Annotated in this window: 48 protein-coding genes, 1 tRNA gene and 1 pseudogene (1 of these 50 running past the window's edge); 26 read left to right on the top strand and 24 right to left on the bottom strand. The window is 67.0% G+C overall.

All coding sequences use genetic code 11. The annotated features are described in order from the left end of the window. Positions 1-8 precede the first annotated feature (8 nt). The 5 genes from sufU to Q0627_RS20800 all read left to right on the top strand — a co-directional run bounded on the left by sufU (position 9) and on the right by Q0627_RS20800 (position 3,954). Positions 9-464 carry a Fe-S cluster assembly sulfur transfer protein SufU gene (sufU, locus tag Q0627_RS20780; RefSeq protein WP_298812664.1) on the top strand — a complete coding sequence of 152 codons (456 nt, stop codon included), beginning with the start codon at positions 9-11 and terminating at the stop codon, positions 462-464. Continuing rightward, positions 461-838 carry a metal-sulfur cluster assembly factor gene (locus Q0627_RS20785; protein ID WP_291017432.1) on the top strand — a complete coding sequence of 126 codons (378 nt, stop codon included), beginning with the start codon at positions 461-463 and terminating at the stop codon, positions 836-838. The genes sufU and Q0627_RS20785 overlap by 4 nt, the downstream gene beginning before the upstream one ends. A 76-nt stretch (positions 839-914) precedes the next feature. Continuing rightward, a complete protein-coding gene (locus tag Q0627_RS20790) occupies positions 915-1,931 on the top strand; it encodes an iron ABC transporter permease (protein WP_291017440.1) in 1,017 nt (338 codons plus the stop codon). An 83-nt stretch (positions 1,932-2,014) separates the two neighbouring features. Continuing rightward, positions 2,015-3,067, top strand: coding sequence for an iron chelate uptake ABC transporter family permease subunit (locus Q0627_RS20795; protein ID WP_291017437.1), 1,053 nt, complete (start codon positions 2,015-2,017; stop codon positions 3,065-3,067). Positions 3,068-3,108: 41 nt separating this feature from the next. Then, on the top strand, positions 3,109-3,954 hold the full coding sequence (locus tag Q0627_RS20800) for an ABC transporter ATP-binding protein (protein WP_291017429.1): 846 nt from the start codon (positions 3,109-3,111) through the stop codon (positions 3,952-3,954). On the opposite strand, the gene Q0627_RS20805 is transcribed toward Q0627_RS20800, so the two are convergent. Then, complete coding sequence (locus tag Q0627_RS20805) at positions 3,941-5,143, bottom strand: lycopene cyclase family protein (protein ID WP_291017426.1); 1,203 nt, start codon at positions 5,141-5,143, stop codon at positions 3,941-3,943. The two genes, Q0627_RS20800 and Q0627_RS20805, sit on opposite strands and share 14 nt — an antisense overlap. 98 nt (positions 5,144-5,241) lie before the next feature. On the opposite strand from Q0627_RS20805, the gene Q0627_RS20810 reads away from it, so the two are divergent. After that, positions 5,242-6,225 (top strand): glycosyltransferase, encoded by a 984-nt coding sequence (locus tag Q0627_RS20810; protein WP_291017422.1) that lies wholly within the window; start codon positions 5,242-5,244, stop codon positions 6,223-6,225. Between the two features lie 9 nt (positions 6,226-6,234). Beyond that, positions 6,235-7,125, top strand: a complete 891-nt coding sequence (locus Q0627_RS20815; protein WP_291017419.1) for a glycosyltransferase family A protein — start codon at positions 6,235-6,237, stop codon at positions 7,123-7,125. A gap of 100 nt (positions 7,126-7,225) precedes the next feature. Here the strand turns inward: Q0627_RS20815 and Q0627_RS20820 are convergent, their stop codons facing one another. The 8 genes from Q0627_RS20820 to Q0627_RS20855 form a co-directional block, all read right to left on the bottom strand. Continuing rightward, the gene (locus tag Q0627_RS20820; RefSeq protein WP_291017417.1) at positions 7,226-8,443 is read right to left on the bottom strand and encodes a polysaccharide biosynthesis protein; all 1,218 of its coding nucleotides are present in this window, start codon (positions 8,441-8,443) and stop codon (positions 7,226-7,228) included. A gap of 44 nt (positions 8,444-8,487) precedes the next feature. Beyond that, the gene (locus tag Q0627_RS20825) at positions 8,488-9,348 is read right to left on the bottom strand and encodes a beta-1,6-N-acetylglucosaminyltransferase (RefSeq protein WP_291017415.1); all 861 of its coding nucleotides are present in this window, start codon (positions 9,346-9,348) and stop codon (positions 8,488-8,490) included. Further along, positions 9,345-11,783, bottom strand: coding sequence for an AMP-binding protein (locus tag Q0627_RS20830; protein ID WP_298812516.1), 2,439 nt, complete (start codon positions 11,781-11,783; stop codon positions 9,345-9,347). The genes Q0627_RS20825 and Q0627_RS20830 overlap by 4 nt, the downstream gene beginning before the upstream one ends. Beyond that, positions 11,770-12,972: a 3-dehydroquinate synthase II family protein gene (locus Q0627_RS20835; protein WP_298812519.1), complete on the bottom strand. Its 1,203-nt coding sequence runs from the start codon at positions 12,970-12,972 to the stop codon at positions 11,770-11,772. The genes Q0627_RS20830 and Q0627_RS20835 overlap by 14 nt, the downstream gene beginning before the upstream one ends. A 96-nt stretch (positions 12,973-13,068) precedes the next feature. Beyond that, positions 13,069-13,893 carry a 2-amino-3,7-dideoxy-D-threo-hept-6-ulosonate synthase gene (locus Q0627_RS20840; RefSeq protein ID WP_298812521.1) on the bottom strand — a complete coding sequence of 275 codons (825 nt, stop codon included), beginning with the start codon at positions 13,891-13,893 and terminating at the stop codon, positions 13,069-13,071. Between the two features lie 111 nt (positions 13,894-14,004). Further along, a complete protein-coding gene (locus Q0627_RS20845; protein ID WP_298812524.1) occupies positions 14,005-15,252 on the bottom strand; it encodes a 4-hydroxybenzoate 3-monooxygenase in 1,248 nt (415 codons plus the stop codon). Between the two features lie 174 nt (positions 15,253-15,426). Further along, positions 15,427-16,683: a glycosyltransferase family 2 protein gene (locus Q0627_RS20850; RefSeq protein WP_298812533.1), complete on the bottom strand. Its 1,257-nt coding sequence runs from the start codon at positions 16,681-16,683 to the stop codon at positions 15,427-15,429. 142 nt (positions 16,684-16,825) lie between these two features. Beyond that, on the bottom strand, positions 16,826-18,079 hold the full coding sequence (locus tag Q0627_RS20855) for a hypothetical protein (RefSeq protein ID WP_298812536.1): 1,254 nt from the start codon (positions 18,077-18,079) through the stop codon (positions 16,826-16,828). A 187-nt stretch (positions 18,080-18,266) separates the two neighbouring features. Here Q0627_RS20855 and Q0627_RS20860 point away from each other — a divergent pair, with 187 nt between their 5' ends. Continuing rightward, positions 18,267-19,127, top strand: a complete 861-nt coding sequence (locus tag Q0627_RS20860; protein ID WP_291017401.1) for a glycosyltransferase family 2 protein — start codon at positions 18,267-18,269, stop codon at positions 19,125-19,127. Then, positions 19,124-20,422, top strand: a complete 1,299-nt coding sequence (locus tag Q0627_RS20865) for a polysaccharide biosynthesis protein (RefSeq protein ID WP_291017399.1) — start codon at positions 19,124-19,126, stop codon at positions 20,420-20,422. The genes Q0627_RS20860 and Q0627_RS20865 overlap by 4 nt, the downstream gene beginning before the upstream one ends. Here Q0627_RS20865 and Q0627_RS20870 read toward each other — a convergent pair. Genes Q0627_RS20870 through Q0627_RS20885 form a run of 4 tightly spaced genes read right to left on the bottom strand, consistent with a single transcriptional unit; the run spans position 20,377 to position 24,846 of the window. Then, on the bottom strand, positions 20,377-21,258 hold the full coding sequence (locus Q0627_RS20870) for a glycoside hydrolase family 16 protein (RefSeq protein ID WP_291017397.1): 882 nt from the start codon (positions 21,256-21,258) through the stop codon (positions 20,377-20,379). The two genes, Q0627_RS20865 and Q0627_RS20870, sit on opposite strands and share 46 nt — an antisense overlap. 26 nt (positions 21,259-21,284) lie before the next feature. After that, positions 21,285-21,476, bottom strand: coding sequence for a hypothetical protein (locus tag Q0627_RS20875; RefSeq protein WP_291017395.1), 192 nt, complete (start codon positions 21,474-21,476; stop codon positions 21,285-21,287). Further along, positions 21,476-23,776, bottom strand: a complete 2,301-nt coding sequence (locus Q0627_RS20880) for a hypothetical protein (protein WP_298812542.1) — start codon at positions 23,774-23,776, stop codon at positions 21,476-21,478. Before Q0627_RS20880 ends, Q0627_RS20875 begins: the two co-directional genes overlap by 1 nt. Beyond that, complete coding sequence (locus tag Q0627_RS20885; RefSeq protein ID WP_298812545.1) at positions 23,773-24,846, bottom strand: glycosyltransferase; 1,074 nt, start codon at positions 24,844-24,846, stop codon at positions 23,773-23,775. Before Q0627_RS20885 ends, Q0627_RS20880 begins: the two co-directional genes overlap by 4 nt. Before the next feature lie 212 nt (positions 24,847-25,058). On the opposite strand from Q0627_RS20885, the gene Q0627_RS20890 reads away from it, so the two are divergent. After that, positions 25,059-26,687 carry an ABC-F family ATP-binding cassette domain-containing protein gene (locus Q0627_RS20890; protein WP_291017391.1) on the top strand — a complete coding sequence of 543 codons (1,629 nt, stop codon included), beginning with the start codon at positions 25,059-25,061 and terminating at the stop codon, positions 26,685-26,687. Positions 26,688-26,745: 58 nt separating this feature from the next. On the opposite strand, the gene Q0627_RS20895 is transcribed toward Q0627_RS20890, so the two are convergent. From Q0627_RS20895 to acnA, 3 genes are all read right to left on the bottom strand, one after another. Further along, positions 26,746-28,437, bottom strand: coding sequence for a serine/threonine-protein kinase (locus Q0627_RS20895; RefSeq protein WP_298812548.1), 1,692 nt, complete (start codon positions 28,435-28,437; stop codon positions 26,746-26,748). 127 nt (positions 28,438-28,564) lie between these two features. Further along, positions 28,565-29,131: a helix-turn-helix domain-containing protein gene (locus Q0627_RS20900; protein WP_291017387.1), complete on the bottom strand. Its 567-nt coding sequence runs from the start codon at positions 29,129-29,131 to the stop codon at positions 28,565-28,567. A 7-nt stretch (positions 29,132-29,138) separates the two neighbouring features. After that, on the bottom strand, positions 29,139-31,919 hold the full coding sequence (acnA, locus tag Q0627_RS20905) for an aconitate hydratase AcnA (protein ID WP_298812550.1): 2,781 nt from the start codon (positions 31,917-31,919) through the stop codon (positions 29,139-29,141). 614 nt (positions 31,920-32,533) lie between these two features. Between acnA and Q0627_RS20910 the strand changes: the two genes are divergently transcribed. The 8 genes from Q0627_RS20910 to Q0627_RS20945 all read left to right on the top strand — a co-directional run bounded on the left by Q0627_RS20910 (position 32,534) and on the right by Q0627_RS20945 (position 40,710). After that, entirely contained in the window at positions 32,534-33,175 is a 642-nt protein-coding gene (locus tag Q0627_RS20910; RefSeq protein ID WP_298812553.1) for a DUF6676 family protein, read from the top strand. 191 nt (positions 33,176-33,366) lie between these two features. Beyond that, positions 33,367-34,857 (top strand): NlpC/P60 family protein, encoded by a 1,491-nt coding sequence (locus Q0627_RS20915; RefSeq protein ID WP_366851862.1) that lies wholly within the window; start codon positions 33,367-33,369, stop codon positions 34,855-34,857. A gap of 114 nt (positions 34,858-34,971) precedes the next feature. Then, positions 34,972-36,096 carry a MoxR family ATPase gene (locus tag Q0627_RS20920; RefSeq protein ID WP_298812556.1) on the top strand — a complete coding sequence of 375 codons (1,125 nt, stop codon included), beginning with the start codon at positions 34,972-34,974 and terminating at the stop codon, positions 36,094-36,096. Then, on the top strand, positions 36,083-37,021 hold the full coding sequence (locus tag Q0627_RS20925) for a DUF58 domain-containing protein (protein ID WP_291013838.1): 939 nt from the start codon (positions 36,083-36,085) through the stop codon (positions 37,019-37,021). Before Q0627_RS20920 ends, Q0627_RS20925 begins: the two co-directional genes overlap by 14 nt. A 3-nt stretch (positions 37,022-37,024) precedes the next feature. Beyond that, on the top strand, positions 37,025-37,999 hold the full coding sequence (locus Q0627_RS20930) for a VWA domain-containing protein (protein WP_298812559.1): 975 nt from the start codon (positions 37,025-37,027) through the stop codon (positions 37,997-37,999). Between the two features lie 65 nt (positions 38,000-38,064). Beyond that, positions 38,065-38,808 carry a 3-oxoacyl-ACP reductase FabG1 gene (gene fabG1 / locus Q0627_RS20935; protein WP_291013842.1) on the top strand — a complete coding sequence of 248 codons (744 nt, stop codon included), beginning with the start codon at positions 38,065-38,067 and terminating at the stop codon, positions 38,806-38,808. A 47-nt stretch (positions 38,809-38,855) separates the two neighbouring features. Then, positions 38,856-39,689, top strand: coding sequence for an NADH-dependent enoyl-ACP reductase InhA (inhA, locus tag Q0627_RS20940; RefSeq protein WP_291013844.1), 834 nt, complete (start codon positions 38,856-38,858; stop codon positions 39,687-39,689). 7 nt (positions 39,690-39,696) lie between these two features. Further along, a complete protein-coding gene (locus tag Q0627_RS20945; protein WP_298812563.1) occupies positions 39,697-40,710 on the top strand; it encodes a ferrochelatase in 1,014 nt (337 codons plus the stop codon). Between the two features lie 6 nt (positions 40,711-40,716). Here the strand turns inward: Q0627_RS20945 and Q0627_RS20950 are convergent, their stop codons facing one another. Together Q0627_RS20950 and Q0627_RS20955 are read right to left on the bottom strand one after the other, a co-directional pair. Then, positions 40,717-41,271, bottom strand: a complete 555-nt coding sequence (locus Q0627_RS20950; protein ID WP_298812565.1) for a Uma2 family endonuclease — start codon at positions 41,269-41,271, stop codon at positions 40,717-40,719. Positions 41,272-41,337: 66 nt separating this feature from the next. Beyond that, entirely contained in the window at positions 41,338-42,114 is a 777-nt protein-coding gene (locus Q0627_RS20955) for a hypothetical protein (RefSeq protein WP_298812567.1), read from the bottom strand. 112 nt (positions 42,115-42,226) lie between these two features. Here Q0627_RS20955 and Q0627_RS20960 point away from each other — a divergent pair, with 112 nt between their 5' ends. The 3 genes and pseudogenes from Q0627_RS20960 to Q0627_RS20970 all read left to right on the top strand — a co-directional run. Next, complete coding sequence (locus Q0627_RS20960) at positions 42,227-43,072, top strand: DUF3097 domain-containing protein (protein ID WP_298812570.1); 846 nt, start codon at positions 42,227-42,229, stop codon at positions 43,070-43,072. A gap of 73 nt (positions 43,073-43,145) precedes the next feature. Continuing rightward, positions 43,146-43,574, top strand: a complete 429-nt coding sequence (locus Q0627_RS20965) for an NfeD family protein (protein WP_291016364.1) — start codon at positions 43,146-43,148, stop codon at positions 43,572-43,574. 7 nt (positions 43,575-43,581) lie between these two features. Continuing rightward, positions 43,582-44,667 (top strand): annotated as a pseudogene (locus Q0627_RS20970) (SPFH domain-containing protein); the annotation flags it as partial. 462 nt (positions 44,668-45,129) lie between these two features. Here the strand turns inward: Q0627_RS20970 and Q0627_RS20975 are convergent. Then, on the bottom strand, positions 45,130-45,837 hold the full coding sequence (locus tag Q0627_RS20975) for a TVP38/TMEM64 family protein (RefSeq protein ID WP_298812573.1): 708 nt from the start codon (positions 45,835-45,837) through the stop codon (positions 45,130-45,132). Positions 45,838-45,946: 109 nt separating this feature from the next. Here Q0627_RS20975 and Q0627_RS20980 point away from each other — a divergent pair, with 109 nt between their 5' ends. From Q0627_RS20980 to meaB, 3 genes are read left to right on the top strand one after another with little or no spacing between them, the layout of a single operon-like run. Beyond that, the gene (locus tag Q0627_RS20980) at positions 45,947-47,863 is read left to right on the top strand and encodes a methylmalonyl-CoA mutase family protein (protein ID WP_298812576.1); all 1,917 of its coding nucleotides are present in this window, start codon (positions 45,947-45,949) and stop codon (positions 47,861-47,863) included. Then, positions 47,860-50,151 carry a methylmalonyl-CoA mutase gene (scpA, locus tag Q0627_RS20985; RefSeq protein WP_298812579.1) on the top strand — a complete coding sequence of 764 codons (2,292 nt, stop codon included), beginning with the start codon at positions 47,860-47,862 and terminating at the stop codon, positions 50,149-50,151. Before Q0627_RS20980 ends, scpA begins: the two co-directional genes overlap by 4 nt. Next, positions 50,151-51,140, top strand: coding sequence for a methylmalonyl Co-A mutase-associated GTPase MeaB (gene meaB / locus Q0627_RS20990; RefSeq protein WP_298812581.1), 990 nt, complete (start codon positions 50,151-50,153; stop codon positions 51,138-51,140). The genes scpA and meaB overlap by 1 nt, the downstream gene beginning before the upstream one ends. 17 nt (positions 51,141-51,157) lie before the next feature. Here the strand turns inward: meaB and Q0627_RS20995 are convergent, their stop codons facing one another. Together Q0627_RS20995 and Q0627_RS21000 are read right to left on the bottom strand one after the other, a co-directional pair. Then, entirely contained in the window at positions 51,158-51,871 is a 714-nt protein-coding gene (locus tag Q0627_RS20995) for an SDR family oxidoreductase (protein WP_291016041.1), read from the bottom strand. Next, positions 51,868-52,518: an isochorismatase family protein gene (locus Q0627_RS21000; RefSeq protein ID WP_291016039.1), complete on the bottom strand. Its 651-nt coding sequence runs from the start codon at positions 52,516-52,518 to the stop codon at positions 51,868-51,870. Before Q0627_RS21000 ends, Q0627_RS20995 begins: the two co-directional genes overlap by 4 nt. A 23-nt stretch (positions 52,519-52,541) precedes the next feature. Here Q0627_RS21000 and Q0627_RS21005 point away from each other — a divergent pair, with 23 nt between their 5' ends. Further along, positions 52,542-54,122: a (2,3-dihydroxybenzoyl)adenylate synthase gene (locus Q0627_RS21005; RefSeq protein WP_291016038.1), complete on the top strand. Its 1,581-nt coding sequence runs from the start codon at positions 52,542-52,544 to the stop codon at positions 54,120-54,122. Between the two features lie 9 nt (positions 54,123-54,131). On the opposite strand, the gene entS is transcribed toward Q0627_RS21005, so the two are convergent. The 3 genes from entS to Q0627_RS21020 form a co-directional block, all read right to left on the bottom strand. Beyond that, positions 54,132-55,436, bottom strand: a complete 1,305-nt coding sequence (entS, locus tag Q0627_RS21010) for an enterobactin transporter EntS (RefSeq protein WP_298812588.1) — start codon at positions 55,434-55,436, stop codon at positions 54,132-54,134. Between the two features lie 52 nt (positions 55,437-55,488). Then, positions 55,489-57,141: a protein kinase domain-containing protein gene (locus Q0627_RS21015; RefSeq protein WP_298812591.1), complete on the bottom strand. Its 1,653-nt coding sequence runs from the start codon at positions 57,139-57,141 to the stop codon at positions 55,489-55,491. A 235-nt stretch (positions 57,142-57,376) separates the two neighbouring features. Further along, positions 57,377-57,465 (bottom strand) — tRNA-Leu (locus Q0627_RS21020). Positions 57,466-57,573: 108 nt separating this feature from the next. Between Q0627_RS21020 and Q0627_RS21025 the strand changes: the two genes are divergently transcribed. Continuing rightward, positions 57,574-57,671: the start of a M20/M25/M40 family metallo-hydrolase gene (locus Q0627_RS21025; RefSeq protein WP_298812594.1), read on the top strand. Its footprint extends 1,237 nt past the window's final position; 98 of the gene's 1,335 nt are visible here — the first part of the coding sequence; its start codon is at positions 57,574-57,576; its stop codon lies beyond the right edge, outside the window.

Here is a 57,671-nt window from a genome sequence, read left to right on the forward strand (position 1 = left end):
GCGCGCTGATGCGGATGGAACAGATGTACCAGGACGTGATCCTGGACCACTACAAACACCCCCACGGACGTGGCCTGCGCGATCCGTTCACCACCGAGGTCCACCACGTCAATCCGACGTGCGGCGACGAGGTGACCTTGCGGGTCGCCCTGTCCGACGACGGGGCCCGTGTCGCCGACATCTCCTACGACGGGCAGGGCTGCTCGATCTCGCAGGCGTCGACGTCGGTACTGTTCGACCAGCTCGTCGGGCTCGGCCTGACCGAGGCGCTCGCGACGGTCGACTCATTCAGCACGATGATGACCTCACGCGGCAAGGACGCCGGTGACGAAGACGTCATCGGTGACGGCATCGCCTTCGCCGGCGTCAGCAAGTACCCGGCCCGCGTCAAATGCGCGCTGCTGGGTTGGCTGGCATTCAAGGACGCACTGGCGCAGAGTGTTGACGAAAAGGAGACAGCATGACCGACGAGACCGTCACCACACAGGATCTGGCGGCCGGTTCGGGTGAGGTTCAGACTTCACTGCCGAGTCTCGATGATGTCGAGGAGGCGATGCGTGATGTCGTTGACCCCGAACTGGGCATCAACGTGGTCGACCTCGGCCTGGTCTACGGGCTGAACGTCACCGACGACGCCGTCGCGAAGATCGACATGACCCTGACGTCGGCGGCCTGCCCGCTGACCGACGTGATCGAGGATCAGGCGCGCACGGCGCTCGTCGGGAGCGGACTGTGCACCGACCTGGAGATCAACTGGGTGTGGCTGCCGCCGTGGGGGCCGGACAAGATCACCGACGACGGCCGCGAACAACTGCGCGCACTCGGCTTCACCGTCTGAGGAGCACGTGAGTTCGACAGTGAACGCCGCGGCACCGGTCGAGGCCTCGGTCACCGATGACGCCGCCGTCGCGCAACTGGCCCACGGCATCGCGCGTACCAACCTTCGCCGTTCGCTCGGCTGGTTCGCCGGCCTGGCGATCCTGCTGCTGATCTGCCTGCTCAGTCTGTCGGTGGGCGCCAAGTCCATCCCGCTGGGCACGGTCTGGGATGCGTTGTTCGCCTTCAGCGGCTCCCAGGACCACCTTGTGGTCCGGGACATGCGGCTGCCCAGGACCGCACTCGGCCTGGTCGCGGGTGCCGCGCTCGGCGTAGCGGGCGCCCTGATCCAGGCGATGACCCGTAACCCGCTGGCGGATCCGGGAATCCTGGGCGTAAACGCGGGCGCGGCATTCCTGGTGGCACTTGCGGTCGGAACATTTGGCGTGACCGCGCTGTGGGGATACATCTGGTTCGCCTTCGCCGGCGCGATCCTGGCCACACTCCTGGTCTATGCGATCGGCTCGTGGGGGCGCGGCGGAGGAACCCCTGTGCGGCTGACGTTGTCGGGTGTTGCGATCGCGGCGGTCCTCGGCGGTGTGACACAGGGGCTGGTGCTGCTCGATCCGGTCGCGTTCGAGGCGATGCGCACCTGGAACGCGGGTTCGATCGCCGGCCGCAGCGGCGACGTAGTGTGGGCGATCGTGCCGTTCGTGCTGGCCGGGCTCGTCGTGGCGATGGCGATCGCCAGACCTCTCAACGCCGTGGCGCTCGGCGATGATCTGGCACGCAGCCTCGGAGCCGATGTGGGACGTGTCCGGGTGGCCGGCGTTATCGCGGTGACGTTGTTGTGTGGTGCGGCCACCGCGGCTGCCGGACCGATCGGCTTCGTCGGCCTGATGGTCCCGCACATCGCCCGCTGGATCGTCGGGCCGGACCAGCGGTGGATCTTCGCCTACACCGTGATCGGGGCACCGATGCTGGTGCTGTCGGCCGACGTGCTCGGCAGAGTGGTCATCCGCCCCGACGAGATGCAGGTGGGCATCGTGACGGCGCTGGTGGGGGCACCGGTGCTGATCCTGCTGGTGCGGCGCAAGAAGGCGAGCGGCCTGTGAGCGGTAACCCTACGCTGAACAGGCCGCGACTTCGTCAGGGTCGCCAGGCGATCGACTTCGGCCGGCCCCTGCTGGCCGTCCGGCTGCCCGGGATCACCCGGCGAGGACGATCCTTCACCGCGGTACCCGATGGTTTGTCGGCGCGCGTCGACCTGCGCGGTGTGGTCGTGGTGGTCGTGCTGATCCTGGCCGCTGTCGCGGCGGCTTTCGCTGAACTGGCGACCGGCGACCTGCACATCCCCATCACAGAGGTGGTCCGGGCGGTCTTCGGCGCCGACACCGAGAACGCGGAGATCGTCACGCAGTGGCGGGCTCCGCGGGTGGTGCTTGCCCTGGTGCTCGGCATATTGCTGGGGATCAGTGGCGCGATCTTCCAGACCCTGACCCGCAATCCCCTCGGCAGCCCGGACATCATCGGATTCAACACCGGTGCCTACACAGGCGCGCTGGTGGTACTTCTCGTCCTCGACGGAGTCGCCACCAGCTACTATCCGACAGCGATCGGGGCACTCATCGGTGGCATCGTCACCGCTCTGCTGGTGTATCTGCTGGCGTTCAAACGCGGGGTGCAGGGATTCCGGCTCATCATCGTCGGTATCGCCACCTCGGCGGTGCTGGCCGCGGTCAACACCTGGCTGATCCTCAAAGCCGATCTCGAGGACGCCATGTCGGCGGCGGTGTGGGGGGCGGGAACACTCAACAACAAAGAGTGGGTGCACGCGCAGCCGGTGCTGATCGTCGCGGTGATCCTGGTGATTCCCGTCTTCTGGGTCGCCTACCGGATGCCAATGCTCGACATGGGCGACGACGCGGCGGCCGCCCTCGGTATCCGGGTCGAACGGACGCGGTTGGCGATGATCGTCGTCGGAGTCAGTCTGACGGCGATCGCCACAGCGGCCGCCGGACCCATCTCGTTCGTCGCACTGGCGGCGCCGCAGTTGGCCCGACGGCTCACTCGCTCGGCGGGGGTGACGGTCATCGCGTCGGCCGCGATGGGAGCGCTGGTACTGGTGGTCAGTGACTGGATCGCGCAGTTCGCGTTCGGTGACAAGGACCTGCCGGTGGGTGTGGTGACCGTATCGATCGGCGGCCTGTACCTGGTGTGGCTGCTGGCGCTGGAGGCGCGCCGGCAATGAGATCACAAGTGACGGGAGCTGGGAAAAGTGACGAGGGCGCGATGAGCGAAGTCATGGTGGCGGAAGAAGCGCGCGCGGGTTCGCGCTTGCAGGCGAAGAACATCACTATCGGCTACGACGCACGCATCATCAGTGACGGTCTGACCCTCGACATCCCGGACGGCAAGTTCACCGTGATCGTCGGCCCCAACGCGTGCGGCAAGTCGACCCTGCTGCGGGCGCTGTCACGGCTGCTGACACCGTCGTCGGGGGAGGTGCTGCTCGACGGCAAGGCGATCGCGAGCTACCCGGCCAAACAGGTCGCCCGCACACTCGGGCTGCTGCCGCAGTCGTCGATCGCACCCGACGGCATCCGCGTCGCCGATCTCATCGCGCGCGGCCGGTTCCCGCATCAGAAACTGATCCGGCAGTGGACTCGCGACGACGAGGCCGCCGTGGTGGAGGCGATGGCCGCGACCGGCGTGAGCGAACTGTCGGGAAGGCTCGTCGACGAATTGTCCGGCGGTCAGCGTCAACGGGTCTGGATGGCGATGCTGCTGGCACAGCAGACCGAGCTGATGCTGCTCGACGAGCCAACCACCTACCTCGACATCGCCTATCAGGTGGATCTGCTCGAATTGTGCGCCGAACTCAACCGCACGTCCGGCCGAACCCTCGTCGCGGTACTGCACGACCTGAACCACGCCTTCCGCTACGCCGACCACATCATCGCGATGAGGGCGGGACGGGTGGTGGCGCAGGGAAAACCCGCCGACATCGTCACCGCCGACATGGTGCACGAGGTATTCGGGCTGCCGTGCCGCATCATCGACGACCCCGAAACCGGTACGCCCCTGGTGATTCCGCTGGCCCGCAATACCGACACCCCGCGGTTCACCACGCACTGAGCCGCGCGCGCAGACCCGTCTTCGGGTAGGGGCCGGCCACGCGGTGTGCGGGCAGTCCTGCTGCCGCGGACTTGGCGACGGTCAGCTTCAGCCGCACGGGCAGTGCCGCGAACACACCCCACATGGCCGCGCTCGTACCGGGCAGGTCGGTGCGGCCCGACAGGTAGGCCCGCTGTACGGAGTCCGGGAGGGCGAAGAACCGGTCGAAGAACAGGACGAGATCGTCGGGGCCCAGAGCCAGCAGCGCGGCAAGACCCATGACCCGCAGCCGGTACACGCAGCGTGCCTGCCACGGCCACAAGGCGGCGGTCACGTCGGCGCCCCGGCTCGCTGCCGCTACGACAGCATCGGCCAGTGCGAGGGACTGGGCGACGCTGTACCCGGTAGCGGGATGGATCAGGCCTCCGGCGGCGCCGAATCGGGAGGCACCAGAGGTGCGCCACGGTGTCGGCGTCAATCCCACGAGCGGGAACCGCACGATCTCGGCCCCCGTCGACACCCGGCTACGGCCGCCCTTCTTGCCGCCGAGATCCGGGACGGCCACCCCGGGTACCCGTCCGCGGAGCCTGCGTGCCAGTTCGCCGATGTCGACGGCGGGTGCGCCTGCCAGGCAGGTCTCCTCGACGAGTCGCCGCCCACGACCGAGATCGACGGAGTAGACGAACGTGCCGGTGCCCGGTCGCCAGTCCATCACCACCATCCGGTCGTCGGCGGGTCGATGTTCCACAGCCGTTCCGCCGTGGCTGACCACGATGCCAACGGCGGTCTGCTCCGGGGCGTCGACGGCAGGCCCGGCTGCTTCGACGCCGCGAGCGTCGACGACTGTGGACGCGTACAGAAGCGAACCGTCGGCGAAGGTGACGTAGGTGCTGTACGCGTGTGACACCCGTGCCCGGACGATGTGCACACCATCGACGCTGAGTGCCGACTGCAGTGCCGGGGTGTCGAAAATCACATATTCCCGGTCGAGGACCCTGCGACCGGGTGTATATACGACAGCGGGCCCGGTGGCCGCCACGCATTCGGTTGGCAGCCAGTCGGGTAGTTCGTCGGCCCACGCGCCGTAGGTGGCCTGCCATGGCCGGTCGGGATGGGGGTCGACGAGGGTGACGGCAAGGCCGGCCGCAAGGCCGCGATGGGCGATCGCTCGGCCGGCCGGACCGGCGCCGATCACCAGGAGATCCTTCACCCGCAGAAGTGTAGTGGCGCACGACCCTCGGCGTGCCCCGAGAATGCTTAGGGTAGCCTAATGGCTGTGTGTTGCCTGTGTGGGGGAACCGGGGCCCGATGACAACGGTCGGAGTTGTCATTCCGGTGTACCGGTGTGAGAACTACGTGCGCGGCTGTATCGAGTCGGTCCTGGCGCAGACCCGTCCCGTCGACCAGATCGTGCTGGTCGACGATTGCGGTGGCGACCGATCCATCGATATCGCGGTCGAGACCCTGCGAGAACACGGGCGTGAGCACCGGGTGATCACCCAACCGCGCAACGGTGGCCTGGGAAGGGCCCGCAACACCGGCCTGGCGGTGCTGACCACCGACCTGGTGTGGTTCCTCGACAGCGACGACACCGCGGCGCCCGAGTTCGTCGACACCCTGGTGTCGGCGATGAACGCGGCGGATGCCCAGATGTCGGTCACCCGCACTTATCGCGTCGATGAGCACGATCGGGTCCTACAGATCGACGAGGCCCGGCCGCTCGCCGATGCCATCACCGGCGCCGAGTACGCCCGCGAACTTCTTCGGGGCCGGGCAAAGGCGTACGCATGTACCAAACTGTTCGAACGGGCGAGCCTGGGCACCAGGCCCTGGGCCGAGGACCAGGCGTACGAGGACATCGCGACCAGCATCCGCGTGGCGCTGTCGGTGGATCGGGTGGCGATGATCGAAACACCCCTGTACCGGTATTTGTACCGGGAGGGCTCGCTGTCGACGGCATTCTCGGCCACCACGTTCGACCTGTTCACCGCCGATGCGGACGTCCGGGCGCTGGTGGCGGGCCGCGGCCGTGGTTCGGAGTGGGACCGGGACTACCTGGGCTATCACTATCGGGAGGTTCTCACCTCGATCGCCCACGTGGCGATGCGCGCAGACCATGCCGACGAAGCCGATCCGGAACTGTACCGCACCGCGATCAACGAGGTGCGGCAAGGCATTTCGCTGTCCGATATTCCGGTGCTCTGGGCCGGTGGACACCGCCGGGAGATTGTCTTCGCAGTGTTGATGAAGGCCTCACCCGTTCTCTACTCCACGATTCTGCGATTCCGGTAGAGGCGATCTGTGACGACAGAGCAGACACCGCCGCTGGTGACCGTCCTCATGCCCGCCTACAACGCGTCCGGATACATCGCCGATGCCGCGCAGTCGGTGTTTGCGCAAGGCGTCGACGATCTGGAACTGCTGGCGATCGACGACGGCAGCATCGACGGCTGTATCGATGAGCTGATGGCGCTCGGCGATTCCCGGATCCGGGTGGTGGCGCAGGCCAATGCCGGGCTGGTCGCCGCACTCAACCGCGGTCTCGACGAGGCCCGCGGGACGTTCATCGCCCGCATGGATGCCGACGACCTGCTTCCGGAGGGCCGTCTGCGGGCGCAGCTGAGCTGGATGGCTGAGCATCCCGCCCGGATCATATGCGGTACCGACTACGAGCTGTTCGAGGCAGCGACCGGCTACGTCCGCACTCCGCGCATCGACAAGGCGTGCCGGCAGCGGCTGCTACTGGGCAGCTGTCACTGCGGGGCGTCGGTGATGATCCGGCGGTCGGTGATCGAGGAGACCGGTATCCGGTTCGACCCGGCGTTCGTGCACGCAGAGGACTACGAGTTCTTCACCCGGCTCTGCGCCTACGGGGAGATCGGGAACGTCCCGATGCTCGGCTACCGATACCGGATTCACGCCAAGTCGGTGAGCAACCGGCATGCGGAGGTACAGCGGGCCTCACACCTGCTCGCCGCCTCCCGTTACGCCGAATCCATCGGTGTCACACCGCTTCCCGACGATGTGCTCACCCGGCTGATGTGGCCGTCCGGATCGTCGCGGACGGGTTTGGTGCTCGGTACCGCGGCGGCGGCGGCGCGGGCCTGGGTACGTTATCGAGGCGCCGACATCGCCCGGTTCGGTGGCCGCCGCGTCTTCGAGGCTGCGGCGGCCGCGAGGTCGCGGGACTGACACCCGCTCGTGTTGCGATCGCGACCCGGCGGGGTGAATCACCCCTGTACGCAGGGGTATTCGTGGGCGTTCGGCGGGGCCCGGATCTGCCCGGCGGTGGCTATTGCTGCGTCAGGGGTTCGGGTTGGTGCGTGGGATGTTCGGCGTGCTGCATCTCGCGGATTCCGGTGATGAGGGGCCCGATGACGACGGCGAAGGCGATGGCGGAGGCGGCGATGGATGCGCAACCGACGCCGATGAGTCCGATATGCGGCAGTAGGAGGACGGATCCGGCGACGGTGACCGTGACGATCATGATCTGCACGATCAGCATCAGCCGCAGTTTCCGCTGAATCTGGGCGACCATGAAGTACACGATGACGACGGTGTCGATGATTGATTGGGCGGCGAGGATCACCATGAGTGGTCCGGCCTCGCGGGCGTACTCGGCTCCGACGACCCACAGCAGCACCGGGCCGCCGACGGCGAGGCCGGCCGCCACCACCAGCGTCAGCGGGATGAGCATCCGTTTGAGCTGACGCACCAGCGACTGCCCGTCGGCACCGGGTTGCACGGCCTCCACCACGAACGCCGCGCCGAAACTGCTGCGCAGCATCCCTGCCGCGGCGTTCATCGTCCACGCCAGATTGAAGTACGCGTTCTGGGTGGTGCCGACTGTGCCGACGACGATCAGCGGCAAGGCGAACGGCACCACCGAACTGACCAGCATCATCGTGAAGAACACACCCTGAAAGGCCATCAGTTCACGGCCGGCGGGCAACTCCTCGCTGCTTTCGGTGCGCCGTCCGATCGCGATTCGCACCACGTGCACGATGAACACCGCGGTCGTCAGCGCGGCCAGCAGCAGCCACGATCCAGCCACGGCCATTGCCGTTGCGGTACCGGTCAGAAAGAACAGCGGGATGATCTTGGTGACCGACAGGAACACATTCTTCACCGCGACCGCCGGTGACCTGCGCAATCCGATCAGGATCGGATCGGTGATCGCGTAATAGGCCAGCACCAACACCAGCAACGGGAACATCACCTTGTCCGTGGTGCTGTGAAACAGCTTCGAACCGAACCCCAGCAACACGAAACCGGTACCGAGGATGGCCGACGTGGCGCCGATGAGGGCATAACCGCCGAGAATCAGCCGGGTGGTCCGGTGCCCGGCGACAGGCAGAAACCGTTCGTACGCGCCGGCCAGCGACAGACACGCCAGCGACGACATCGCGGTGGCGGTGGAGATCATCGCCGACGCCCGCCCGACCTCGGAGGTGGGCAGCATCCGTTCGGCGATCATCCAGTACACCAGGCCGAGAGCACCGGTGGCCATCGACGAGACCATCAACGCACTCGCGTTGACAGCGAGCCTGCCTTTCAGCACGTCTGTTCCGCTCGCCAGGTCCAGTCGGCCCCGACCTTGCGGGCGAACATCGCCGGACTCGCCAGCGCGGCGGTCAGCGATTGTTCGGTCAGCTCGGCGGGGCGGATGCCGCTGTACTCGGACCAGTCGATGAAGTGCAACGCATGCAGCGTGTCATCCGGTGGTGTGCGGTCGAGATAGTTCTGGGTGATCTTCGGCGCCAGCCCGGATGCGGCCAGGATCGAGTGGAAGACGAACTCGTCCGGACACAGGGAGAACCGGTGACCGCGCAGCCAGGCGGGATGGTCATCGAGATAGTCCAGGATGGTCCGGATCGCGGGGGACGTCAGCGACCACCATTGGGAACCTTCGACCAGCGGCGGTCCCGGCGGGAGTCGGCGGGGCACTCGGCCGGAGAGCCACGCGCGGTCGAGCACGGGCTGATCGGGGAACCAGAAGCGGCGCGGCTTGAGATAGCCCTGGCTTTCGGTGCGGTTGAGCCGTCTGTCGATGCGCAGATGTTCGGCATCGTCGGACCACCGTTCGAGCAGCACCGGAAGAGGACGTAGGAGCACGTCGGCCCCCGACAACAGTGTGTGCCGGTGGTGGTCGACGCCGCTACCGACTGCCAGCTCGACCAACTCCCGCGTGGCCCGGACCAGGCTCAACCCGCCCCACCGGACGTTCACCCGGCGCGGCTGCGGCACGAAAACGACTTCGGCACCGACAGCCCGGGCCGCCGATTCGAACAGGTCCTGACGCGAGGTGTCGTCGACGTGGGCGTAGACGTCGATCTGTTCATGTTGCAGCGAGGCGATCAGCGCCGCGAACAACCGCGGATGTTCGTGCACCAGAACGTGAACGGCAAACCTCATCGCGTGGTCACCTGGGAGGTGAGCGCATCGGCGACCAGCCGCGCCGTCCTGTCGACGTACGGGTGCCGCAGTATCGCGTTGTGATCGCCGGCGACGACATGAACACCGGCGCAATGCGGGGCATAGGCGTACCAGCATTCGGGGTTGTCCGGATTGTCGTCGGCGAGGATCGCGGTGACCGGCCCGTACCAGGGACGCAGTCGGTGCAGGAGCGCCGAGCGCCGGCCCAGGTCGTGAAACAGCGACCACTGCTCCTTGGCCGGCCGACGCCACCAACCAGCGCTGAGCAGGGCCAGACGCCGACGCCACAGCGCGGCCGCGGTCGTCTCGCCGGCCGGATCGCCGTCGGCCTCGGTATCGGCGCGCGGGGGGACGACCGCGGGCAGGTGCATGCGCGCTCGCGTGCCGAGTGGGCCGTCGAAGATGGTGTCCAGGCACACGATGTGCTCGACGTGATGGCCCTGTGCAGACAGGAGCCTGGCCACCTCGATGGCGATGACACCGCCGAGGGAGTGTCCGACGAACCGGAACGGGCCCGGCGGGCAGATGTCCAGGATGTGGCGCGCGAAGCGGCGTGCGGCCGCCCCGACCGTCCAGTCGGGGATTCCGCGGCCCTCCAGGGCGTGCGGCTGCAGTCCGATGACGCGGTACTCGCCCAGACACCGAGCCAGCGGACCGAATGCCAACGCCGACTCACCCGCGCCGGAGAATGCGAAGACCAGCGGCCGGTCGTCGTCAGCGGCCGGCACAGCGCTCAGCGGTACCACGTCGCCCCCCGACACCGGCGGGTTCCGGCGGTCGACGGCGTCGGCGACCGCCCGTAGTGTCGGCGCACTGACCAGGTCCGACGGGGTGAGTGCGGTGCCGAAGGTGGCGGTGGTGCGGGTGATCAGCTCCACAACGGTCAGCGAGTCACCGCCGAGGGACAGAAAGTCGTCGTCGCGGCCGACATCACCGACCCGGAGCAGATCCTCCCAGATGGAAGCCAGCAGGCCTTCGGTCGTGGTCACGGGCGCGACATACCGGGGACGTCCGGCCGGTTCTGGGAGCCGGGTGCGGTCGACCTTGCCGCGCTCAGTGCGCGGGAGCGCGGCCACCAGTAGCACGTGGGTGGGCTGCATCCAGCTCGGCAGCGACGCCGCCAGCGTGGTACGGATCTCGGCGACGGACGGGGGGCGGACACCCGGGGCGGTCGCCAGGTAAGCGATCAACTCCGCGCCGCCGGTCCCGTGCCGGGCAAGCACCGCGGCCTCGGCGACCTCCGGGATGGCCTCGATCGCGCCGACCACCTCCGACACGTCGACGCGGTAGCCGCGGATCTTGACCGTGTCGTCGCCGCGGCCGGCCAGGTGCAACTGGTCGCCGGTCACAGACCCGCGATCGCCGAGGACATGTTCACGTACGCCGCCGATGTCGGGGAAGTCGCTGCCCAGATAGCCCTGGGCAATATTGGGCGAACGCACGACGAGGGTTCCGATGGTGCCGGGCGCCGCAGGCAGACCCTGGTCGTCGACGACGGTCACGGCCTTGCCCGCGGCGATCCGCCCGGCGGGGATCATGCCATCCGGGAGGGGCCGGTCCGGCCCGAACACGTTGAAGGCGAGGTTGCCCGTTTCGGTGGAACCGGACCGATTGGTGAATGTGACGTTCGTGTTCACTTCGCGCAGTCTGGCCACGTCACCGGCGCCGATCGCCTCGCCGCACGTGCATACGATGTCGGTGGTTGCGAACGCATCGTCGGCGCCAGGTTCGGCCAGCAGCGCCCGCAGCAGCGCGGGAGTCAGATGCAGGCTGTCGGGACGCCACTCGATCAACGATGCGGTCAACTCGCCGACGCCGTCGGTCCGCGGATGGGACACGCACAGTGTGGCGCCGTTGCCGACGGCGGCCAGCGCGATGTCGAGACCGCCTCCGAAGCTGACCGGCATCGCGAGCGCGACCTTGCGGCCGGGTCCGATACCGAGTTCGCGGCCGAGTTCGGTGATCTGGTGCATCCACTGGGCGAAGCCCTGACGTACCGCCTTGGGTTCTCCGGTCGATCCGGAGGTGAACATCAGCACTGCCGTGCCAGGCACTGGGCGCGGCTCCGACGCGCTCGGCAGCCCGATCTCCCCCGGGTAGGCGACGGCCCCCGCGGCCTCGATCAGCCGGGCCGTACGTTCGGGTGGCGAAGCGATGTCGATCGGCAGCACCGGGTGCGGCGAGCATAGAACGGTCAGCAGTTCGATCACACTGTCGACCGAGTCCGACAGTCGCACCGCCACCGGTACACCGTCCGCGATACCGGCCGTCCGCAGACCTGCAGTACCTTCGTCGACCAGCCGCAACAACTTGGCGAAGCTGACGGTGCCGGTCCGGGTGCGGAGCGCGACCACATCCTCGTGATCGGCGCTCACCCGGACCAGAAGGTCGTGGAACGGGTTAGCGTTCCTCACAGAACTCGGTGATCGGAAGGCCGACGTGACGGGCTTCGGTGGGGACATAGCCGAGGAGTACGTCGCCGGGCTTGAGTTCGGTGACGTTGTTGACCGAACCACCCGGGCCGAGGAGGCGCACATGCCAGTCGTCCTGGGCGATCACATTGATGGTCTTGCCGTCTGCGGAGCTCGCGGTGATCGAGATCAGTGGGCGGCGTTCGATCTTGACCCGGCCGATACGCACCTCGCGCACCGAGCCGTCGGTGCGGACCGCGAGAATCGGCTGGCCGGCCCGCAGTTCGCTGACGTAGCGGGTGCGGTTGTCGGGGGTCATCACGTACGAGTGCACGGCGCCGGCGTTCCACCGGAACGGGCGGGTCGGCATGTACGGCAGGGGATGGGTCTCGCTGCACGAGAGGAACATTCCGCTGGCGAACGAGCCGATGAGGCAGCCCTCGTCCAGTTCGAGCAGCGAGCAGGTGTCGATGCAGGCACGCTCACCCATCCCGATGTGCGCGACGTCGGTGATGGTCAGCTCGGAGAGCTCCACCTTGTCGCCGTCCGGCGTGAGCACGTCGACCAGCGCCACCACGTCGTCGGCGTGGCGCGGTGCCAGCAGCAGGCCGTCCGAGCCGTGTTCGAGAACCAGCTTGACGATGCCGGCGTCCTCGATGTCGTTGACGACGGTGACCGTCTTGCCGCCGGAGTTCTCGGCCGCGGCGATGACGATCTCGAGCGGGATCTTGGTGGGATCGGTGAACGTCAGCACTGTCCACGGCGTCACCCGGACGAGTTCGCACGCGTGGCCGAGGGTCGGTGCATCGGAGACGACGACGTGCACACCGGCTGCGGGAGCGCTGCCATCCTGCAGGTCGGTGGCCTCGGTCAGCACCAGGTCCGGGACGAACGACTCGCCGTCCGTGACCTTCTTCTTGTCGGCGTCCTTGTTGCCCGGGTCCGTCGTGTTTGCGGCCGGCTGCGTACCGGTCAGGATCCGGCGAACGGTGGGGGGCAGGCCCGAGAGCATCGCGGCGTCGTCGGAGACGATACCGTCAAGGCCGTAGTTGATCGCGGCCTGCACGACGGCGTCGCGGGCGGCACCGTCGAGGTGCCGCACATCGACCCACGCGAAGTGTTCGCTGTTCCGGTCGTTCTCCGACGGTGAAGCGGGCACGATCTGGTCGGTGACGACGACATGGCTGGTCATATGCGGATGGACCTGACTTTCTGCTTGGGTGAGGTGTGCCGACCCAGGGCCTGGCGGATGCGCGCGGACGAGAACCGGCGTATTGAGCTGGTGGGGTCAGGCGAGGGCCGCCACGCGATCACTGTCGGCGATGCGTTTGTGGACGATCCGGGCGAGGGCCGTGGCGACTCTTACCGGGTTGGTCGCGTTGAAGACGTTGCGGCCGAAGCTCAAACCGGCGACACCGCTGGACATGACCTCCGCGCCGAGCGCGATCGCGGCGTCGTCGCTGACCGTCGCGCCGCCGGCCACGTAGACGGGGACCGGCGTGGATGCGACCACACTTTGCATCGCCGAGGGCGACCCGGCGTAGTCGAGTTTGATCATGTCGGCGCCGAGGTCGGTGGCGATCGCCGCGAGGTGGGCGAGTGTGTTCGCCGAAGACGATGCGTTCTGTTGCGGTCCGCGCGCGTACATCATCGCCAGCAGCGGGACTCCGAGTACGTCGCATTCCCTGGCGACGGCGGCGAAATCTGCCAGCTGCTGACGTTCGCTTTGCGATCCGATGTTGACGTGGATGCTGACCGCGTCGGCTCCCGATCGCACGGCGGCCTCGACACCGGAGACGAGAACCTTGGCGTCGGTGTCCAGGCTCATCGAGGTACCTGCTGACAGATGGACGATCAGACCGATGCTGGTGAAGGCGTCGACGGGTACGCGATTGATGCGGCCGCGGTGCAGCACCACGGCGTTGATGCCGGTGCCTGCGAGAACGGAGACCATACGTTCGGTGTGGTCGACGGGGCCGAGTGGGCCGACGGTCACCGAATGGTCCATCGGCACGATATGCGCCCGGCGGGTCGCGGGATCGCTGATACGCGCCAACCGCAGAGCCTTGCCGCTCGAGAGACTGGCGCGGACCAGTGCGTGCTGGGTGTCCATGGGTTCTCCTGCGACCGTTTCGGGGTTTTTGCGATACTTAGAAAATCTTAGGCTAGCCTAGCCAAACGAACAAAGTCGAATGCATGACCTGCGCCACACGGCTATCCGCATTCATGCCGACGCTCCCGCGCCGATCGGAGTACCGAAGGTCGGGGCAGTGGCGAAGGGTAAGCCCAGGTACACCTCGCCGAGCTCGTGCCGAGCGGCCTCCGAGCCGACCCATCGATCGAGCGTCGCGCGCCGGAGGGCCTCGGTGAATCCGTCGCCGGGCAGCGCGTGCAGCGTGGTGGTGAGCAGTGCCGAGAATCGCTGGGCGGCCATGACGCGGGGGAGCGCCGTTGCCGTATACCGCGTCAGATGCTCGGTGATTCCGTGATTGATCGCCGCTCCCAGGGCATGGGAGAGCACGCAGGTGTCCGAGATCGCCAGGTTCAGTCCCTTGGCTCCCGTCGGTGGCACGATGTGAGCGGCATCCCCGGCCAGGAACAGGCGCTTGTACTGCATCGTGCTGCAGACGTAGCTGCGCAGGGGCGCCAGGGACCTTTCGACGATCGGACCGGTCTCCAGGGGGACGGCGTCGGCGGCGGCGCAGCGCACCGACAACTCGTCCCAGATCTGCGGATCACTCCAGTCGCCGAGGTCGGTGTCGGCCGGCACCTGCAGATACTGCCGGGACAGCCGGGGCCCACGCATGCTGTGCACGGACAAGCCGTTGGGATGCGGGCAGTACATGCCCTCCGGTGCGGCCGGAGTCGACTCGGCGAGGATGCCCAGCCACGCCACCGGATACTCACGGATGAGCTCGCCCCTGACATCGGCGGGAATCGCCGCCCGGCCGGCGCCGTGGAAGCCGTCCGCGGCCACCACGAAGTCGGCCTCGAGCGTACGTTCGCCGGCTGTCGTCCGGTACCGGACCGCCGGGGTCGGTCCGGAGGGGGCGATCGCGGTGACCTCGGTGTCGAAGTGCAGCGGACGACGCGTGTCGATGCGTGCGGCGATCAGATCCTTGACCAGCTCGTGCTGGCCGTAGACGGTCGCGTACTGACCGGTGTATGGATGAAAGTCCAGGTAATGGGTGACGTCGTCGTAGCGCAGGTAGAACCCGCTGTGCCGCATGCCTTCGCGGAGCAGTCTGTCACCCAGACCCGCCGCCACGAGCAGATCGACACTCGGCTGCTCGATGATGCCCGCCCGCAGGCGCTGTTCGACATGGGCGCGACTGCTGCGCTCCAGGATGACCGAGTCGATGCCCTGTAGATGGAGCAGATGTCCCAGCGTGAGACCCGCGGGGCCGGCGCCGACGATGGCGACCTGCGTACGGGACGGAACCCGAGCGCCGTGGGTCGGATCGCTGCTCACTGAGGATCACCTTGCTTTGTTTAGGCTTGCCTTGATTACCCGGCCAGCTTAACGGTGGCTGAGGACGGCAGCAACGAGGGGCCCGTTTTCGGTACCGTGCTGATGAGGTCGGCCGAACGGTCGACAGCCGGGCACGACGAAATCACGGTTGGGACATCATGGGTGAGTCGGCATTCATGGGTGGTTCTGTCGGGTACGGAGCCTGCGCTGCTCCTGCCATAGGGCTTTGGGCCCGGCGAGTACCGACAGCACCTCTGTGCGCCCCACGGTGTGCGGTACGTCCTTCAGGAATGCCGGTGGCGGTGCCGCGATCGCGCAGTAGGCACGACCTGCTCTGGCCACCGCACGTCGCCGGTGGCGCAGCACGGACAGGGCCAGTCGCCGATGGTCCCTGTCCAGTGCCACCTTGGTCAGCCACGCGCCCAGGCCCGTGCCGTAGCCGCGGGCCTGTGAGAGCAACGCGTCGTTGTCGCTGCGGTGCCGGTGCCAGATGATCGACGCCGGTTCGATGGCCAGGCTGTGCCCGGAGGCCAGTACGCGGAAGAAGACGTCGAGGTCCTCTCCGCCGCGGGTAGCCGTGCCGGCTCCCAGTCGTTCATCGAACAGGCCGAGGTCGACGATGACCTCTCGCCTGACGGCGAAGTTGGCGCCGGTACCGAACCGGCCGATCTGGAACGGGAACAGCGGGACGTCGTCGGGCGGGTCCGACAGTCGGTACACCCGGGGTTCGATGTTGTCGCCCCACGAGACCCGCCAGTCGAAGTACGCCTGGGGGAGTGTTCGCAGCTCGCCGCTCGGGACCAGGCCTGCGACACACCCGACGTCGTCGGCGCAGGCAAAACCTGCCGCGAGCCCGCGCAGCCAGCCCGGGTCGGCGACGACGTCGTCGTCGGTGTAGGCGATGATGTCGTGGCGTGCGGCCCGGATACCCGCGTTACGGGCCATCGACAGGCCCGCGACGGGCTCCACGATGCGGCGCACGCGTGGATCATCGAAGGTGGCGACAACACGTTCGGTGCCGTCGGTGACCGGTGCGTTGTCAACGACGATGATCTCGAACTCGGGGTAGTCGACCCGCAGGAGCGAGTCCAGCGCCCCGCGCAGATCCTCAGGGCGTTCCCGGGTACATAGGACGACCGACATCGGGGGCAGCGCTGATGTGGTGACGGGATCGCCGGTGGGGGGAATCGGCAGCAGCGCGCGACCGCCGATGAGCGACACCTGCGCGAACTGCAGCGGTGTCAGCCCGTCTCGGATCAGAACTCGTGCGCTTGTGTAGCCCTCGGCATCCGGCACGACACCGAGGAACTGGCCGCTCCGGCCTTGACGGATCAGCTCCGCGATGTCGGCCACGCCGATCCAGACGGCGCCCGGCCAACTCGGGGCACCACCCGGCGTCATGGGTGAGCTCAGGGTGAGTTCGGGAATCATGCGCAGATGCTCGAATCCAATCAACAGGGACAACGGCGACGGTGAAATCAGTCGCCGGAGTCCAGCCACGAGGGCTGGACCAGAGGTTAGCCTAATCTAAAGGCGATGGGGTATGCGAAATACCGCACGCGACTTATGAGCGTTATGGGCGATCTCGCAGCACTCCGACGGGGTCGGTCGCGAATGCGTCGAGGGCACCACGCACCCGTGCGGACCGGTGTACCTGCGGCTGGAACGATGCGCTGATCAGCAAGCGGCCATGAACCGTCGCCGATTGCAGGGTGATGCCTTCGGGCACTGCCGGGCGGGTACCGGAGACGAAGATCGAATTCTCCGGGTCGATCCACGGAAAACTGTCCATCAACTGCTGGTGGGCCTGTATGCCGGTGAACACCAACGGTGCGCCGGGTTGGGAAGGCCCGGGAGCCGGCCTTTGCCCGTCATGGGAGAGCCACTGGGCCGCGTACCCGAGTGCGGTGACCCGGGCGAGCGACACGATCGGACGTCCCGACGCGACGGCGGTCACCAGATCATGGTGCAACCGGGCGGGATCGCTGCCGCGGCGCAGCGGCAATTGGATCCCGGAGACGAAGTTCGCGAGCGGATTGGTACCGGTCGGCAGGTACCTGCGCAGGTCGACTGGCAGTGTGCCGACGTCGTCGACAGGTATTCCGGAAGCCGTCAGTGCGCGGGTGAGGCCACTGACGACCAGCGCGAACAGGCTGACACGCGGGAGGGTCGCGTCCCGCCACCGACGGAGCTCGCCGAGCACGTCCGCAGGCATCACGGCTACCGCCACCGCATGAGATCCGCGCCGGGTCGGGACCGAGCCCGCGTCTGTCGGAAACTCATCGGCCGGCGCGAACTCCGGACGCGCGATCCTGGTCTCACGCATCGACCGGAACACGTCCAACACCCGCGTGGGACGTGATCCGAAGACCCGCAACGCCGCGGTACCCAGGCCGTCCCGCCGCCGGGAGATCTGCGAAAGCATGTCGGGGTCGCGGGGCGTGATCGCACCGGTGATGACCTGATGGGCCAGGAGCCCGAATCGGATCTCACCCACGCCGTGATCGTGTTCGGTGCGCAGGTAGCGTCCGGCGAGGGTGACTCGCATCGGCGCGATCGGCCGGCCGGTCGGGATCAGGAGCTCGAGGGGATCGGCGGGCTCCTCGATGACCTCGATCGACTCGAGGAGGCGCTGCGGGTCGTGAATCCAGTGTTCGCCCGCGGTGTCGGGGCGCAGCGCTATGCGTGTTCGCGGACCGAAGGAAGCGAAGGCCTCGAGATTGCGCCGGACCGCGTCCGGATCCGGAAGGTTGACGGGTCCGATCAGTCCGGTTCCGGGTTCGCCGAGATGTACGCGGTCGCGCAGCCGGATACGTGCTCGGTTCACCGGCATCCTTCCGATACGCTCCTGTTGCACACCTGTGAGGGTACTCACTTAGGACCACCTTGTTTTGATTAGGCTAGCCTTGTTAAATGTCTTTAGCTTAACGATCGCTTAGAGCGAGCTTCGAATCCCAACGCGACGTTCGACACCCAGCAACGACCTCGACACCCAGCAACGACAGGGCCCACACATGCACGACGCATCCGGCAACGACGGACGAACCGACAACGTGACTGAGCTGCCGGTGGGGGCGGAATCCTCCGTACGGCAGGACCGGCCCACCGTTTCGGTGATCATCCCCGCGATGAACGAGGCGAAGAACCTGCCCTACGTCGCCCACCGTATGCCCGACGGCATCGACCAGATCGTCTTCGTCGACGGAAACTCCTCGGACGACACCGTCGCCGTCGCCCAATCGCTGTGGCCGGACGCGACTTTCGTGGTCCAGAGCCGATCCGGCAAGGGCAATGCGCTCGCCTGCGGCATCGAGGCATGCAGTGGCGACATCATCGTCATGATCGACGCCGACGGGTCGACCGACCCGGCCGAGATCCCGCTGTTCGTCAAGGCACTCACCGACGGTGCCGACTTCGCCAAGGGCAGCCGTTTCGTCGACAACGGCGGTAGCACCGACATCACCACTCTGCGCCGCATCGGCAACAAGGGACTCAACACGATCGTCAACGTCGCGTTCCACACCAAGTTCTCCGACCTGTGCTACGGCTACAACGCCTTCTGGGCGCGGCACGCCGAACTCATGGAACTTCCGCCGACGCAGTACTCGCGCGCGCAGTGGGGTGACGGATTCGAGATCGAGACCGTCATCAATGTGCGCCTGGCCACGGCCGGTATCAAGATCACCGAGGTCGGCAGCTTCGAAGGTCCTCGTCTGCACGGGCGCAGCAACCTCAACGCCTACAGTGACGGCATGCGCGTGCTGCGTACGATCCGTCAGGAATGGCAGCACTGGAAGGCCCACCGGGCGGCCGAGCGGCACGGTGTCCGCGCCGGCAGCGCGGTGACGGTGTCCGCCGGCGAACTGGCCGGGTGAGCCGGTCCCAGCCGGGAATCGCCCGTAACTCACTGGCCGTCGCGATCTCAGGGATCGTCACCGGCGGTCTAGGTTTGATCTACTGGATCGCGGTCGGTCGGCTCTACCCCGCAACCGAGGTCGGAGCGGCCGCGGCGACCATCTTCGCGGCTTCCATGCTTGCTTTGTTCGGTAACCTCGGCCTCGGCGCCTACTTCGAACGATTTCTGCCGGTCGCAGGTGCACAGTCAGGACGACTGGTGATCGGCGGTTTGGCGGTCGGGGTACTCGGTGGCGGGATTCTCTCCGCGGCCTTTCTCGTTTTCGGGCCCATCAACGAGATGTTCGCCGACGGTTGGCAAATCGCGTTCTTCCCGGTAGCGGTCGCCGCGATGTCGCTGTCCGCGCTGAGTGATCACGTCTGTATCGGCCTGCGACGTGCCGAATGGTCGGCGATCAAGAACGTCCTGCACGCAGTGATAAAGCTCGGTGCCGCCGCGGGAATGGCATCGCTATGGGGTCGGCAGGGCATCGTTGCGACATGGGTACTGACCGCCCTGCTCGGGGCGGGAATTCTCTGGGTGGTCGTGATCCGGGAGATCCGCCGCCGCGTCGCTACGGAACATGCCCAGTGTGCGCTGCCACCGCGCCGCGACCAGCAGCGGTTCATCGTCGGCAACTACGGCATCTACGTGGCGACCTCCCTGATGCCGCTGTTGCTTCCGATGATCGTGATCGCTCACGTCGGGGCAGGACAGAACGCGTACTTCGCCATCGTGTGGCAGCTCATCACCGCTGTCATCTTGCTGCTGACAATGTTGACCGGGCCATACGTCGCGGAAGCGAGTTCGGGTGACACCGACCTGCGGCACCTCACCTACCGATTCATCCTGATCATGTTGGGCGTCTCCACAGCGGCGACGGTCGGACTGATGACGGTGGGGCCCCTGTTTCTTCGGCTTGCCGGGGATGACTACGCGGACAACGGGACCGGCCTGCTGCGGATGTGTGCGCTGTCGCTGCCGCTCACGGCCGTCGCGCTGATCTTCGTCGCCGTCAGCCGAGTGCGGAATCGTCTGCTGCCCGCGTTGGCTGCGCAGATCACCGGAGCCGTCGTCAGCCTGGGGCTCGCCGTGATCCTGCTGAGCCGCTACGGACTGATCGGGGTCGGCTGGGCGACGATTTCCGCGGAGGCCCTCATCGTGGCACTGGTCATCGTGCCGCTGGTCCGGGCGGTGCGCGACCTGGTCCGGGTGGGTGAACTACCCGGCTACGGCTCGGTGAGTTCGGATGCTTCCGGCGCAGTGTCGAAATAGCCCGACTTGGCCAGCGCCGAGTACGAACCCATCACGTCATACACGGCAACCCAATCGATGTCGATCGATGACTCCAGGGGCCGTGGTTCGGTGGCCGCACACGGGTGCTTGCCCCACTCCTCGCGGATTTCGCAGGCGCCCGCACCCATCTGCAGACCCATCCACATGGGCGTGATCGGGACATGTTCGGCCGACCGGGAAATCGCCCATACTTCGCCGTCGAGAAGGTAGCGGACAACACCGGGGGCCCACTCGACACCGACCGTGTGCCATTCGGTGAAGTCACCGGCGATGTGCGCGTTTGCCTTCCGATTCACCTTTCCGTCCCGCCAATGCAGGAAGCCGGTGATTCCGTCGCGACCGGACGACACGTCCTCGGCGAAGTCGATCTCCGGCGGCCACTGCTCATTCTGTGGCCACAGCAGAAAATGGTAGGAGATATCGGCACTCGGTTCGACCTTGTACCGGACTTCCCAGCGACCGTACTTCTGGGTCACCGGCCAGTTCGACACGCCACCGATCTGCCATTCGTCGCCGTCACGTCTGCTGTGCAGACGCAACACACCGTTGTCGATGGAAACCATCGACGGATGCCACTTGCCGTACTTGTCGCCATCGGGTCGGCCGGTGTAGGCCGTCCAGTTCTCGCCGAGCTCGCAGCGGTTGAAATCATCGATGAACACCGACTGCCAGATGTTGTCGACCGCGGGCGGCGGCGCCACACCGCTGACTGTCGCACGATGCTGACAGTTCAGATTTCCCCCCGCAGCGTCGTTTCCGCCGCCTCCGCTGCACGAGGTCAGGACCAGCGCGGCGGCGAGGGGGGCGATACTCATCCGGTTCAACCGTCGGCGTCGTGCTTTCACCATGCCATCTCCACAAGCCGTTGAAAGGTCAGGATGGCGGCCAAGACCGTGAACACCAGCGTGCCGGCGCCGATCGCATGAGCGACCGGACCTCGGCCGACCGATCCCCAATCACCGACCTCACGTTCTTGCAGCACGGCTCCTGCCACGATGAAGATGCCGGCAAAGACCAGCATGACGGCGGCCATCAGTTGTCCTTTCCTTCAGACCGGGCGACTTCTGCCGACAGATCCACGGCCGGCGCGTCCACGAAGTGCAGAATTCTCACCGAGTCCGTATCGACGAACATCTTGTAGTCGTCGAGTTTGAGGATTTCAGCGACGTCGGCTTCCATTTCGGCAGTGGGTTTACCCCGCTGCAAGTCCATCATCGCGATGCCCTGGTGGGTGATCAGCACATAGTCGGGCCGACGGTTCTCGGTACATTGCGCCAGATTGTCCAGACACGGGAAGCTGTCGATGTAGCCGATGGTAGGAGCGTTGGGGTCCATCGAACGCCGCGGGACCACCGCATGCGCGGCATGGCTGAACACCATCACCGACGACCTGGGCGGGATCTTGTTGATCAGCCCCTGAGTGAGGATGTCCTCGGCTTTCGTGGATGATTCGAAGGCGGCGTTGAGGCCACGGTTGGTGGTTTCCAGTACACCGACTCCCAGAGCCAGGGCGATCGCCAACAGCGTCACTGCCACGGTGGGCAGTCGCCGGAGGCTTCGCGATGCCCAGACGAGGACGAGCGCCACGAACGGTGCCAACGTCGGGGACGCGAACAGGAAGACGCGGATGATCATCTCGCCGCCATAGCTTTGCAGCGCAACCAGTACGAACGGTGCGGCACACAGCAAACCCGAGATCAGCCAGGTGCGGCGGCGCCGGAACCTGAGCCAGCCGATGAACGCCACGACGACGAAGAGCCCGGAGGCTGCGATTCGTAGATACTGCATGGTCGTGTAGGTCGGGTCGCCGTTGAGGCGCTGCCCGACACCCCGGTTGACCGAGTAACCGATCTGACCGACCTCGTTGAAGAGCGAGTTGAGGTGGCCAGTCCAGAAATCGGTTGCGCCGTAGCTGAACCAGGCGGCGAACACCAATCCCGCGGCGATCCACAGGGTGCGGTATCGGGTGGTACCGGTGACCGCGAACGCCGCGAGCGCGAGCACCGTGAGCATAGGCGTCATCTGATGCGACACGGTGTTCGCTGTGATGATCAGCAGCAGCGTCGCGCCGACGGCCAGTGTCCGGCCCGGACCGAAACCGGGCACCCGGCCAGGTGTCCGCCTGCCGACGCTCAACGCGGCGCCGAGTCGGCCCGGCAGAATCCGGTCGACGCCCGCGGCCGTCGGCAACGGTGCGCGTCGCAATTGCCACAGCAGTGTGCCGAGGATGGCGACGTACCCCAGACCGGCGACGGCCTGGGGGGCGAAATAGTCCTGCTGATACCAGTTGAATGCCTGGTAGAGCACGACTGACAGCCACGCGATCCGGGCGTTGCCGCCGATCGCCGAGCCGATGGCGTACAAGCCGAAGCACATCAACGGACCGAACACGACCGGTGCCCAGAACAGCACGTCGGTGAGATCGGCGAACCCGCCCGCCTCCTGAATGTGTGCGGCCAGCGAGAAGAATCCGGCCCAGCTGTAGCGGGCGTCCTCGAGGGTGGGCAGACGATGCATCGCGGCCATGGACGCGGCGAACCCACGGTGTACGAAGGCGGTGGGCACCGATGTCTCGCCGGTGGCCACCGCCACCAGCATCGTGTTGTATACAACCGCGAGCGCGGCGGCGGCCGCCATCACGATGTGATCGATGTGTGTGGCGCGCAGCGTGACGACGATCGTGATAACCAGCAGGGCGAGTCCGACGAAGTACCACGGCCCGACCAGGGCGATGACCCCATAGGGGCCGGCCTTCAGCACGTCGATGCCCCGCGCCGAGACGATGAACAGCGCGAGCGAGACCGCCAGTGCGGCGAGCAGAGCCAGTCGTGTACGAGTCCAGTGCGCACGGGACAGGCTGAGCGACCCGGTGCGGAAGTTGCCCGGCACTGTCCGGAATGCGGCGATCGACGCAGCCAGGCCTACCGCGGCCAGGAGCGTCTGGGTCCGTGCGGGATGCCACCATTCGAGCACCATCGACGTTTGCGTGACGAGGATGTTGACCGACAGTGAGGTCGAGACGATCAGTGCCGTGGCCAGCGCCCGGCCCGGAATACGCAATGCGACGACAAGCGGTACGCCGGGGAGCAGGAACACGCCGAGCAGTACCGCGGGAATCCGGATGACGCCGGGGACATCCAGACCGGCCCAGTCGGCGACGGCGACGGCGAGCGCGAGGGCTGCCACTGTGACCGCCACCCGGAGCGCGGCACCGGGATGCCAACCATAGGGCACCACGCGGGGCGCGGGCATCACCGAGCCGGCGCGGTTGTCGTCCGTTCGGTGTTCGGCGGTCTCGGTGGGGCCCGATCCGGGCCGGTCGATCAATGTCACGTGCGATCTCCCACTGGGTTCTTTCTGGTGGTTCGCCGACGGAGGCTCCACGCACACTTCGGGTACGGAAGGGCCCCGACCATCCCCTGAACTGTGCCTGCACCGGTGGTGATCACCCCGAGGAGCATGATCACCAGGCGTACAGGCGCGAAGACATCACCGCGGCCGAGCTGTGCGAGGTAGCGCACGACACCACCGGTGATCGTGCGGGTGAGGTACGACGCTTCCGCGGAGAACGCCGATTGCGCGCCCGCGATCGCACTCAGCTTCGCCTTCGACCGACCCTCGTGGCGACATCGGGACAGGAAGTAGCGGACGGTCTGTCGGACTTGAGGTACCTGATGGTCGACGGCGAAACGGCTGTCGCGGATCACCAGGGAATGGGGAAGGGTGTCCGGTAGCTCGACCCCCATCGGGGTTTCTCCGCAGCCGGGGGGTGGCGCCCCGCCGGGGCCCGGGTGGGAGCGAAAACCGCCGATCTTGACCAGCTCGGCCCGGCGCACAGCCATTGCTGCACCGATCGGGTTGCGCACCTGGCTGCCCGAGGCGGCGATTCCGCGGTAGTCGCAGCCGACGACCCAGCCGAATTCGTCGGGGAACCAGCGGGGGGCGCCGCCCTCCCATGCCGCGTGGACACCGCCGCCGACTGCCACCACTTCGGGACGGGACTCGATCACCGAACGCAGCTGGGCCAGCGATCCGGGACGCAGCAGAGCGTCGTCGTCGAGGTAGACGAGCACGTCCTGATCGGCGTTTGTCATGCCGGTGTTGCGGGCCCCGGACAGACCTTGGGTATGGGTGTTGGCGACGATGTGCAGGTCGGGGGCGTCGACGGCGGGGAAGGCACCGGCAGCTCCGAAATGCCGGATGAGTCGGGCCTGCAGGTCGGCATTGTGGTCGACGACCACGACGACGCGGTCGCCGGTGCGCAGCTGAGCGCCGGCGACCCCGATACCATCGATCAGGAGTTCCCAGCGCGCTGCGGTGTAACAGCAGATCACCGCGCACAGCGTCGTACCGCTCGGTGACATACCGGTTACGGGCATGCCGATCGGGAGTGGTGTTGGCACAGATCAGGTCTCCGTCTTATGAGGCGAGGCTAACCTAGCCTAGTGTTGGCATTGTTCGTTTACCAAACGGGCAGTCGCGCCGTGGCGAGTGCCGCATTCGGAGCCTTATGTGACCTGGTACGCAACTCCGGTCGAGGGTGGTCGTGTGCCCGGATCGTCGCCACCGGTGACGATGCGGGTCAAAGCGGACGTGACCGGTAGACTGGCGCGACGTGATTACCGCGACCGACCTTGAGGTCCGTGCCGGAGCTCGGACATTGCTGTCGGCCCCCGGATCGGCACTACGCATCCAGCCCGGCGACCGCATAGGGCTCGTCGGACGCAACGGCGCCGGAAAGACCACCACCCTGCGCATTCTGGCGGGCGAGACGGAGCCCTACGCCGGAACCATTCTGCGCAGCGGCGAACTGGGCTATCTGCCGCAGGATCCGAAGGAAGGCGACCTCGACGTCGTCGCCAAGGACAGGGTGCTGTCCGCGCGTGGTCTCGACGCCATCCTGCATCAGATGGAGAAGCAGCAGGCACTGATGGCCGAATCGGCCGACGACAAGATCCGCGACAAGGCGGTGGCCAGGTACGGTCGGCTCGAGGAGCGCTTCGCCGCACTCGGCGGTTACGTGGCCGAGTCGGAGGCCGCGCGGATCTGCAGCAGCCTGGGCCTGCCGGACAGGGCGCTCGCCCAGCCGTTGCGCACCCTGTCGGGTGGCCAGCGCCGACGCATCGAGTTGGCGCGGATCCTATTCGCCGCCTCGGACGGCTCCGGCAAGTCCGACACCACACTGCTGCTCGACGAACCCACCAACCACCTCGACGCCGACTCCATCACCTGGCTGCGTGGCTTCCTGCAGAACCACGACGGCGGCCTGGTCGTGATCAGCCACGACGTCGAGCTGCTGGCCGATGTGGTGAACCGGGTGTGGTTCCTGGACGCGGTGCGTGGTGAGGCCGATATCTACAACATGGGCTGGAAACGCTACCTCGATGCCCGCGCCACCGACGAGCAGCGCCGCAAACGTGAACGCGCCAACGCCGAGAAGAAGGCGTCGGCGCTGCGGGCCCAGGCTGCCAAACTCGGTGCCAAGGCCACCAAAGCGACCGCCGCACAGAACATGCTGAAACGGGCCGACCGGATGATCGATGCTCTCGATGACGAGCGGGTGGCCGACAAGACCGCCAAGATCCGCTTCCCCGAACCCGCCGCCTGCGGCCGGACCCCGCTGATGGCCAAGGATCTGACCAAGGTTTATGGGTCGCTGGAGATCTTCACCGGCGTCGACCTTGCCATCGACAAGGGCTCACGCGTGGTGGTGCTCGGCCTCAACGGTGCCGGCAAGACCACGCTGCTGAAGATCCTCGCGGGCGTCGAGAAGCCCGATCTGGGTGAGCTGGAACCCGGATTCGGGTGCAAGATCGGCTATTTCGCTCAGGAACACGACACTCTCGACGACCATGCGACAGTGTGGGAGAACATCCGGCACGCAGCTCCCGACGCCGGTGAGCAGGATCTGCGCGGTCTGCTCGGTGCGTTCATGTTCACCGGACCGCAACTGGAGCAGCCCGCCGGAACCCTGTCCGGCGGTGAGAAGACTCGTCTGGCGCTGGCCGGTCTCGTCTCGTCGGCCGCCAACGTGCTGTTGCTCGACGAGCCCACGAACAACCTCGACCCGCAGTCCCGCGAGCAGGTGCTCGACGCGCTGCGCTCCTACAAGGGGGCGGTCGTCCTGGTCACCCACGACCCGGGCGCCGCGGCGGCCCTCGATCCGCAGCGCGTGATCCTGCTGCCCGACGGCACCGAGGACCACTGGAGCGACGAGTACCAGGAACTCATCGAACTCGCCTGACGGCCATCGCCGGTCAGTGGGCTCGGGGCTGCTCGCGTGCTCGGGGCTGTGTGGGCGTTCAGGATTGTTTGGGATAGGTGATGCAGTCGTCGCTGATGGGGCCGGCCGACCATTTGGTCTTGTTCTCGCGGTCCAGGCATGTCTTGCGCAGGATGACCAGCAGCGGGCGGCCCGACTGGACCTGGCCGGACAGTACTCCTTGTGGATCCCAGAAGGCGCAGTAGCCCGACTCGTTGGGCATCAGTTCCTTGCAGCGGCTTATCACCGTCTCCTGCTTGAGATTGATGCAGCCCAGCTGGTTGACGATCTCGCTGGACATCTTGCCGTACGTACCGGTCTGCGCGGTGGCCAGCGGAATCACCCGGATCCACCGGCAGCTTCGCGGAGTACCGGTGGCCGAACCGTCATGCACATAGCCCGTCGAGTCGATGGTGCCGGCCAGGTTGGCTGACGACGCGGCCGTCGTCGACGCACCTGTGGATGCGCTCGACGAACTCGGTGTTGCGGTGGTCGTTGTGTCCGAGTCGTCACCGGACGACACCGCTACCGAGACCGCGACGATCACCGCGATCAACGCGAGCACACCGATCCCCACCAGCCACGCCAGGCCGGCCCGGGACTTTCCGGGAGGCCGGGAACTGCCCGGTGGCTGCTCGCCCGAGAACGCACCCAGCGGGTAGGTTCCGGCGGTGGCCTGTCCACCCTGGAAACCGCCCTGCGTGTTGGCGCTGTAGGGGAGCGTGCCGCCCTGAGCGTGGCCGTACCCCAGTTGCCCTGTCGGGTTGTGGACTGCCGGATTCTGGGCTGTCGGGTTGTGGACCGGTGGGTAGATGCCGTGCGGACCCGCGACCGGTGTACCGGACGTGCGCGGGGCCTGCGCCGGGAAGGTAGCCGAACTCGCGCCACCGTTCGGCGCGACCTGTATCGACCGCTCGAGGGCGTCGACGAACTCGGCGCAGGACGCGTAGCGATCCATGGGTTTCTTGGCCAGCGCGCGCTCGAACACCGGATCGGCGGAAGACAGATCGTCCCGGTACTGCGACAGCTTTGACGGTGGCAAGGTCGCGATCGCGATCATCAGCTGGGTGACCGTCTCGGCCTGGAAGGGCGTTTTCGCGCTGAGAAGCTCGAATGCGGTGCACGCGAGGGAATAGACGTCGGAGGCCCCCACCGCGTCGCCCGAGAACGTTTCCGGAGCCGAGTAGGCGACCGTGCCGATGTACATGTTGGCGTGGGTGATGCGAGGATCACCCTCCGGACGGGCGATACCGAAATCCAGGACGTAGGCCCGGTCGATGCGGCCGCTGCGGTTGCGGCTGACCATCAGGTTGGCCGGCTTGATGTCGCGATGCACGACGTGCTGATCGTGCGCGTAGTCGATCGCCTCGGACACCGACCGCAGCACAGTGATGGCCTCGGCGTCGGTCAGCGTTGCCTTGGTGAGGTCGGTGCCCTCGACGTAGACCATGGTGAACCACGGTCTGCCGCTGTCGGTGGTGCCGTAGTGATAGATGTCGGCGATCGACGGATGACCGAGCCTGGCCGCCGTACGGGCCTCACGCTCGAAGCGGGCGACCGCTTCGTCGTCACCGGTGGTGTGCAGCAGTTTGAGGGCCTCACGACGACCGAGCCGGACATTCTCGACCAGGTACACCTCACCCATCCCACCGACACCGAGCTGCGAGAGCACGCGATAGTGCTCGGCGAAGATCGCCCCTGGTTTCATGTCCCCCTCTTCCGGGCTGGGCACTGCTGGTCACGGTGTCGCGTGTACTGGCTGCTCAAAACCCTACCGAAGACACGCCGCCCAACCCACCTCGCGCGGTGCCGGCCCTTCGGTCGAACGACACGGCACCGACACCTGACTGCCGATGTGGTCACCGTCCGATTCGTACCGACTCCTCGACCAGGTCGAGCACCGCCGTCAGGTCGTCGGTGGGCTGCCCCGATGCCAGCCGCGTGATCAGTCCGTCGAGAACCAGATCCAGGTAACTCTGCAGCACGTCGGTCGGCACGTCGTTGCGCAAGCGGCCCGCTTCGCGGCCTCGCTCGAGACGGGCATGGGTGGCCGCCTCCAGTTCGGCCGAATGCGCCAGCCACGCCGCGCGGAACGAATCGTCGGTACGCAGCTTACGGGCGATTTCCAGCCGGGTGGCAAGCCAGTCGAAATCGTCGGGATCGGCCAGCACATTGCGCATGACCTGCACCAGGCCCTGTTCGGCGGCGACGTCGGCCATCCGTTCGGTGTCCTCGTGGGCGAGGGCGAGGAACAGTGCCTCCTTGTCCTTGTAGTGGTGGAAGATCGCTCCGCGCGACAGCCCGGTGGCCTTCTCGATCCGGGAGACCGTCGCGCCGTCATATCCGTACTCCGCAAAGCAGCGCCGCGCGCCGTCGAGAATTTCCCGACGACGCGCGGCGAGCCGGTCATCACTGACCTTGGGCACGATCAGCTCAGCTGTTGATCATGTTGCGAAGCACGTACTGCAGGATGCCGCCGTTGCGGTAGTAGTCGGCCTCACCGGGTGTGTCGATGCGCACCTTGGCGTCGAACTCGATGACCGAGCCGTCCTCCTTGGTGGCGGTGACCTTCATCGTCGCCGGGGTGATGCCCTCGTTGAGTTTCTCGATGCCGACGATGTCGATGACCTCGGTGCCGTCCAGACCCAGCGACTTGTGCGACTCGCCCTCGGGGAACTGCAGCGGAACCACACCCATACCGATGAGGTTGGAGCGGTGGATACGCTCGAACGACTCGGTGATGACGGCCTTGACGCCCAGCAGGACGGTGCCCTTGGCGGCCCAGTCACGCGACGAACCGGAGCCGTACTCCTTGCCGCCGAGCACGACCAGCGGGATGCCGGCCTTCTTGTAGTTCTCGCAGGCGTCGTAGATGAACGACTGCGGGCCGCCCTCTTGCGTGAAGTCGCGGGTGTAGCCGCCGGACACACCGTCGAGTAGCTGGTTCTGCAGACGGATGTTGGCGAACGTACCGCGGATCATCACCTCGTGGTTGCCGCGACGGCTGCCGAGCGAGTTGTAGTCCTTGCGGGCCACACCGTGCGAGTCGAGGTACTGCGCGGCCGGGGTGCCGGGCTTGATCGGGCCGGCCGGCGAGATGTGGTCGGTGGTGACCGAGTCGCCGAGCACCGCCATCACGCGCGCGCCCTTGATGTCCTTGACCGGCGCCGGTTCCATCGTCATGCCGTCGAAGTACGGGGCCTTGCGCACGTAGGTCGAATCCTCGTTCCACTCGAAGGTGTCGCCCTCCGGGGTGGACAGGTTGCGCCAGTGCTCGTCACCCTTGAACACATCGGCGTAGGACTTGCGGAACATGTCCTGGCTGATGGCCTGCTTGATGGTGTCGTCGATCTCCTGCGCCGACGGCCAGATGTCCTTGAGGAACACGTCGTTGCCGTCGGTGCCGGTGCCGAGCGGCTGCGACTCGAAGTCGAAGTCCATGGTGCCGGCCAGGCCGTAGGCGATGACCAGCGGCGGCGAGGCCAGGTAGTTCATCTTGACGTCGGGGGAGATGCGACCCTCGAAGTTACGGTTGCCCGACAGAACCGCCGCGACCGACAGATCGTTGTCGTTGATGGCCTTGGAGATCTGCTCGGGCAGCGGGCCGGTGTTGCCGATGCACGTGGTGCAGCCGTAACCACCGAGGTAGTAGCCCAGCTTCTCCAGGTACGGCCACAGGCCGGCCTTCTCGTAGTAGTCGGTGACGACCTGCGAACCGGGAGCCATGTTGGTCTTGACCCACGGCTTGGTCGACAGACCCTTCTCGACGGCCTTCTTGGCCAGCAGAGCGGCGCCCAGCATGACCGACGGGTTGGAGGTGTTGGTGCACGAGGTGATACCGCAGACCACGACGGCGCCGTGGTCCATGATGAACTCGCCGCGCTCCTCGTCGACCACGCGGACCGGCTTGGTCGGACGACCCTCGGCGCCGTCGGCCGCCGACTGGACGATGACCGCGTCCTCCTCGGCGAAGCTCAGCGAAGCCGCATCCGGCACGGACTCCTCGACATCGGTGGTGGCCGGGGTCAGGCCCTCCTCGACGTAGTTGTGGATGTCCTTGCGGAAGGCGATCTTCGACTCCGAGAGCAGGATGCGGTCCTGCGGGCGCTTGGGGCCGGCGATCGACGGGACGACGGTGGCCAGGTCGAGTTCGAGGTATTCGGAGAACACCGGCTCGTGGTCGGCCTCGTGCCACATGCCCTGCTCGCGGGCGTAGGCCTCGACGAGCGCGAGCGATTGGTCGTCGCGGCCGGTCAGGCGCAGGTAGTTGATGGTCTCCTCATCGATCGGGAAGATCGCGCAGGTGGAGCCGAACTCGGGGCTCATGTTGCCCAGGGTGGCGCGGTTGGCCAGCGGCACCTCGGCCACGCCCTTGCCGTAGAACTCGACGAACTTGCCGACGACGCCGTGCTTACGCAGCATGTCGGTGACGGTGAGGACCACGTCGGTGGCGGTCACGCCGGGCTGGATCTCGCCGGTCAGCTTGAAGCCGACGACGCGCGGGATGAGCATCGACACCGGCTGGCCGAGCATGGCGGCCTCGGCCTCGATACCGCCGACGCCCCAGCCGAGCACGCCCAGGCCGTTCTCCATGGTGGTGTGCGAGTCGGTGCCCACGCAGGTGTCGGGGTAGGCCTGGCCGTTGCGGACCATCACGGTGCGGGCCAGATATTCGATGTTGACCTGGTGCACGATGCCGGTGCCCGGGGGGACGACCTTGAAGTCGTCGAACGCGCCCTGGCCCCAGCGCAGGAACTGGTAGCGCTCGGAGTTGCGCTCGTACTCCAGCTCGACGTTGCGCTCGTAGGCGTCGGCGCGGCCGAACACGTCCAGGATGACCGAGTGGTCGATGACCATTTCGGCGGGCGAGAGGGGGTTGACCTTGTTTGGGTCGCCGCCCAGGGCCGTGACGGCCTCACGCATGGTGGCCAGGTCGACCACACAGGGGACACCGGTGAAGTCCTGCATGATCACGCGGGCCGGCGTGAACTGGATCTCGATGTTGGGCTGAGCGTTCGGGTCCCAGTTGGCCAGGGCGTCGATGTGCTCGGTGGTGATGTTGGCGCCGTCTTCGGTGCGCAGCAGGTTCTCGGCGAGCACCTTGAGCGAGTAGGGGAGTTTCTCGGTGCCGGGTACCGCCTTGAGACGGAAGATCTCGTAGGACTCGTCGCCGACCTCAAGGGTTCCGCGGGCGCCGAACGAATTGATACTCACGTTGTATTCCACTCTCCTCGTAACCGACGGGCTGCGTCGGTGTGTATTTGTAGATCTCCCGAAGTCGATCCGGCCGACGGGCTGCGTCGGTGTCGTGCAAAGTCCGTGCCTGGTGCGCGTGGACCGAACTCCCCGTGGGGAGCCCCGACCCCCCGGAGGGAGTCCCAACTCCCCGGAGGGAGTTACTGTGTGGAGCTTGCCACCGTTGTCCGCGTCGGGCCGGTCATTTGCCAACTGTTTGTCGACCGAAGATCGATCGGGCAGCTCGCGGCGGCCGGGGCCACGGTGGGCGGGGGCGTGGTCGTCGGCGGTGCGGCGACTCCATCAGCATAACAGTACGCTCGTACGGTTTACAACCCATTGGTCGAGGAACACGCCGATCGGGTGTGCGGAATGTGTCACGTCCGGCCGCAGCATCTAGATTCTGATGGGGACATCTCCATCTTGACGCAGGAGCAGGCCTTCGGTCGCGGCCCACGGCGGCCGGCGAGGCGAAATTAATCTCCGCGCAACGTGACGAAACCGAGGTAGCGGCAGTGAGTACTGGGACCGAGAGTACTGGGACCAACAGTGCCGGGACTGACAGTGCCGGAACGGACTCTACGGGTCCGGGCTTGACCGGGCAGAGCACGGGCGAGTTATTGGCGATCGGTCCGCTGGCCGCCCCGCATCCGAGAAACACACAAGTGGGCTCGGGAATCAAGCTCGGACCGCTGCGCAAGGACCTCGCCGACGACAACGTGTCCGCGCCCGCCGACCAGGTGCCCGCGCTGCGGGAGATCGTGGCCAAGGCGGCGAAGGACGGCCACGACGTCCACTTTGTCGTGCTCACCGAACGCCAGCCCGTCTTCACCAACTATCGCGACATCGCCACCGCTTTGCAGAAGGACACCTCGGGCACCGTCATCGTCATCGGGCCCAATGCAGTCGGCAGTGCATCGAACGAGTTCAGCCGCGTCACCCTCGAACAGGCCACCGACAACCTCAAGTTCGCCGATCAGACCCAGGCCGCACGACAGATGTACGACAAGATGACCGAGCCGTCCATCAACTGGACCGTGGCCACGCTAGTCCTGATCGTCGTCGTGGTCGTCGGCGCGGTGGCGGCCCGCCTGCTCGGGCGCCGCACCGACGTGTCCGGCCCCGAGGAGGGTGTCACCGAGGAAGGTGTCACCGAAGACGCCGCAACCGAGCAGCCCGTCACCGAGGAGGCCGTCAGCGGGTCGGGGGGTTCCGGTTGGGTGTTGCCGAATTGATACCTGCTCCCGTCGGGCTCTTTGCCCTGTTCGCGACGCGATCAAGGTAAGTCACGATTGTGTAATTTGTGGCAGATGGTTTGATCCATGCCCCATGTGACGTACGGTTTCTGTGTCAACAGAGTGTCTGATGTGATCTACGTTGCTCATGTGACATGGTGGACCGGTGGGACGAGGCAGGGAGTTCATTGGTGACGCGACGTAACGCACCTGCGCCACGGCTGATCCGCTGGGTAACCGCGGTGGCGGTCCTGCTCATCATCGCGATGTGCGCCGGCGTCGCCGAAGGCGCGCCCGGCAAGTCCAAGCGTGCGACCTCGCGCCAGGCTCAGCTCATCACGCAGATCGCCGGTGTCGACCAGAACATCGCCGACCTCGACAACGCCGTCGCCATCCGGCAGGAACAGGTCAACAAGGCGATCGTCGACTACCAGAACGCCATCGCCGCCGAGCAACTCGCCAACACCGCCGCCGCGGGCGCGCAACGCGAACTTGAGCTATCCGTCCGCGCCGTCGAGGAGGCGCAGGAAGAGTTCAATGAATTCATTCGCACGGTGCAGAGGCGAGGCAACACTCGCGGCACGATGGCCGACTACCTGTCTTCGGACGACCCCGATACCGTCCTGAACAAGATGACGGCCGTCGACCAAGTCGGCCGTCAGCAGCGGGCGATCATCACCCGGCTGCAGGTCGCGCGGAACCAGCAGGCGAACCGCGTCGCCGCCGCACAGGCCACCAAACGGCACGCATCGCTTGCCACCAGGGGCGCCGCCGACCGTAAGAACGACGCCATCAGCTCCGCCGCCCAGATTCGTAGGCAACTCGCCGACGAACAACAGCGTCGGACGACACTGGTCCGGCAGCGCAACGGCATCCAGAAACAACTGACGGAACTGCGTGGAGGCGGCCGCAAGAAGGTCGGCCTGGACACCCCCACCACCGGTTCGGCAGGCGGCACACTCCCAAGTGCCGGCGACATCGTCAACGGGTTGCTCGGCACCGACAACCCATCCATCAAAATGGCGGCCGACGCCGCCGCGAAACTTCTCCTCGACACCGGTCAGCAGCTGCTCGCCGCCCTCGTCGGACAGCAGCAACTGCCGCGTTCGGCACTGCTCGACGAGCTCGGCCTCGGTGGCGCCAACCTCGGCAGCAGCGGCCCCAACAGCATCGTCAGCCGTCTGCAGACCGGGTCTGCCGCACCCTTGTTCGGCAGCAGCGGCGGCCGTGGCGGCGGCGTCATCAGACCCGGTCTGCGCGGCCCGCAGGCCGTCGAGATCGTCGTCAACCGTGCTCTGTCCCAGCTCAACGTGCCCTACGCGTGGGGAGGCGGAGGCCCCAACGGCCCCACCCAGGGCATCCGCGACGGCGGCGTCGCCGACAGCTACGGCGACTACAACAAGGTCGGCTTCGACTGCTCGGGCCTGATGATCTACGCCTTCGCCGGCGTCGGCATCGAACTTCCGCACTACACCGGCTACCAGTACAACGCTGGACCGCATGTGCCGCTGGCCCAGCGTAAACGTGGCGACATGATCTTCTACGGACCCAATGCCAGCCAGCATGTCGCGCTCTACCTCGGCGACGGCAAGATGGTCGAAGCACCCCAGTCGGGCTCCATCGTCAAGGTGTCGCCCGTGCGCACCACCGGCGCCATGCCCTACGTCGTCAGGTTGTTGTAGCCCTCGTACTGCTGGTGTCGCGCTCCTTCTTGGCGAGATTTCAGTTCGCTTGACTAGGCTGGGGCATCGACACACGAGCAGAGCCGTGCGACACCCCAGAACAGGAGCCAACGGTTGACCTCCCCGCAGTCACACACCGACCCGGCCGCCGCAGGTGCGGCCACGCTCAGCGAAGCAGACATCAAACTGCTCGAACGCACGATCTACGAGGTCAAGCGGGTCATCGTCGGCCAGGATCAGCTGATCGAACGGATCCTCGTCGGGCTGCTCGCCCGCGGGCACATCCTGCTCGAAGGCGTGCCCGGCGTCGCTAAGACGCTCGCCGTCGAAACCTTCGCCCGCGTCATCGGCGGCAGCTTCTCGCGCGTCCAGTTCACCCCGGACCTGGTGCCCACCGACCTCATCGGCACCCGGATCTACCGGCAGGGCCAGGAGAAGTTCGACACCGAACTCGGCCCGGTCGTGGCCAACTTCCTGCTCGCCGACGAGATCAACCGCGCGCCCGCCAAGGTGCAGTCCGCATTGCTGGAGGTGATGGCCGAACGGCACGTGTCGATCGGCGGCACCACCTACCCGATGCCCGATCCGTTCCTGGTGATGGCCACCCAGAACCCCATCGAGAACGAAGGTGTCTATCCACTGCCCGAGGCGCAGCGTGACCGGTTCCTGTTCAAGGTGCTGGTCGGCTACCCGTCGGTGGAGGAGGAACGCGAGATCGTCTACCGCATGGGCAACTCCGTGCCCACGGTGTCGCCGGTTCTCGACCCGCACACGATGGTCCGGTTGCAGAAGGTCGCGGGCAATGTGTTCGTCCACCACGCGCTCGTCGACTACGTCGTCCGCGTCATCAACGCCACCCGGCGGCCTGCCGAGGTCGGACTCACCGACGTTGCCGGCTGGCTCTCGTACGGTGCGTCACCGCGCGCCACACTCGGCATCGTCGCCGCTGCACGCGCGCTCGCCCTCGTCCGTGGCCGCGACTACGTGATCCCACAGGACGTCGTCGAGATGATCCCCGATGTGCTGCGGCACCGGCTGGTGCTCTCCTACGACGCCCTCGCCGACGAGGTGGACGCCGACCAGGTGATCACCCGCGTGCTGCAGACCGTCGGGCTGCCGCAGGTGGGTACCCAGGCCGCGGCCCCCGCCGGCTATCCGCAGAATCCGGCACCCGCTCAGGCCCAGCAGAACGGTCAGGTTCACATCGATCAGGCGGCACGCCCCTATGGCGGCCAATAGCGAACTGCCGTCGTTCGACGCCGGCCTGCTCAGCGATCCGCAACTCACCGCCGCACTCACCACACTCGAACTCACCGTTCGCCGCAAGCTCGACGGCGTGCTGCAGGGTTCTCACCTCGGGCTGATACCCGGACCGGGGTCCGAGCCGGGGGAGGCGCGGCCCTACCAGCCGGGCGACGACATCCGCCGCATGGAATGGTCGGTGACCGCCCGCACCACCGAGCCGCATGTCCGGCAGATGATCGCCGACCGCGAACTGGAGACGTGGCTGGTTGTCGACGCGTCGGCGAGCATCGACTTCGGCACCACCCGCTGCACCAAACGTGACCTCACCGTGGCCGCAGCCGCGGCCATCGTGCACCTCACGGCCGGCGGCGGCAACCGGCACGGGGCGATCATCGCCACCGGTGACAGAATCGTGCGGGTCCCCGCGGCCTCGGGGAGGGCGCACGCCCGCGCCCTGCTGAAAGCGGTCGCCACCACCACCCGCAGCCATGCGGGCGTGCGCGGCGACCTCAACGGTGCGATCGACGCGCTGCGGCGCCCACAGCGGCGGCACGGGCTGGCCGTGGTGATCAGTGACTTCCTCGGACCGATCAACTGGGACCGGCCACTGCGGGCCATCGGCGCCCATCACGAACTGCTCGCCGTCGAGGTGCTCGATCCACGCGACCTCGAGCTGCCCGCGGTCGGTGAGGTCACCCTCGCCGACGCCGAGAGCGGTGAGATCCGTGACTTCGACATCACCGAGCGCGTCCGCCACGACTACGCGGTGGCTGCTGCCGCGCACCGCGCCGACGTCGGCCGCACCATCCGGCGTTGCGGGGGATCGGTGATGTCACTGCGCACCGATCGCGATTGGGTCAACGACACCGTCCGGTTCGTCGGCGCCCGGCGCCGCGGCATGGCGGCGGGGGTGGGCTAGGCGATGTCCAACCTGTCGAGTCCGTGGTGGCTGCTGCTTGCCCTCGTGGTGGCGGCGCTGGCCGGTGTCTATGTCTATATCCAGCGCCTTCGTGCCCGGCGCGCGTTGCGGTTCGCCAACCTTGAGGTGCTCAATAGGGTCGCCCCGGTCAAGAGCAACCCCCTGAAGCACGTTCCTATCGCCCTGCTGGTGGTGTCGCTGCTGCTGCTGACCGTCGCGCTGTCCGGTCCACAGGCCGACCGCAAGGTCCCGCGCAACAAGGCGACCGTGATCCTCGTGATCGACGTGTCGCGCTCGATGAACGCCACCGACGTCGCGCCGTCCCGGATCAAGGCGGCGCAGGCCGCGGCCAAGAAGTTCGCCGACGAACTGACCGAGGGCATCAACCTTGGGCTGATCTCGTTTGCGGGCACCGCGTCGACGCTGGTGTCGCCGACCCCCGACCACACGGCCACCAAGGCCGCCGTCGGCAAACTACAACTGGCCGACAAGACCGCCACCGGTGAGGGCATCTTCGCCGCCATCCAGCAGATCCAGACACTCAACACCGTCCTCGGCGGCGACAAGGCCGCCCCGCCGGCCCGCATCGTGCTCCTGTCCGACGGCAAGGAGACCGTGCCCGACAACCCCAACAACCCGCGCGGCGCGTTCACCGCGGCCCGCAAGGCCAAGGAGGAGAAGATCCCCGTATCGACGATCTCTTTCGGCACGATGGGCGGCACCGTCGATCTCGAAGGCGATCAGGTCCCTGTACCCGTCGACGACGAGTCATTGCGCAAGATCGCCAATATCAGCGGCGGCGAGTTCTTCACCGCCGCCAGCCTCGACGAACTCAACCGGGTGTACGAGAAGCTGCAGAAGGACATCGGTTATGAGACGCGGCGGGGCGACAACTCGCGGCCATGGTTGATAGCCGGAACATTGCTGGCGATCATCTCCGCGTTCGCCGCCCTCGCCATCAACCGGCGCCTACCGTAAGACCCGACGGGTCAGCCCGCCCCCGTCGACAGACGACATCTCCACGACCGATAGGTTCTTGATCCATGGCAGACACCACTGACGTTCCTTCGCGCCCGGCGACCACACCGCGTTCGGTCCTGGTGACCGGCGGCAACCGAGGCATCGGTCTCGCCGTCGCTCAGCGCCTTGCCGCTGACGGCCACAAGGTGGCCGTCACCCACCGCGGATCCGGTGCCCCCGACGGCCTGTTCGGCGTGCAGTGCGACGTCACCGACGCCGAGTCCGTCGACAAGGCCTTCGCCGAGGTCGAGGCACATCAGGGGCCCGTCGAGGTGCTGGTGGCCAACGCGGGCATCACCGACAACATGCTGCTGATGCGCCTGTCGGAGGAGTCGTTCGAGAAGGTCATCGACGCCAACCTGACCGGTGCGTTCCGCTGCGCCAAGCGCGCCACCAAGGGGATGCAGCGCGCCAAGTGGGGCCGGATGATCTTCCTCGGCTCGGTCGTGGCGATGTCCGGTATCCCCGGGCAGGTCAACTACGCCGCCTCAAAAGCCGGACTGATCGGTATGGCCCGCTCCATCGCCCGTGAGATCGGAGTACGCAACATCACCGCCAACGTGGTGGCGCCCGGTTTCATCGAAACCGACATGACGGCTGCGATGGAGGACCGCTACGTCGAGATGGCCAAGCAGGCGATCCCGCTGGGCCGCACCGGCAAGCCCGAAGACGTTGCCGCGGCGATCAGCTTCCTCGCCTCGGACGAGGGCGGCTACATCACGGGTGCGGTGCTGCCGGTCGACGGCGGCATGGGGATGGGAAATTAGGGTGGGGAAAACCACAGTTATGGGCAACTAGGGGAGGACTGGAACCAATGACAGGCATTCTCGACGGCAAGACCGTCCTCATCACCGGCATCATCACCGACGCGTCCATCGCATTCCACGCCGCCGCCGTGGCCCAGGAGCAGGGCGCCAAGGTGATCATCACCGGCATCCCCGAACGGCTGCGGCTCATCGACCGCATCGCCAAACGCCTCCCGCAGGAGGTGCCGGCGGCGATTCCGCTCGACATCACCAACGAGGAGGATCTGGCGGCGCTGGCCGGGCGGATCACCGAACTCGCCCCCGAGGGTGTCGACGGCGTGGTCCATTCCATCGCGTTCGCACCCAAGACTTTGATGGGTCCCGACGCGGTGCCGTTCCTCGAAGGCCCCGGACCCGACGTCGCGAAATCGTTCGAGATCTCAGCCTGGAGCTACGCGGCGCTGGCCCGTGCGGTGCTGCCGGTGATGAACGAGGGCGGATCGATCGTGGGCATGGACTTCGATCCGCGGACCGCGATGCCGGACTACAACTGGATGGGCGTGTCGAAGGCGGCGCTCGAGTCGGTGAACCGCTATGTGGCGCGCGAGGTGGGCAACGCCAAGCGGATCCGGTCCAACCTCGTGGCCGCCGGACCTATCAAAACCCTTGCCGCCAAGGCAATTTCGGGTACAGCCACCGATGACGCGCGCAAGCTGACCATGCTCAACGAGTACTGGGACGGTGCCTCGCCGATCGGCTGGAACGTCGACGACCCGACCGTCGTCGGCAAGAGCGTCGTCGCGCTTCTGTCGGACTGGTTGCCCGGCACCACCGGCTCCATCGTGTACGTCGACGGCGGCGCCAGCCACAACACCTGGTTCCCCGACAACTTCCTCGGCTAGCCCTTCGGTGAAACCCTTTGACGCGCTGCTGTTTCTGTCGTTCGGCGGTCCGGAGAAACCGGACGATGTGATGCCGTTCCTGGAGAACGTCACCCGTGGGCGTGGCGTCCCCCGGGAGCGTCTAGAGGCGGTCGCGCAACACTACCTGCACTTCGGTGGGGTCTCACCGATCAACCAGTGCAACCGGGACATGATCGCCGCCCTGCGCGCCGAACTGTCGGCGCGCGGGCGGGATCTGCCCGTCTACTTCGGTAACCGCAACTGGCATCCGCTGGTCGCCGACACCGTCGAGCAGATGTATCGCGACGGTCATCGCCGGGTGCTGGTGTTCGGGACGTCGGCGTGGGGCGGATATTCGGGTTCGGTCCAGTACCACGAGGACATCGCCGGCGCGTTGGTCGAGCTGTCCCGCCGCATCCCGCAAGCCGCCGGTGATCCGATGCTCCTGCGTAAACTGCCCCAATTCTGTACCGAGCCCGCATTTCTCGACGCCTGCGCGAGCGCGGTACGCCGGGCGATCGACTCTCTGCCCGCCGACCCCGCCCCGCGTCTGGTGTTCACCGCCCACTCGATCCCCCTCGCCGCCGACCGCCGATTCGGCCCCGTGATCGACGGCCGCGGTATCTACTCCCGCCAGATCGCCGACGCCTGCGCCGCCGTCGCCCAGCGTCTCGGCATCACTGACTACGACCAGGTCTGGCAGTCCCGCTCGGGCCCACCCCAGGTCCCGTGGTACGAACCCGACATCTGCGACCACCTCGACACCCTCGCCGACAACGGCACCGAGTCCGTGGTGGTGTTCCCGATCGGTTTCATCTCCGACCACCTCGAAGTCGTGTGGGACCTCGACAACGAAGCCAAAACCCTCTGCTCCGAACGCGGTCTCGGATTCGCCCGCGCCGCCACCGTCGGCACCGACCCCACCTTCATCTCCCTGGTCGCCGACCTCACCGACCGCTACGCCGACGGCGCCGGCAACCTCGCCGCCCCCGGCGTCGGCGACAACGGCACCGGCAGCTGACCCGCGTCAGTCGGTGACCGACAGTTGTGAGACCAATCGGTTTCCCACCACTTGGTACTCACCATCGACGAGTTGGTACATGGTGATGAAGCCGTCGATGTCGTCGGAGTCGGCGTCGCCGCGAATGATCCAATAGTTCGGGATGCCGAGCGCGGCGTAGACGCGCACCTTGTCGACGGCGTCGCGGTCCTCGCTTCCGGCCGATACGGCCTCGATGACGGTGTGGATGTTGGTGGCGTCGTGGGTGGTGCTGTTCTTGGCGGGACGGTATCCGCTCTCGAACACGACGCCGTCGGCGACGAAGTTGTTTCGGCCGGTCTCGCCTCTGGCGAAGCCGCTGTCGGCGACATACTGTTCACCGGCGACCTCATGACCGAGCCGCAGCCAGTGTTCGAGCACGAGCATCACAATCCGGAAGTGCCAGAACGTGACCGGCATCAGCGTCAGCTCCAATCGGCCCGATCGCAATTCCCACGCCCACCCGGGGGACACCTCGGGGAGGTTGTCGAAGTCGGCCTGCGAACGCACACCGGACGCCGGAAGGTTGATCTGCACTGTCATCACAACCTCGCTTTCGACGGAGCATTCGCGGTCAGCGCCAGGATAGCCGCGGGTCATGTCCAGGTGTCAGTGGACGTCGGCGAGTTGGCGGGCGATGAGTTGGTTGACGGCGGCGGCCCGGGCGCGGCGGGTCAGGGTGGTGAGGCGGCGTAATTCGATGTCGCCGGCCGAATGGGTGCCGGCGGTGTCGCCGAAGGCGGCTCCCGCGGACTCGGCGATCGCGACGATCGCCTCGATCTGGGCAGCCGAATCGAGCATTCGGGATACTCGGATGTCGTCGTGTGGGGGGATGTCCACGCGTAGGCGGTCGGTGCGGCTGCGCAATTCGGCGCGCAGATCGGTGGGGGTACCTCGAAGCCTCAGACCCGCGGTCGACAGCAGCCGGGCCGATTCGGAAACCGCTTGGCGCAGTTCGTATTCGAGTTCGGCTGCCGAGTCCGACGGCGGGGTGGGAAGCGTGTCGGTGTACTCGTGGACCGTCCAGGCGATCATGCCGTCGTGCTCGCGAGGGACCAGCGCCAATGTCGAGACCGGGCCGTCGATCAACAGGACCTCACCGGTCTCGAATGCGGCGGTCGTCGCCGGTGCGGGCGGCAATCCCTGCGGATCACCCGGCCCGGGCAGACGCACACTGAGCGTGCGTGCGGCTCGGATCACCGGGAGCAGGGCCGTCGCGGTGATGCCGTCGAGCCGTCCGGTGCGGTCGTCGATGACGTAGCCGTCGCCGCCGAACATGTCGACGACGTCGTCGGGGGAGCAGCGGCCGGCGATCCAGGCGGCCGCCCACGCCCCGACGGCGCACGTGGGCCACGACGGGGTGAGCAGACGATCGATACTGGTCATAGACCATCGACAATACCGGCCGCCAGATGTGTGGGCAGGACGGAAGATTCGCGGACCCCGGTGAACGGCGTGGGATGTCGGTCGTGACCGCGATACGTCCTAGGGTGTCGGGGTGAGTGATCGCTACGGCCGAGACGTCCTGGCGCAGCCGCGCCGCAGCAAACCCCGCGTACCCGAGGTGGCTGCCGAACTCGACCTGGTGGTCGAGGATGCGGCCACCGGCTTCTGCGGCGCCGTCGTCGGCTATGAGAAGAGCTACGCCGGGGACCTGGTTCGTCTGGAGGACCGCCGGGGGCAAACACGAGTGTTCCTGATGTTGCCCGCCGCGTTCCTCATCGACGGCAAACCGGTCACGCTGGTCAAGCCCAAGGTTCAGCGCGCCGGGTACGGGCAGGCGTCCACGGGCGCCGCGCCGGCGCGCACCGCGTCCGGGTCACGGGCGGTGCCCAAACAGCGCGCCCGTACCGCGCGTGCCAGCCGCATCTTCGTCGAAGGCGTGCACGACGCGACTCTGCTCGAACGGGTGTGGGGCGACGACCTGCGCGTCGAAGGCGTCGTTGTGGAAAGTCTCGACGGTCTCGACAACCTCGACGACGCCCTCGCCGACTTCGAGCCCGGTCCGCATCGGCGTGCCGGAGTTCTCGTCGATCACCTCGTCGCCGGCTCCAAGGAGGCCCGGCTCACCGAATCCGTCGGCGAGAACGTGCTGGTGTGCGGGCACCCCTACATCGACGTGTGGCAGGCCGTGAAACCGGCATCCGTGCGAATCCGGGAGTGGCCGACGATCCCGCGCGGCACCGACTGGAAGACCGGGATCTGTCGCGAACTCGGCTGGGGGACACCACAGGACGGCTGGCGCCGGGTGCTGGCCGGGGTGAAGGACTTCCGGGACCTGGAGGTCCCGATCCTGCGGTCGGTGGAGGAACTGATCGACTTCGTCACCGCCGTCGAAGGCTGACTCCCTGGGTTGCCATGTCACGTATCCGTATCGGGCGTTCGCAGTGGTGCTGTGATCTGGCAGACTGGCCTGCATGAGCGCACTGCTGTGGCTGGGGGCCGCGGTGTTGTTGGCCATCGCAGAGATGCTGATCGGCGACCTGATGCTACTGATGCTGGCCGGTGGAGCGCTGGCCGCCGCCGGGGTCAATGCCGTATTCGACACCCCGATCTGGGTCGACGGCATCGTGTTCGCGGTCGTCTCACTACTGCTCCTGTTGGTGGTGCGGCCGGTCGCCAAGCGGCACCTGCTCAGCAGACCGCGCTATCTGAGCAATACCGAAGCACTCGAAGGCACCAGCGCCATCGTCACCGAGGCGGTGGATGACCGGGACGGCCGGGTGAAGCTGGCCGGCGAGATCTGGTCCGCCCGCACTCTGGAACCGGGTACGCGGATCGCGCCGGGCGAGCAGGTGACCGTGGTGCAGATCGACGGTGCGGTGGCAATCGTATGGAGAGGGTGAACGAGGAATGGAAATCGTCGGACTCGCGGTGCTGGGATTTTTCGTGCTGCTCGCGGCCACGGTGGTGGCCAAGTCAGTCGCGCTGATCCCGCAGGCGGAGGCTGCGGTCATCGAACGACTCGGCCGCTACACCCGTACCGTGTCAGGGCAGCTGACTCTGCTGGTGCCGTTCATCGACACCATCCGCGCCCGCGTCGATATTCGTGAACGGGTGGTGTCGTTTCCGCCGCAACCGGTGATCACCGAGGACAACCTGACGCTGTCGATCGACACCGTCGTCTACTTCCAGGTCACCAACCCGCGGGCCGCGGTGTACGAGATCAACGACTACATCATCGGCGTCGAACAACTTGCCACCACAACGCTGCGCAACGTCGTCGGCGGCATGACGCTGGAAGAGACGCTGACCTCCCGCGACTCCATCAACGGACAGCTGCGCGGTGTTCTCGATGAGGCCACCGGCCGCTGGGGACTGCGCGTGGCCCGCGTCGAGCTCAAGTCCATCATGCCGCCGCCGTCGATCCAGGAGTCGATGGAGAAGCAGATGAAGGCCGACCGTGAGAAGCGCGCCACCATCCTGTGGGCCGAGGGTCAACGGGAGTCGGCGATCAAGACCGCCGAGGGTAACAAGCAGAGCCAGATCCTGGCCGCCGAAGGCGCCAAGCAGGCCGCGATCCTCGAAGCCGAAGCCGACCGGCAGTCGCGGATCCTGCGGGCCCAGGGTGATCGCGCCGCGTCGTATCTGAACGCGCAGGGGCAGGCGAAGGCCATCGAGAAAACGTTCGCCGCGATCCGGTCCAGCAAGCCGACACCGGAGGTGCTCGCGTACCAGTACCTGCAGCAACTCCCGGAGATGGCCAAGGGCCAAGGCAGCAAGGTGTGGGTGGTGCCGTCCGACTTCGGTTCGGCGCTACAGGGTTTCGCCCGGTCCTTCGCCCAGAAGGATGATGACGGCGTCTTCCGCTACCAGTCCACCGACGAACCTGTCGCCGAGGTCGACGAATCGGATATCGAGGACTGGTTCACGCTCGCGCGCGACCCGGAGGTGGCCGCAGCTGTGGCGGAGGCCGAAGCGGTCGCCCGGACCCCTGTCGACGATGGACCGGCCGAGCGCCGGGTACCAGCACGAGATCGGCGTAAGGCCGTCGACGAGCCGCCGCGTCGACCCGTCGAACAACTGTCACCGCCGCAGCATGACCAGCAGGCCGGCGATGGGACGCAGGACAAGACCGTGCAGCACGAGGTCCCGCCGCCCGTACAACGCCCCACGTCACAGCCGTGGAACGTGCAGTCGGGATTCACCCAGCCGCCGGCACCCCAGCACCAGGCGCCGGCTGAGCAGTCATCGCCTCGACAGGGACCCCCGAGCCAGCCGATCCCCAGTCAGCCCGTACCGGGTCAACCACAGCCGAGGTATCCCGAACAGGCCCAGGAATCGTCGCCCTATCAGGTGCTTCCCCGGCAGGGCTACCCTCCGCAGCCTCCGGGCACCCCCGGCCCTGGTCGGCAGGACCCGCCGCGCTGGTAGATCGCGCTGGTAGATCGAGGTTCGGCGTCAGTCAGTGTCGGTTCGAGCCGGATCGGCGGTGGCCGAGTCCGCGGCGTCCGGCCGCGAAGTGCCGACCGGCAGCATCGAGTCGACCACCAGTCCCGCGATCCTGGTGGCGAAGAACAGCACGGTCAGCCCGAGCAGAAGCGGATCGCGCTCACCGGTCAGAGCGTCGCCGAGGAACACGACCGCCGCGGTCCCCGGTGCCATGCCCAGGACGGTGGCCGCCACATACGGAACGGGCCGCACCGACGACAGACCCGCGCAGTAATTGGTGACCGAGAACGGGCAGGCGGCGATGAGCCGCAGCGACCCGATGGCGAGCCAGCCGCGTTGTTCGAGCCGGTACTCGATGGTTCGCACGATCGGTTTACGCAGGTACGGACGCACCTTCTCCCGTCCGACCCGGCGCACGAGTACGAATGCGATGACTGCCGCGGCGGTGGACGCGATCATCGCGCCGGCGAATCCGACAATCGGCCCGAAGAACACCCCCGACATGATCGTGAACGTCGACCTCGGGATGGGTGCGACTGTGACGATCGCCGACACAGTGAAGAACACCCACGGAAACCAGGGCCCCAGACCGTCGCCCCAGTCGCGCACGCTGCCGATGGGTGGCAGCGGCACCAGGTAGGCACACGCGATGACCGCCAGTGCGGCCAGCCCGCCGATGACAGCGGTCCGTATCGCCTTCGGGTCAGATCGTCGCACCCCGGCAACACTACTGCTCTGATCGGACCACTAACGAAACACCGACCGAGCGATCGGCTAAGGTCATGTACGCGTACACACAGTGGTTCACGGAGGTGTCCTGCCCCACATGTCACAGCTCACAGATTCCCTCGACGAGGCGTACCGGAAGTGGTCCTCGTCCGCGGCTGCCGTCCTGGCCAAGTCGCGTCGTGTCGAGGTCGACCAACTTCCGGGAGATGCCGAGTCGTTGCTCGCGACGACCATGGCCGACGGTTTGACGATCCGTCCTCTGTATACAAGGAAGGACGAGACCGTCGAGCCCGGGCTTCCGGGCGAGTACCCGTTCGTCCGGGGCGCCGATCCGCATCGTGACGTGAACGTCGGCTGGCGGGTGACCGAACGGTTCGGCGACGGCGAAACCCGCTCGGCCGCGGAGATCAACGAGGCGATCCTGGATGCCTTCGTCAACGGTGCGAGTGGTCTGTGGCTGGCCGTCGGTGACGGTGTGTCGGCCGGGGATCTGGCCGAGGTCTTCACCGGCGTCTACCTCGACCTGATCCCGGTGACCCTGGATGCCGGCACCGATGCTGTCGCTGCCTCGCGTGCCTATCTCGAGCTGCGCCGTACGGCCCAGGAGGCGCCGGTCGCCGCCCGTCCCACCGCGGCCACAACCGGCTCGCTCGGCCTGTCCCCGCTGACGGCCGCGTTCGCCGGACGTCCCACGATCACCGCCGCAGAGGCCACCGGACTTGCCGGCGAACTCGTCGACTCGGGACAGGCGGTCCGGGCCTTCCGGGTCGACGGTGCCGACTTCGCCACCGCCGGTGCCGACGACAGCCTGCAGCTGGCCCTGACCGTGGCTGCGGCTGTGGCGCATCTGCGTGACCTCACCGCGGCAGGTATCTCCGCGTCGAAGGCGCTGACGCAATTGACATTCGCGGTGTCGGCCGACGACAACCAGTTCGCCACGATCGCTAAGTTCCGTGCACTGCGCAAGATCTGGGCGCGGGTGGCCGACGTGGTCGGGAAGCGGGAAGCGGGTGCGGCCATCACGCACGGCGTCACCGATCTGTCGATGCTGACCCAGCGTGATCCGTGGGTGAACATGCTGCGCACCACCATCGCCGCATTCGGTGCCGGTGTCGGCGGCGCCGATCAGGTCACCGTCCTCGGTTTCGACGCCGCGATCCCCGCTGATCTGCGTACCTCGGGCGCCCAGTTCTCCCGTCGCATCGCCCGCAACACGCAGTTGCTGCTGCTGGAGGAGTCCAATATCGGCCGCGTCATCGACCCGGCGGGCGGTTCCTGGTTCGTTGAATCGCTGACCGATGATCTCGCGGCATCGGCGTGGAACATCTTCACCGAGGTCGAGGGCCTCGGCGGGTATCGCGCCGCGCTGGACTCCGGCTGGATCGCCGACAAGGTGGGTGCTGCTCTGGCCGCCCGCGACGACTCGGTCGCACACCGCAAGATATCGGTCACCGGTGTCAACGAGTTCCCGAACCTCGGTGAGAAACCGATCGAGCGTGCGCTCGCCGACGACAGCGCGGTGGCCACCGGAACCCCGAAGCTCGCTCGCGTGGGACGGGCCTTCGAAGGTCTGCGGGACCGTTCGGACGCACGTCAGGAAGCCACCGGCGCACGACCACAGGTGCTGATGATCCCGCTGGGTTCGGTTGCCGAACACAACGGCCGGACCACCTTCGTGGCCAACCTGCTGGCCTCGGGCGGCATCGATGCGGTCAACCCGGGCCCGGTGACGGCCGAGGAAGTGGCCGGTCACGTCGCGAGCACACCGACATCGGTGGCAGTCCTCTGCGGCACCAAGAAGCGGTACGCCGAGGACGGTCCGGCGGTACTGGCTGCGGCCCGCGCCGCGGGGTTGAGCACAGTACTGCTGGCCGGACCGGCTTCGGAATGGCCCGATCCCGAGAACGCTCCCGACGGTGCGCTCAAGGTGGGAATCGATGCCATCGCCACCCTGACCGGCCTCGTCGATCAGCTTGAGGCAGCGTCCGGCTCGACAGTGGGAGACCAGTCATGACCCAGACCGATCCGGTCACCGAGACCATCCCGGACTTCAGCGGAGTCTCCCTCGATGGCGACACCCCACCGGCCCCGGCCGACAACGAGTCCGATGCCGCGGTGCACCAGCTCGCCGAGTCCAACGGATACACCGTCGAGCAGATCACCTGGAACACCCCGGAACAGATCGCGGTCGCCCCGCTGTACACGCGCGGCGACCGGGACGCGGTGACCCGAGACAGTGAGCACCCGTACCCGTTGGACTCGATTCCCGGTGTGGCGCCGTTCATCCGCGGCCCGTACCCGACGATGTACGTCAACCAGCCGTGGACCATCCGCCAGTACGCGGGCTTCTCCACCGCCGCCGAATCCAACGCCTTCTACCGTCGCAACCTCGCCTCGGGTCAGAAGGGCCTGTCGGTGGCGTTCGACCTGGCCACCCACCGCGGCTACGACTCCGACCACCCGCGCGTGGCCGGTGACGTCGGTATGGCCGGTGTGGCCATCGACTCGATCCTGGACATGCGGCAGTTGTTCGCCGGCATCGACCTGGGGTCGGTGTCGGTGTCGATGACCATGAACGGTGCGGTGCTGCCGATTCTGGCGCTGTACGTGGTGGCCGCCGAGGAGCAGGGGGTGCCGCCGGAGAAACTGGCCGGGACCATCCAGAACGACATCCTCAAAGAGTTCATGGTCCGCAACACCTACATCTATCCGCCCAAACCCTCGATGCGGATCATCTCGAACATCTTCGAGTACACGAGCATCAAGATGCCCAAGTTCAACTCGATCTCCATCTCGGGATATCACATCCAGGAGGCCGGGGCGACCGCCGACCTGGAGCTGGCGTACACCCTCGCCGACGGTGTGGAGTATATCCGTGCCGGTCTCGACGCTGGCCTGGACATCGATAAGTTCGCGCCCCGCCTGTCGTTCTTCTGGGGCATCGGCATGAACTTCTTCATGGAGGTCGCCAAACTGCGCGCGGCACGCCTGCTGTGGAGCGAGCTGGTCGCCGAGTTCAACCCGAAGTCGGCCAAATCGCTGTCACTGCGCACGCATTCGCAGACCTCGGGCTGGTCGCTGACGGCGCAGGACGTGTTCAACAACGTGGCCCGCACGTGCGTGGAGGCGATGGCCGCCACCCAGGGGCACACCCAGTCGCTGCACACCAACGCCCTCGACGAGGCGATCGCGCTGCCGACGGACTTCTCCGCCCGCATCGCCCGCAACACCCAGCTGTTGCTGCAGCAGGAGTCGGGCACCACGCAGTCGATCGATCCATGGGCCGGTTCCAACTACGTCGAGTGGCTGACCCATCAGCTCGCGCAGAAGGCCCGCGCCCACATCGCCGAGGTCGAGGCCGCCGGCGGCATGACGCAGGCCATCAACGAGGGCCTGCCGAAGCTGCGGATCGAGGAATCGGCCGCGCGCACCCAGGCCCGCATCGACTCCGGTCAGCAGCCGTTGGTCGGCGTGAACAAGTATCAGGTCGACGAGGACGAGGAGATCGAGGTCCTCAAGGTCGAGAACTCCAAGGTGCGCGCCGAGCAGCTCGAAAAGTTGGTGCGGCTGCGTGCCGAGCGCGACGAGGCCGCCGTGCAGGCCGCGCTCGCTGATCTGACCCGGGCGGCGGGATCGTCGGACGGCGGTATGGAGAACAACCTGATGGCGCTGGCCATCGAGGCGGCTCGGCACAGTGCGACGGTCGGGGAGATCTCCGAGGCACTGGAGAAGGTCTACGGTCGCCATCAGGCCGAGATCAAGACGATCAGCGGGGTGTACCGGCATGAGGCAGGTCAGGTGAGCAACATCGACGCGGCCATCGACATCGTCAACAGGTTCGCCGACGCCGAGGGCCGGCGCCCGCGTGTGCTCGTCGCCAAGATGGGCCAGGACGGCCACGACAGAGGCCAGAAGGTGATCGCGACCGCGTTCGCCGACCTCGGCTTCGACGTCGACGTGGGCCCGCTGTTCGCGACCCCGGAAGAGGTGGCCCGCCAGGCCGCCGACAACGATGTGCACGTCGTGGGCGTGTCGTCGTTGGCCGCCGGTCACCTCACCCTGGTGCCGGCGCTGCGGGAGGCCCTTGCCGAGGTGGGGCGTCCCGACATCATGATCGTGGTCGGCGGCGTCATCCCGCCGGGGGACTTCGACGAACTGTACGAGGCGGGTGCGGCGGCGATCTTCCCGCCGGGCACGGTCATCGCCGACTCGGCGGTCGAGCTGATCGGCAAACTCGCCGACAGTCTCGACCTCGAGCTGGCCGCATCGGGTTCGGGTTCGTCGGGGGCTGACGAAAGCTGATGGCACGCCGCCCGATTGACGTCGCGGCGTTGACCGAGGGAGTGCTCGCCGACCGCCGGTCCGATCTGGCCCGGGCGATCACCCTCGTCGAGTCGACGCGGCCCGATCACCGCCAGGCCGCGCAGGAGATGCTGCTCGCACTGACCCCGCACGCGGGCAAGTCGTTCCGCGTCGGTATCACCGGTGTCCCGGGCGTCGGCAAGTCCACCACCATCGAGGCCCTCGGGATGCACCTGATCTCGCAGGGCCACAAGGTGGCGGTGCTGGCCGTCGACCCGTCGTCGACACGTACCGGTGGTTCGATCCTCGGCGACAAGACCCGGATGGGCCGATTGTCGGTGGATCCGAACGCCTACGTGCGCCCCTCACCCACGTCGGGCACGCTCGGCGGGGTGACGAAGGCGACCCGCGAGACCATTGTCCTGGTGGAGGCCGCGGGCTTCGACGTAGTGCTGGTGGAGACCGTCGGCGTGGGCCAGTCCGAGGTGGAGGTGGCCCGGATGGTCGACACCTTCACGTTCCTGACCCTGGCCCGCACCGGTGACTCGCTGCAGGGCATCAAGAAGGGTGTCCTGGAACTGGCCGACGTGATCGTTGTGAACAAGGCCGACGGCAAACACCAGGTCGAGGCCAAGGCCGCCGCCCGCGAGCTCAAGAACGCGCTCGGCCTGATCTACCCGCACGACGCGCTGTGGACACCGCCGGTACGCACGATGAGCGCGATCGAGAACACCGGCGTCGACGAGTTCTGGGATACGGTGCTCGATCACAATCGGGTGCTGCGCGAGGCCGGGGAGTTCGACCGCAGGCGCACCCGCCAGCAGATCGACTGGATGTGGGCGATGGTGCAGGACACGGTTCTCTCCCGCCTGGCCTCCAACGAACGCGTCACCGGCATCCGGGGCGACGTCGAATCCTGCGTCGGCACAGGCGAATTGACGCCCGCGCTGGGTGCGCAGCGGATCGTCGCCGCATTTGACGGCAGCTGATCGGCCACCGGCAGGACTCACATGTCCAGGGTGGCCCCGCCGTCGACGCGCAGATCGTGCATCGTGATGTGCCGGGCCGCATCCGAGAGCAGGAACACCGCCGTCGAGGCGATGTCTGCGGGATCGGCGATGCGTCCCAACGGGATTCCGAGCCGGAACTGTTCGGGCGTACCGGTCAGCACCCGCTCGCGGTCGGCGTCGCAGGTCCACATCCCGGTGAGCATCGGCGTCAGCGTCGAACCGGGGGAGACGACGTTCACGCGGATGCCGTGCCCGGCGACAGCAAGTCCCACGCTGCGTGTATACGAGGTGGCCGCAGCTTTGGACGCCGCGTATTCGGCCATCGCGGTCCGCGGAATCGCGGCCGCGTTGCTGGAGAGCACCACGATCGAACCCGCGGTACCCCGGTCGATCATCGCGGACGTCGCCACATCGAGCGTGTTGCGCACGCCGCCGGCATTGACGGCCATGCACACATCCCAGTCGTCGCTCATCACACCGGCCGCGTGGACGAGCAACTCGATCGTGCCGCCGGCGGCCTCGGTGGCCCGCCAGGCCTCCCGCACCGCGTCCTGATCCCGCACGTCCACCGCGCGGACACCGTCGACGCCGGCCTGATCCCAGGCGCTCACCTGCGCGCCGACACTCTCCAGCGCCACCACCACGGCACCGCCGATTCCGCCGGCGGCGCCGGTGACCAGGACATGCCGGCCTGTGACTCCGGGAATCACCGCGAGGCGGCTTGCGCGGACGGGACGAGCGCGGTCAGCACCTCGGCCGCCGACAACACCCGCCCAGCGCGTTTGGCGATGTAGTTGGCTGCCATCTCATGTTCTTCCGCGGAGAAATCTCCGAGCGCGTCGTAGACGAAAAACGGTTCCACATCGCACATGAACGCCTCGGTCGCCGAGATCATGCATCCCATGTGCGCGTAGACGCCGACGACGATCAGCTGGTCACGCCCGTGGTGGGCGAGCAGGTGCCGCATGTCGGTGCGTTGAAAGCTCGAGTAGCGCCACTTGGTGACCTTGATGTTGTGTTCGCGGATCGCCAGTTCGTCGATGATCTCCTCGTCCCGGCCCGAGGACAGGCCTTTGCCCCAGAAGTCGGCGAGGATCCCGCGGCGCGAGGGGTGCTGGTCGCCTGGTTGCGCCGTGAACACGATCGGTACGTCTGCGCGTTCGCATGCCTCACGGATCGCGACCATGTTGGGCAGGGCGGTGGCCATGGGCTCGGCGGCCACGTCGTAGGCGTCGATGAAGTAGCGCTGCATGTCGTGCACGAGCAGGGCGACACGGCTGACATCGATGGTCCAGTCCACGGGCGTCGGGTACGGCCCGGTCGGGACGGGGTACGGGGGGATCTTAGGAATGGCCACCTTGTGAGGGTAGCCTCACTTGGATGAAGGTTGCACCGTGGCCCCAGGAACTCGCCGACCACTACCGCGCTCAGGGATTGTGGCGCGGCGAAACATTCGACGACATGTTGCGTAGTCGCGCTGCCGACCCCCAGGTTGCCCCGCGTACCGCGGTGATCGACGCGACCACCGGCCTCACCTATGCCGAACTCGATGACCACGTCGCCCGGCTCGCCGCCGGCCTGGTGGCACTCGGCATCTGCCGTGACGACAGGGTGCTGCTGCAGATCCCGAACCAGGCCGAGTACGTGATCGTGGTGTTCGCCCTGTTCCGGGTGGGTGCTCTGCCTGTGTTCGGGCTGCCTGCGCACCGGGAGAACGAGTTGGTGGGTATCGCCGGTGCGGCCGAGGCCGTCGCGATCGTGACGCCGCGGCGCATCGGTGCCGTCGACCACCGCGCCCTCGCCGAATCGGTGGCCGCGCAGGTGCCGTCGCTGCGGCACATCATCGATGTCGACGACCTCGCGACTATCTACGCCGATCCGATCGACCATGAGCGGTCGGATCCGTCGGAGATGGCGTTCCTGCAGCTCTCGGGTGGCAGCACCGGCATTCCCAAGCTGATCCCGCGCACCCACGACGACTACCTGTACAGCGTGATCCGCAGCAATGAGGTCTGCGGCGTCACCGCCGATACGGTGTACCTGGCCACGCTGCCGGTGGCGCACAACTTCCCGATGAGCTCGCCCGGCATCCTCGGCGCCCTGTACGCCGGTGGCACGGTGGCGCTCACCGAATCACCGAGCCCGTCGGTGGCCTGGCAGATGGTCGAACGTGCCGGGGTCACGATGACGGGCCTGGTGCCGCCGCTGGCGCGGTTGTGGACCGAGACCGCCGAGGCCGGCACCGACTTCGACCTGTCGACGCTGGACACCGTTCTAGTGGGCGGGGCCCGCTGCCCGGATGAGCTGGCCCGACGCATCGGCCCGGCGCTCGGGGTGACGCTGCAGCAGGTGTTCGGGATGGCCGAGGGATTGGTGTGCTACACCCGCCTCGACGACCCCGAGGAGGTCATCACCTCGACTCAGGGTCGGCCGATGTCCGAGGCGGACGAGCTCCGGCTGGTCACCGAGGACGGGGAGATCGTCACCGACGGCCCAGGATTCCTGGAGACGCAGGGTCCGTACACGATTCGCGGCTATTGGGCCGGCCGCAGTCCCGAATCGTTCGCGCCCGACGGCTGGTATCGCACCGGTGACGTCGTCGAACTGACCGCCGAGGGCAACATGCTGGTGCGCGGGCGCGGCGGCGACAGGGTCAACCGGGGCGGCGAGAAGGTGTCGGCCGAACAACTCGAGGAGGAACTGCTCGCACATCCGGCGGTCCGCGACGCGATCGTCGTCGCCGTCGCCGACAAGTTCCTGGGCGAGCGGACCTGCGCGTACGTGATCGCCGTCGACCCGGAGCAGCCGCCGACGCTGCCGGTGCTGCGCAAGTTCGTCCGCGAGGCAGGGCTGGCCGAATGGAAGCTGCCCGACGTGGTCAAGGTGATCGCGGAGTTCCCGGAGACCGGGGTGGGCAAGGTCAGTCGTAGGCGGTTACGGGAGTTGCTCGCACAGAACTGATCACGTCAGTCAGGCTGCGGTGGGCTCGCTCGGTGCCGACGCACGCAGCGAGTCCACCCGGCGCAGCGAGCCCAGCAGCGCCATCGCTGCCGCGGCCAGGACCAGCATCGTCAGTCCGTAGTAGACGATCGCATCCGAAGCCGGCCAGATGGTGCCGTACATACCGGCCACCAGCGAACCGACGGTGATACCACCCACCTCCTGCGCGGTCCACAGGCCGGTGACCCGGCCCAGGATCGGTCCGGGGGTGTGGTGCTGGATCAGCGAGAAGCGCAGGATCTCCTGGATCGTGTCGCCGTAACCGCCCACCACCAGGATCAGCAGCGCAAGCCACAGCAGTGACGTGAGGCCGAACAGCATGTGCAGGCAGAACGCGAACATCAGCGCACTCATGAGCAGCACGCCGGGCCTGCGTACCCCCGGTAGCCAGCCACTGGTGATCGCGGCGAGCAACGCACCCACCGCCAAGGCCGCGTAGGCGAATCCGATGGCCCGCTCGTCGCCGGAGAAACGTTCGTCGGCCAGGGCGGGGATCAGCGCGACCACACCCGCACCGAGCATCGCCACCACACCCACGGCCATCACCGACCCGACGACACGCTGCGTGCGCAGGAACACCCCGATCGACTGGGTCGACGGGTCGTGTTCGGCATCGCTGTCATCGGGGCCCGGTCCGTGCGGGGGAGCCGCCGGATGGGCAGTCGGCGGCATCGACGGCAGTCCGAACAGCAGCAGCACCGTGATCGCCGAGAGAACCGTCGCCGCCGTGTACGTCCAGCCCACACCGGCGGCGTAGATGATCAGACCGGCGACACCGGGGGAGATCGCGGTACCCACCCGCACCGAGATCGAGTTGAGGGCACCGACGGCGACCATCTTCTCCTTCGGCAGCAGCGTCGGAAGCGAGGCCATCAACGCCGCGATCGACAGCGCCCCGATGAGGCCGTCGGCGGCGGCGAACGCGTACACGGCGACGAACCGCGGTTCACCACCGAATACCCCGAACGCGTTGGCTGCCAGGCCCCCGAATGCCAGCATCGCCCCGGTCCGGCCGATGATGATCATGATGCGCCGGTCGTACTTGTCGGCCAGGATTCCGCCGATGAACATCCCGATGAACGTACTGATGCCGGTGGTGGCCGTGGCACCGCCGACGTGCGCCGACGACTTGGTGAGCTCGTACATCTGGATCGGCACCGACACCATCAGCATCCCGATCCCGACGAGCGAGATCAGCCGCGCGATGAAGATCCGGCGAAACGGTGCGCTCTCGCGCAGGGGGGAGAGGTCGATCAGTATCGAACGGTCCGGCACGCAGGTTAGCCTAGCCATGCTCGGATGACGGTGAGTGCCGGGGTGGCGACGATCAGCCCCGCGTGCCGGTGGTGACGGAATCGTGGGCGAGGATCTGGGCGCGACCACCGATCCGGGCGTCCCCGGACACCGACGCATCGTCGGCGACGACGGCATTGCCGCCGATCTGCGCCCGGCCGTAGACGCGGGCACGATCGCCGACGGTGGCCTTGTCTGAAACGGTCACCGACCCCGCGACCCGGGCGTGGCCGTCGACCCGCGCCTGGCCGGAGATCACGCAGTGTTCGGTGACGGTGGCGTAGTCGAGGATTCTGGCCTCCCCGGACACATGGGCGTTGCCGGAGATCCGGGCATGGTCGCCCGCACTCGCCGAACCGGTGACCACCGCATCCTCCTGAACCCACGCCCCGCCGGAGATCATCGCGTTCCCGGTGATCTCGGCGCTGCCGGAGATCCGGGACTGGCCCAGAACCCGTGCCTCGCCGAAGACAGAGGCATCACCGTCGACACGCGCTGTGCCGGAGATGTCGGCATGATCGCCGACGAACGCGTTGTCGCGGACCACGGCGTTCTCACGTACCCGCGCCGAACCGACCACCCACGCCTCGTCGCCGACCCACGCCTGATCAGCGAGGTTTGCCGGTGACTCGAGCCAGCCGCCCTGATCGCCCGCGGCGACCCGATGCTGGGGCAGGTCGCGGGTCGCGCGGATGCGGCGCACAGTGACCGTATGCGTGATCTCGGCGATGGTGTACGTGAAATCCTCTGCCTCACCGACGAATTCGTAGTACGACGAAGTGGAGATCCGGGTGGTGTCGCCGGTGCCGATCGGCCGGGTGGGCGCATCGGCGGGTGAAGCCCCGACGGGAGCCGGCGCGCGCAGCGCAGCCGCCAGCGCGGCGACGAACTCCGCGCACGAGGTATAGCGATCTGCGGGCTTCTTGGCCAGAGACCGGGTGAACACGACGTCGACTGTCGGCGGCAGCCCGGGACGCATCGCCGCCACCGAGGGCGGGGGATCGACGAGGTGACGTTTGATCACCGATGCCGCGGTCGGCCCGGTGAACGGCTTGCACCCGGTGAGCAGCTGTACGGCCATGCACGCCAGGGCGTACTGGTCGCTGCGGCCGTCGAGATCATCGCCGGAGATCTGTTCGGGCGAGCTGTAGTCGAAGGTGCCGATGAAGCTTCCGGCCGCGGTGAGTCCGTCGTTGCCGCCGATCTGCCGGGCGATCCCGAAGTCCGACAACAAGACCTGACTCGTCTCGGTGTCGATGAGGATGTTCGCCGGTTTCACATCGCGGTGCACCACCCCGCGCCGGTGCCCGAAATCGAGCGCGGACGCCACCGCGCGAAGGATGTCCAGGGCAGCCTCGATCGACATGCCCTGAGGTGAGACTGCCACCTGCGCGGCAGCGGTAGTGCCGCGGACCAGGCGCATGCTCAGCCAGAGCTGGCCCTGATCCTCGCCGCAGTCGTAGATGGGCACGATGTGCGGATGTTCCAGTGAGGCGGCGAGTTGTCCTTCCCGCTGAAAACGGAGCCGGAACTCCGGGTCGGCGGAGACCGGCACGTTGAGCACTTTGAGCGCCACCATCCGGGGCAGTCGGGGATGCTGGGCGGCGTACACGGTTCCCATGCCGCCCTGACCGAGGACCGCCGACACCCGATGCCCGGCGATCACGGATGCCCCGGCTGCGTGCATGTGACAGTGACCTTCCCCTGATACCGCGCCCGTCATGTTGTCGGCTGCGATGTCCACCCGGTGCTGCGCTTACCGGGGAAAAGCAGCGCATGTCCCAGAATCTAACACCCCTCCGCAACCTCGGGTGTGGTCCGGAGTCGGGTGTAGGCCGTTCGAACGGCACCGGAGCGGGCGAGAATGCGAAATCCCCGGGATCCGATGTGGATCCCGGGGATTTCGCGTGTATTGATCTTGCTGGTGTCCGGAGGGGGACTTGAACCCCCACGCCCGTTAATAGGGCACTAGCACCTCAAGCTAGCGCGTCTGCCATTCCGCCACCCGGACAAGGTGTTTGCCGCACTCGCTCAGCCTCCTCGCAGAGGTCGTTCTCGCACCGGCTGGATTACAGTAACCGAGGTTGCCCCGGTTCCCCAAATCACGTAGTAAAAGGGGGTGAGCACCCTCCGCGCGGTCGACGAAGTGGTCGATCTGGTCAGCAGCCTGATCAGGTTCGACACCAGCAACACCGGTGAGCTGAGCACCACCAAGGG

It is taken from the genome of uncultured Gordonia sp. (genome assembly GCF_937858515.1).
Taxonomy (GTDB): domain Bacteria; phylum Actinomycetota; class Actinomycetes; order Mycobacteriales; family Mycobacteriaceae; genus Gordonia.

Coding starts and splice junctions, on each gene's coding strand:
- sufU (WP_298812664.1), top strand. CDS start 9: ATGCGGATGGAACAGATGTACCAGGACGTGATCCTGGACCACTACAAA.
- Q0627_RS20785 (WP_291017432.1), top strand. CDS start 461: ATGACCGACGAGACCGTCACCACACAGGATCTGGCGGCCGGTTCGGGT.
- Q0627_RS20800 (WP_291017429.1), top strand. CDS start 3,109: ATGAGCGAAGTCATGGTGGCGGAAGAAGCGCGCGCGGGTTCGCGCTTG.
- Q0627_RS20810 (WP_291017422.1), top strand. CDS start 5,242: ATGACAACGGTCGGAGTTGTCATTCCGGTGTACCGGTGTGAGAACTAC.
- Q0627_RS20820 (WP_291017417.1), bottom strand. CDS start 8,443: ATGGCCACCGGTGCTCTCGGCCTGGTGTACTGGATGATCGCCGAACGG.
- Q0627_RS20825 (WP_291017415.1), bottom strand. CDS start 9,348: ATGAGGTTTGCCGTTCACGTTCTGGTGCACGAACATCCGCGGTTGTTC.
- Q0627_RS20835 (WP_298812519.1), bottom strand. CDS start 12,972: ATGACCAGCCATGTCGTCGTCACCGACCAGATCGTGCCCGCTTCACCG.
- Q0627_RS20840 (WP_298812521.1), bottom strand. CDS start 13,893: ATGGACACCCAGCACGCACTGGTCCGCGCCAGTCTCTCGAGCGGCAAG.
- Q0627_RS20850 (WP_298812533.1), bottom strand. CDS start 16,683: ATGATTCCCGAACTCACCCTGAGCTCACCCATGACGCCGGGTGGTGCC.
- Q0627_RS20860 (WP_291017401.1), top strand. CDS start 18,267: ATGCACGACGCATCCGGCAACGACGGACGAACCGACAACGTGACTGAG.
- Q0627_RS20870 (WP_291017397.1), bottom strand. CDS start 21,258: ATGAGTATCGCCCCCCTCGCCGCCGCGCTGGTCCTGACCTCGTGCAGC.
- Q0627_RS20875 (WP_291017395.1), bottom strand. CDS start 21,476: ATGGCCGCCGTCATGCTGGTCTTTGCCGGCATCTTCATCGTGGCAGGA.
- Q0627_RS20925 (WP_291013838.1), top strand. CDS start 36,083: ATGGCGGCCAATAGCGAACTGCCGTCGTTCGACGCCGGCCTGCTCAGC.
- Q0627_RS20930 (WP_298812559.1), top strand. CDS start 37,025: ATGTCCAACCTGTCGAGTCCGTGGTGGCTGCTGCTTGCCCTCGTGGTG.
- fabG1 (WP_291013842.1), top strand. CDS start 38,065: ATGGCAGACACCACTGACGTTCCTTCGCGCCCGGCGACCACACCGCGT.
- inhA (WP_291013844.1), top strand. CDS start 38,856: ATGACAGGCATTCTCGACGGCAAGACCGTCCTCATCACCGGCATCATC.
- Q0627_RS20950 (WP_298812565.1), bottom strand. CDS start 41,271: ATGACAGTGCAGATCAACCTTCCGGCGTCCGGTGTGCGTTCGCAGGCC.
- Q0627_RS20955 (WP_298812567.1), bottom strand. CDS start 42,114: ATGACCAGTATCGATCGTCTGCTCACCCCGTCGTGGCCCACGTGCGCC.
- Q0627_RS20965 (WP_291016364.1), top strand. CDS start 43,146: ATGAGCGCACTGCTGTGGCTGGGGGCCGCGGTGTTGTTGGCCATCGCA.
- Q0627_RS20980 (WP_298812576.1), top strand. CDS start 45,947: ATGTCACAGCTCACAGATTCCCTCGACGAGGCGTACCGGAAGTGGTCC.
- scpA (WP_298812579.1), top strand. CDS start 47,860: ATGACCCAGACCGATCCGGTCACCGAGACCATCCCGGACTTCAGCGGA.
- meaB (WP_298812581.1), top strand. CDS start 50,151: ATGGCACGCCGCCCGATTGACGTCGCGGCGTTGACCGAGGGAGTGCTC.
- Q0627_RS21005 (WP_291016038.1), top strand. CDS start 52,542: ATGAAGGTTGCACCGTGGCCCCAGGAACTCGCCGACCACTACCGCGCT.
- Q0627_RS21015 (WP_298812591.1), bottom strand. CDS start 57,141: ATGCACGCAGCCGGGGCATCCGTGATCGCCGGGCATCGGGTGTCGGCG.